Consider the following 57,671-nt stretch of genomic DNA (forward strand, 5'->3'; position numbering starts at 1 on the left):
AGTGGCCGACAAGCAGTCCCCATAAGCGGCCTGGTAGTCGTCCCAGACCGCCCTTTCCGCCAGGTCAGCGCTGCTGAACTTCCAGTTCTTGGCGGGGTCGTCGAGCCGGGCGAGGAACCTCTTGCTCTGCTCCTCCGGCGAGACGTGCAACATGAACTTGAGAATGCGAGTCCCGTTCCGGGTCAAGTGCTTCTCAAGGGCGACGATGGACTTGTACCGGTGTTCCCAGAACTTGTCGTCTTTGGTGGCCTGCTCGGGTAGTCGCTGGGAGTCCAGGATGCTGGGATGCACCTTGACGACCAAGACCTCTTCGTAATACGAGCGGTTGAAGATACCGATGCGGCCCCGTTCGGGCAGGCAACGGGTCGTGCGCCACAGGAAGTCGTGGTCCAGTTCTTCGGGACTCGGCCGCTTGAAGCTATACACCTGGCACCCTTGGGGGTTGACGCCCGACATGACGTGCTTGATCGCGCTGTCCTTCCCGGCGGCGTCCATCGCTTGGAAGACGAGGAGCAGGGCGTACCGGTCATGAGCGTAGAGGAGGTCTTGGAGTCCGGCCAGCTTTTCGACCTGCTTGGCCAGGGCGTCTTCATAGTCCTCCTTGGAGTCGTACAGGGGCTTGACGTCGGTCGCCCAGTCCTTGAGCCGGACCTTCTGACCCTCCCCGACGCGAAACTTGTCGGTGTCCACTTTCATCGGTGCCCCTTAGTTTGGTCGGTCGAGACCAGGGTTGTGCTCGGGCTCCTTAAACGATCCGGACAAAGACGTATCCGGCTTTGAGAGGGCGGTCCTGGAGGACGACCTCGGTCCCGTCAGGGGAGCCTTGGTCGTTTGAGTTGCCCTCGATGGTTGTGATCGTCCCATGGGTTTTGTCGACCCCGACGACAAAGCCGATGTGGTGGAAGCGGCCTGACTCGTCGGGAAAGAGGACGACCGTGGCCGGGGACGGCTCCGGGACGGTCAGCCGGTTCCGCTTCGCCCAACGGTACGTCTCCTGGCAAGAGGCCGACGGTACCCATCGTGACTTAGGATATGCGGTGTGGATCGTGTGGGCGACAAACGCGGCGCACCAGGGGCTTCCCGTCCGCGCCCGGCACGTGCGCAAGTAGGCGTCGACTTCCGCCCCGCGGTTGTCGCCCTCCTCGTCTTCGGCGATGCCCACCCTGCGCCGCGCCTCGCGCATCACCGCGTCGTCGCGCTTGGCGTTGGGGCGGTACTTTGCCGGAGAACGGGCGTCCAGCGCGACCACGAGCACCTTCGTGTCGCTCGGAAGGGGGCTTGGGCGGACGTGGCGTGACCCGAGGAGGCCGCGGGCCCGCGCCCAACTGAGCAACGGCCGGTGGCAAGCCACCGCGATGGTGACGAGAAGGACCGCGCCGACCGCGGCAACACGGGTCATTCGGCGAGCGGCTCGTCCCACTTCCGGTTTTTCGCCTGTTCAAGGGTCGTGCGCACCATCAGCTTGCGCTCGGTGTCGTTGATCGCGCGGGTTTCGTACCGTTGCAGCTTGACCGGGCCACCGCCCGCGTTGCCGTATTGGGTGGCGAACCGCTGGGGGATCCCCACGTTCACGAGCATACGGTCGTACGACGCCCCGACGAGCCAAGACGCCGACCGCATGCCGAGAAGCATGGCGCAGACGCTCAGCTCATGGGCGGTGGCGTAGTCCTCGAACACGACGCCATGCTGGAAGACGAGGGCGGCGTTGTCGAAGTCGGCCGCCGTGGTCAAGCCACCCGCGGCGACAATCTCCTTGATCCGGGCCAACCGGGCCGCGTCGCCACGAGCCATATCGTCCAGTTGCTTGGGTGTGACCTTGCTGAAGTCGAAGTTTCGCGCCGCCTGGTCGGCATCGACGATCTTCTTGACTTCCGGGTTAGGTTGTCCGGCCTTGGCCCGCTTTTCCGCCTCTTCGGGGTCTTTGTAGACGCTGATGATGACCCGGGCTGTAGGGCTGACCACGAAGCGTTCGGCCCCGAAGGGGGGCATGGTGTCGACGATTCCCAGCCGTCGGTTCCGACCGATGGCGAGGAGGAGGACGTCCCAGCGTGACCCGAGAGACCTTCGTGCCTCGGCGTCGCCTTCGGCGGCGGCGACAAGGGTCAGTTCGTAGGCGGCCTGCACGGGGACCACGTCGCCGTTGACCGGGGCGAAGAGTTTGGCCGCCCGACGGAAGTCCGACGCCGACTTCAGCTTGTCGCCCTCGATCAGGGCGACAAGCTTCGCGTCGACTTCGTCGTAGAGCGCGCTGCGGCGCGCGGGGTCGACGACGTCCTCCGCCTTGGTGTGCTTGGCCTCAAGCGTCGCAAGGTCGTCCGGGGCAAGGGCCGAAGCAATGGCGAATGCGGCGGCGACGATGACCATCGCCTGTTACTACGCGGCTTTGCCCTCCGGGTTACTCCTCTGCTTTGGCGGTCGCCCCCAATTTGTCCCAGTTGGTGATCGCGTCGAAGACCATCGGCCATGAACCCAAGGTAGATTGCCGCCACATCGGGTTGATCGCGAACAGCAGGACGTTGCCTTTGCCGACGGGGCACCGTACGAGAGCCGCCTTCCCGGCCAGTTCGTCACCATGGGCCAACCCGCCGCTGACCAAGAGTTTGTCTTCGGAGGCAAACCGGAGCAACACTTCGGGCCGCGGCCCTTGGGGCTGGTTGAAGAACCCGCGCTGGGATCCCCCGCCGTCTGACTCGAACGGTTTCGGCGTGTAGGGTGGTCGTCCCTGCACCACGTCCGGGTCACGGGCGTCTCCTCGGCCCGACGGTCGGTTTGCTCCCGGCCCGCCCTGCCCGCGGAACCGGCCAAACCCGCCGAACCCGACGGAGAGAAGGGGGTCTTCGGCAAAGTACACCCCGACCTGGTCGTCATATTTCGCGGTCACCGGCGAAGACTTTGCGACCTTTTCGGCCAGATACACCCCGCCGGGGGCGAAGAGCTCTCGGGGTTCCGTGACGGAGACACCGCTGACAAGGCCGTACTCGACGGGTACCCGGCAGGTGCCGCCGATGCAGACGAGCAGCCCACCGCCGTCGACGAACTTCTTGAGGTTGACCATGCCCTGGAGCTCGATGCCGCCCCGGATGTCGGGGCTGGGTTGGACTCCGCCGAGGGCAGGAAACTCCGGCGTCGCGACCCAGGGGATCGGCTCGCCGACTTTCGGGCGGCCGTTCACGATGCTCTGGGCCGACCCGCCGGCCGGGCTGAACACCAGGACGTCGAACCGCGAGGCCAGGTCGGCGGTGTCGCGCAGGTCATGGACAGAAATGTATTCGTAGGGCACCTTGGCGGTGTCGAACGCCAACCGCACCCAGCCTTCGTCCTGGGTGTTCTGCCACGTGTGGATCAGACCCACGCGCGGAACCTTGCCGTGGACGGGGTATGCGGGCGTGTCTTGCCATGCGGCTGGTGCCGGTGTGCTCGTGGACTTGAGGACGTCGGCGGACTTGACCCGGGTCGTCTGGACGTCGAAGAGCGGCCCAAGTGTCCAGCCGCAGTCGTCATAGGGGGCCGGGTCGTCGGCCCGGTAGTACTGTTTGTCCAGAAGCATGTCGGCCATCCGGCAGTAGGGCTGGTCCATGCGGACGACCAAAGAGCCTTTGGCGAGCTTCTCTGTCCCAGAGGTGGTGTCGGCTTGCAACTCCCCGACCTCGACGCCTTGCCTCAGGAGGAGCGCCTTGAGGGAGGCCAGGTTCCATTCCCGACCCTTCTTCGCCTGGAGCACGTAGGCGGCGGGGCCCTCCGTCCAGGGCTTGAGGACGCTGCGCTTGGACTTGAGGTAGTAGTTGCGCAGATACAACTCGTGGTTCTTGGCCACGTTCTCCATGCCCAGCAGCAGGGCTGACTGGCTGATGTTGCAGTTGTTGCGGGCCGACCACCGGACGTTGGGGAAGGGAGGGTTCGGTCGGAACCACTGGCGTTCGGTCTCGCCGGCCGACATCATGCGGGTGTCGGCCCCGCTGCCGCCGAACGTCTCATAGAACCGCCCGACCGCGTTATGCCCGTTGGCGAGATAGAAGGCGTAGTTCGGCGCCCAGCCGTCGTAAAAGCCGTGGGTCCAGACGCCGGGTACCCCTCGTTTGGTCATCTCGTCGACCTCGTGGTAGGCCATGATGTGCCACTCGTCGATCGTGATCGGGTCAAGCCAGGCGTTGTAGGGGCCGGTGCCTGTGCTGATATAGAGGTAGGGCACCGACTGGTGCAGGTCGTGGAGGACGGTCGGGTGGTTGGCGAGCCAGGCGCCGGCCAGATTCTTGCTGAGGGCAAGAGCCATGCCGATGTTGTCCCGGTTGTTGTCGTGGGCGACATAGTGCCCCCAATAGAGCAAGGGCACCGCCGGCTTGTTGGGATACTTCTTTTGGTAGAGGTAGCTGTCGACGTACCGGTCGCGACCGTCGGTCTCGATGACGGGCGTCAGCATGACCACCGAGTGCCGGCGGATCTCCTGGATCCTCGGTGACTCCTCGACAGCCAGCCGGTAGGCCAGTTCCATCAGCATCTCGGGCGGGCCCGCTTCCGGCGAGTGCATGCCACCGGTCGCGTAATAAATCGGCAGTCCGTCCTTGATCAGGCGTTCGGCGGCCGCGTCGGCCCCGTCGAGTTTGCCGTCGCCCTTGTAGTCGACCAGCTTACGTGGGTCGCCGAGCAGGGCGGTGGTGCGCCGGACCGAGTCAAGGTTGCGGAGGTTTGCGGCGTCGGAAATGAAGACCGCGATCATCTCCCGGCCCTCTTCGCTCTTGCCGATCGACACGACCGAGACGCGGTCGGACGCCTTGTCCAACTCCCGCATGTAGGCGTTGATCTCCGCGACGTGGTGGAGCACGTTGGGGGCCCCGATGATGTCGCCGAAGTACTTCATCGGCGAGGGCACCGTCCGGCTGGCGGGCAGATGGTCGACGATGTCGGTCAGAAAGAAGGGCTCGGTCGTGTACTGACGTATCTTTGCCGCGTAGGCTTCGTCGTTCTGAGCAAGACTGAGACAGGCGAGCGCCGTTGCCGCCAGGGTCAGGATGGACCGCATGGCGACCAGTATTCCATGAGGTTCAGGCGATTCGTCTCGCCCAGTGTTGTTCTGCGACATATCGGACGATCTCTTCAGGCCCCATGGGGCGGCCGAACAGATAGCCCTGGGCGAGGTCGCACCCGACCGGTCGCAACTTTTCGAGTTGCTCTTCGGTCTCGATGCCCTCGATGACGACGCGGATGTCGAGCACGGCGGCAAGCCGGGTGACCGCCCGGATGAGGACAAGGTAGTCGTCGCCCAACTCGAGGTTGTTGACGAACGACTTGTCGATCTTGATGTAGTCGAGCTGGAACTGATGGAGGGACGACAGCGACGAGTAGCCGGTGCCGAAGTCGTCCAAGGAGAGCCGGTGGCCCCGTGACCGCAGCTCGGACAGGATGATCTGCGCGGCGGCAGGGTCACGCATCACCGTGCTCTCGGTGATCTCAAAGTGGATCGTGCCCGCCGGAATGCCGTTTTGCTCCACTGACCGGGACACCCGCTTGACAAGGTCTAGGTCGCCGAGTTGGTGGCGTGAGAGGTTGACGCTGATGTCCGGGGCTTTTTCCGGCCCGAGCTCGGCCAACCAGGCCGCTTCTTGTCGGCATGCTTGGTCCAAGACCCAGTCGCCGACCGCACCGATGACGCCGGACTCTTCGGCGATGGGAATGAACTCGTTGGGCGAGATGGGCCCATGGACAGGGTGGTTCCATCGCAACAGGGCTTCCACCCAGTCGAGCTTGCCGTCGTGGAGGGAGACGACCGGCTGGAAGACCAGGTGCAACTCACCGTTTTGGACGGCCGTCTTCAGGTCGTTCTCGAGACCCAGACGGCGCATGACCGTGGCCCTGAGGCTACTGTCGAACAATCGGAAGCAACCGCGTCCGGCGGCTTTGGCCGCAAACAGGGCGATGTCGACGTCGCGGAGGACCGCGCTGGCGTCTTCATACCGCGGGTCGCTCATGACAATGCCGATACTGACGGTCGGCATGACGGTGGTCCCCGAAATGCGATAAGGCTTGGACAGGGTGTCCAAGAGGCGCTTGGCGACACGTTCGGCGTTGGTGACCGACATGCGCTGGAGAAGGACGACGAATTCGTCGCCACCCAGCCGGGCGGCGGTGTCCTCGGTTGACCGCCGACGTGTCGAGGTGTCGGTGCGGACATGGCGGACCAGCCGCTTGGCCATCTGGGTCAAAAGCTCGTCGCCGGCGGAATGTCCCAGACTGTCATTGACCGATTTGAAGCTGTCAATGTCCACGAACAGGACGGCGAACCGGTCGGCGCTGTGGTTTTTGGCCCGTTCCAGGGCGTCGGCAAGCCGGTCGATGACGAGGCTCCGATTGGCGAGGCCGGTCAGGGGGTCAAGCCGCGACGAAGCGGCGAGTTCCTCCTCCAGCTTCCGTTGTTCGGTGATGTCCCGGATCGAACCGTGCCAATGCACTTTGCCTTCGTCCATGCAGACAGGGACAGCATGTCCCTCCGCCCAAACCATGCCTCGTCGGGGATGGTCGACCGCAAAGACGGAGTGCCACGGTGACAACGTCTCGGCGGACAGGGCGAGGTCAGACATGACCCGTAAGTGGAAGCGTGGCTGGATCACTTCGAGCAAGTTCAAGAAATCTTGCTTGGCGGCCGCCACAGGCACTCCGAAAAGGTCGCGGACGCCGTCGTTGACGTAGGTCAGGCTGTATCCGCCGTCAGAGCCCCGCACCAGCTCGAAGACCATGTCGGCGACGTTGTGGGAGAGGTTGTTCAGCCGCCACTGAGCGTGGGCGGACTCCTCCGACGCGGTGACCTCGGCGGTGACGTCCACGGTCGCCCCGATGACGCTGAGGGCCCTGCCGTCGGCGTCCCGGCCCTCGGCGAGGCCCCGCACCCGCAGCCACAACACTTCGCCGTCCTTGACGACCCTGAAGAAGCACTTGAGGTCATCAGTCTCACCGCGGACATGCGCGCCCATCGCCTGATCAAGGTCGTGCAAGTCGTCGGGGTGGACGCAGTTGAGAAACTCTTGGACGGGAAACACGCCGTGGGTGTCGCTCAGGCCGAAGAACCGGCACGCCGCCGCGTTCCCCCAGGCGACGTCGCGATGCGTCTCCCACCGCCACAAGGCGATGCCCGCCGCGTCGCACACGTCGTCGAACGCACAGATCGCGGGCTCCGGGGATGGTTGGTCTGGCTGGGACAGGTGGAGGGGCCGCCTCTTGCCAGCACGCCGGGACGTGCTGGCAAGAGACTTTGCCGTTCCTTCCTTCCTCTGGATTCCTTGGTCGCCCAACCTGCACCCCGGGCATCTTCCTGCCCTGATGAGGTTATCGGCACAAACCTAACGATTCTGCCCGGTCAGATCGATATTGTCGAGAAAATGAAATAACGATATGCCGGTCTCACTTTGAACTAGACCTCCCAGCCCTTCCTCATCTCCGGCCGGAGGATCATGTCGTACTCGTCGCTGCCCTTGACTTTCATGGCGCGGGCGTCCCATTCGAGGCGGGGCCCGGACGCCCAGATCGCCAGATTGCCCAGCAAGACGGTCTCGGTGAGGGGGACGGAGTTCTCAAAGTTCGAACCCGCCGGCTTCCCGCCCTTGATCGCGTTGTCAAGCTCGGTGAAGTGGCCGGGGGAGTGGTCCCATTTGACTTCGGGAAGGGCCGGGCCACCGATGACCTCGAAGGCGCCTCCGTAGGCACTCGCGCTGTAGACGGTCCCTTTCTCGAAGACCATGATCGAGCCGTTCGAGTCGAGCTCCTTGCCGCCGACCAGGTCGCGGCTCGGCTTGACGCCGCCGTCCATCCAGTGCATCTTGACCGGGCCGTGCTTGCCCCGCTGGCCGAACTCGTAGACGACATGCGAGGTCAAGGGGTAGCACTCCTTGTTGTTTCCGCTGGTCGTCGCTTGGACGGCGATCGGGTCGTAGAGGTCAAGGGCCTGGACAGGCAGGTTCATGACGTGGCAGCCCATGTCACCGAGCGAGCCCGTGCCGAAGTCCCAGCGGCCGCGCCATGCGAAGGTGTGGTAGCCGTCCGCGTAGTCGCGGAACGGGGCAGGGCCAAGCCAGCATTCCCAGTCAAGGGTGCGCGGGATCGGCTTGCGTGCGGGGCGCGGGGCGCCTTGGGGCCACCAGCCGGCGGGCCGGTCAGTCCAGCAGAAGACCTCCTTGGCCTGACCCAAAACACCGGTCTTGACGAGTTGGACGCAGTGACGCAGGGCGTCCTCGGCGGTGCCCTGGTTGCCCATCTGCGAGGCGACGCCCGCCTTTCGGGCGAGGTTGCGGAGGACCCGGGCTTCGTAGATCGAATGGGTGAGCGGTTTCTCGGTGTAGACCGCCTTGCCTGCGCGCAAGGCGAGGGCCGTCGCGGGGCCGTGGTTGTGGTCGGGTGTGCTGACGATGACGGCGTCCACGTACTTGTGCACGGCGTCGATCATGCGGCGGTAGTCGCTGTACGTGCTGGCGGTGGGGAACATGTCCAACGCCTTGCCCCGGAACCCGGCGTCCACATCGCACAGGGCGACGATGTGGCCGTGCTTGGCGGCCGCCTCCATATTGCTGGACCCCTTGCCAGAAACGCCGACAATGGCGTAGCGGACAAGGTCGGACGGCGTGGCGGCGTAGGCGCGGCCGCCCAGTGCGAGACCGACGGTCGTTGCGGCGGTCGTCTTGAGGACGTCGCGGCGGCTGTGCAGGCGAGACATGACCCCAGGTTAGCCGCAAGGAAGTCCCCCGCGCAACTCTGGTTCAAGTCAAGATTTTCAGGCGTCCAACTTGGGGCTCAGAACATGATCACCGAGCGGATGACGTCTCCAGTCTCCATAAGGTGGAAGGCATCTTCGACTTCGTCGATCGTGATCTTTCGCGTGACCATCCGGTCCAAGTCGATCCGGCCCTTCATGTAGAGGTCGGCGATGAGGGGAAAGTCGAGCGACGGCAGGGCGTCGCCGCAATGGCACACGCGGAGGCCGGCTTTGTTCCAGTAGACGCCGGTGGCAAAGTCGCCGAGGTTGAGCGTGACGGCGTCGTCGCGGGCCGGGAAGCCGATCGTCGTGGCCGTACCACCGTAGCTGAGCATCTTGACGGCCTGTTCGGTGCATTGGGGGATGCCAGTGGCCTCGAAGGCCGACTCCACCCCGCCGTCCCACCCGTCCTCGGTCAGGCGGCGGACCTCGGCGACGGGGTCGACCTTGCTGGCGTCGACGGTGTGGGTCGCGCCGAAGTCACGCGCCCACTGGAGCTTGACCGGGTTGACATCTACCGCGATGATCTGACGGGCCATTTGGAGCTTCGCGCCCATGATGACGCTGAGTCCGACCCCGCCGCACCCAATGACGGCGACGCGGGTGCCCGGCGCGACCGGCGCAGTGTTCATGGCCGCGCCGATACCCGTGACCACCCCGCAGGCGATCAGGCACGCCTTGTCGAGAGGGCATCCCCTCCGGCATCTTGACCGCGGCCTTGGCATGGACCACGGTGTGGGTGCTGAACGTGCCGCACCGCAAGACCTGGCTGCAGAGGGCGCCGTCGCTGGCCCGCTTGATCCGCTGGCCCGGCCGCAGGGCCATGTAGCAACGGCGCGGGTCGCCGCGCCGGCATGCCGGACACTGTTCGCATGGCGCACGGTAGGCAAGGACGACGGGGTCTCCCGGCTGGAGGTGGGTGACTCCCTCGCCGACTTTCTCGACGGTCCCGGCCCCTTCATGGCCGAGCACGATCGGGAACGGCATGCCGTTCCCATTGAGGGTCTTGACGGTCAGGTCGGTATGGCAGACGCCGCTGGCGACAAGCTTGACGAGGACCTCGTTGGGGCCAGGGTCGTCGACGACGACGTCCCGGACGACGGCGGGAGTCCCAGGCTCCTCAAGGATGCAAGCACGACCGGCGGTTGCCATGGCGCGAGTTTACATGGCGTGAGGCGTCCCGCGGGAGGGGCCACGACCAGGCTCAGTCACACAGGGCGTGGACAAGCCGGACGGTGAGGTCGGCCAGCCTGTCCATCGAGTCCTTGTGGATGATCTCGAAGCCGTGGGTGTTTTCCGTCGGGATACCCAGGGTGATGGGCCGGGCGCACAGGCCACGGCTGGCCGAAATGCTCGCGTCGCTGCCTCCCCGGGAAAGGACTTGGGGGACCACCGTCTTGTCCAGGGACTTGACCAGCCGAAGGTCCGCCGGGTGGATCGACGCGAAGGAGTCCTTCACCCAGACCGTCGGGCCCTCCCGGTGATAGGGTGGCGCGTCGGGGACGACCGGGCCGATCTCCAGCGCGACGCAGACTTCGGGGTTCAAGGACTGGAGTGCGTACTGGGCGCCTTCGCCGCCGACTTCCTCGCTGGTCGTGGCGACAAAGTGCACGGGGCAGTCCTTGAGGGATTCCAGGGCCAGGAGCCACGAGACCAAGTCGGCGCGGTCGTCAAGAAAATAGCCGCCGACATACTGCTTGAGGTCGAGGAGCCGTCGTCGCGACGGGTGGACGACCACGCGGAGCCCGGCATAGAGGGGGTCGTCGTCTTCGTCTTCGTAGTCGGTGTCACCGACAAACACCTCACAGTCTTCCCACCGGAACGCCTTCTCCCGCGCCGCGGTCATTGGGGACTCGGTGGACTCGGTGTGGACGCTCCCCATGCAGAGGACGCCGTCGACCGGCCCGTCGCTGGTTAGGATCTGGACTGGCCCCTCACCCAGCTTCCAGGGAAAGAGCCCGCCGAGAGGGCTGACCCGGTATGTCCAGCCGCACCGCACGCCGAGCATCATCGCGATCTCGTCCATGTGGGCGGTGACGACGACCTTGGGGTCGGGGCCGAGGGGGACATGGAGGTTGCCCTTGGCGTCGACGGACCACGAGTGGCCCGCCGACTCGACCTTCCCGACCAAATAGTCGCGGACGAGGTCTTCCTGCCCGGGGGGGCCGGGGAGCGCGACAAGGTCTTGCAGCAGTTCGAGGGCGCGGGAGCTCACCGCTGACATTGAAGCAGGAGAAGCGGACCAAATGCTACGGCTTCACCACGTGACCGCACCGTCGCAGGCGGGTCCGACTTGCCTTGCGTATTTGGCCAAGACGCCTCCATAGCGCATGGACGGGGCCGTCCAGGCCGCGCGTCGGGACGCCAACTCGTCGTCGGAGACAGCGACGGACAGCACCCCGTTCTCCGCGTCGACGGTGACCATGTCGCCGTCGCGGACAAGGGCGATGGTGCCGCCGACGGCCGCCTCGGGGCCGACGTGGCCGACCATGAGGCCGCGGGTCGCCCCGCTGAACCGGCCGTCGGTGAGAAGGGCGACGTCGTAGCCCAAGCCTTGCCCGACGATCGCGCTGGTCACGCCCAACATCTCGCGCATGCCGGGACCGCCCTTGGGGCCCTCATAGCGGATGACGACGACGTCGCCCCGCTGGATCTGCCGGGACTGGACCGCCGCCATGGCCGCCTCTTCCGAGTCGAAGCACCGCGCCGGTCCAGTATGGGCGAGCTTGCGGACTCCGGCGGTCTTGATGACCCCGCCTTCGGGGGCGAGGTTGCCCCAGACGATCGTCATGCCTCCGTTGGGTGACACGGGGTTGGCCAAGGTGCGGACCACCTCTTGCCCGTCGGGCACGGTCACCCCGGCCAGGTTTTCCGCCATCGTCTTCCCGTTCACGCACAAAGTGTCGCCGTGCAGGCACCCTGCGTCGAGCATGGCCCTCAGGATCACGGGCACCCCGCCGACGTTGTGGACGTCGTTGGCGATGTACTTGCCGCCCGGGCGCAGGTCGGCCAGGGTCGGCGTGCGGCGGCTGATCTTGTCGATTTCGTCGAGGGTCAGCGTCATGCCGAGCTCGTGGGCCAAGGCGGGCAGGTGGAGGGCAAAGTTGGTGGACCCGCCCGTCGCCGCCCCGATGGCGACGGCGTTCTCAAGCGCGCGCCGGTCCATGACTTGGCGCGGCAATATGCCGGAGCGGAGAGCGTCCATGACAAGGGCGCCGGTCGCCTCCAGGTAGGGCGCCCGGTCAGGCGAGACGGCCGGAGGCCCCGACGAGCCGGGGACGGTCATCCCCAGGGCCTCGGCGATGCAAGCCATCGTGTTGGCGGTGTATTGGCCGCCGCAGGCGCCGGCTCCTGGGCAGACCGCGCATTCGACGGCATGAAGCTCGGCGTCGTCAATCGTCCCGGCCGCGTGGGCTCCGGCCGCCTCAAAGGCGTCCTGGACGGTCACGTCCTTGTCATGGTGCCGCCCGGGCATTATCGTGCCTCCGTACAGGAAGACCGACGGCACGTTGAGGCGCGCCATTGCCATGAGCATGCCTGGCAAGCTCTTGTCACAGCCGGCGATGCCGACAAGGGCGTCGTAGCAATGGCCCCGCATCATGAGCTCGACAGAGTCGGCGATGACCTCCCGGCTGATGAGCGACGCCTTCATGCCTTCGTGGCCCATGGCGATGCCGTCGCTGACGCTAATCGTGTTGAACCGTCGCGGGGTGCCGCCATGCCGGGCGACTGAGTCGGCGACCGCAGCGGCTTGTTCGTCAAGGTTGACGTTGCAGGGGGTGGACTCGCTCCACACGCTGGCGACCCCGACCCACGGCTGGCCCAGGTCCTTGTCACCCAGGCCCATGGCCCGCATCATCGCGCGGTTGGCGGTCTTGTCGACCCCTTCGCTGATCGTCCGAGATTTGTGTTTGATGTCGAATGCCATGGCGTTGCTCAGCTGCTTGGTGGACCTAATCCTTGGGTTGTCGACGCCGTCGGCGTCGGGGAGGGCGCGGGTGGCCCTGGTTCATAGGAAGAACCTCAGTGACGGGCTGTCCGTGACTTCTTTGACCTCATACCCGACCGACCGGAGCGTCTGCCCGAAGCTGTCCTTGGCTTCTGGCGGGACCTGGACGCCGGCGAGGACGCGCCCGCGGTCGGTGCCGTGGTTGCGGTAGTGGAAGAGGCTGATGTTCCACTCCGGGCCAAGGCGGGTGAGGAAGGCCAAGAGGGCGCCGGGACGTTCGGGAAAGTCGAATTGGAACAGTCGCTCGCTGCCGGCGGCCGAACTCCGGCCCCCGACCATGTGACGGAGATGGGTCTTGGCAATCTCGTCGTCGGTGAGGTCGAGGAACTCGTAGCCTGCCTTGGCGAGGCTGTCCCCGACGACACTGCGGTCCTCGGGGGCACGCAACCCGACGCCGACATAAACGGTCGCCGTGTCGGTGTTGCCCATGCGGTAATTGAACTCGGTGACCGACCGACGCCCCAACGCCTCGCAAAGGGCAAGGAACGAGCCGGGCCGCTCGGGGATATGGACGGCAAAGACGGCCTCGCGCTTCTCGCCGAGTTGGGCGCGCTCGGAGATGTGGCGGAGGCGGTCGAAGTTGAGGTTCGCCCCCGTGGCGACGGCGGCGACCCGCCGACCCTGCCAACCGTTGTCGGCGACCCATTTCTTGAGCCCGGCGTAAGCCAGGGCCCCACTGGGCTCCAGGACGGCCCGTCGGTCTTCAAAGATGTCCATGACGGCGGCGCAAATGTCGTCGTTGCTGACCGTGACCGACTGGACGCCGCACGCGACGGCGGTCTCGAAGGGGAGGGCCCCCACTTGGCGGACGGCGACACCGTCGGCGAAGAGCCCGACCTGGTTGAGTTTCACCCGCTCACCGGCGAGCAGGGAACGGTGCATGGAATCGGAGTCCTCCGGCTCGACGGCCACGACGACCGTGTCCGGCGAGAGACGCCTCATGACTTGGGCGACGCCGGCGACGAGCCCGCCTCCGCCGACGGGGACGAACACGGCGTGAAGCGGCATGGGGGCTTGGGCGACGATCTCCTCACCCACGGTCGCTTGCCCGTCGATGACGAGGGGGTCGTCGTAGGGGTGCACGAAGGCCAGACCCTGCTCCCTTTCCAACTGGGTCGCGTGGGCATAGGCGTCGTCATAGCTGTCGCCATGCAGCACCAACTCGGCCCCTAGGCGCTCGATGGCGCGGACCTTGACCTGGGGCGTGGTCTCCGGCACGACGATCACGGCCCGGCAGCCGAGCCGCTTGGCCCCGAGGGCGACGCCTTGGGCGTGGTTTCCCGCGCTGGCCGCGACGACACCGCGTTCCAGACGCTCGGTGGGCAGGTGGGCCAGGAAGTTGTAGGCGCCCCGGAGCTTGAATGAGAAGACGGGCTGCTGGTCCTCACGCTTGAGCCAGACAAAGTTTCCGGTCGCCTGGGTCATGACGGAGCAGTAGTCAAGCGGGGTTTCTTGGGCCACCTCGTAAACGCGGGGCGCGACGGACTCGCGGACGAAATCGTGGAGACACCCGTTCCGTGCGTAGACGCGCTGCCGCAAGAACGGCCCCGCCTCCTCAAGGTGGTGGGTGACCATGACGACGGTGAGACCCAGGTTGGCGAATTCGGTGAACCACTGGAGGAAGTCGGCCCGGCCTTCGGGGTCGAGTCCGGAGGTCGGCTCGTCAAGGAGAAGCACCCGAGGGTCGGTCACGAGGGCCCGGGCGACCAGGGTCCGCTTGCGCTCCCCGGTCGAAAGGGTGCCGAACGTCCGTTGGGCCAGGTGGGAGACACCGGCGGCCGCCATGCCGCTTCGGGCGCCGTCGACCTGCTCTGCGGTCGGGTACTTGTGCCACAAGTGGCCCTGAGTGCCGAAGAAGCCGCTCAGGACGACTTCTTCGACGGTGCTCTCGGCGGCGTGCTCCCACTCGACGTCGCTCTCGACGAACGCGACCTTCTGGCGCCATTCTTCTTGGCTCCAGTCCGTGCGGCCGTCGACGACGACCCGGCCCCTGCCGGCGTAGGGGTGGACCTGGCCCGCGAGCAGACGGAGGAGCGTCGTTTTGCCGCTGCCGTTGGGGCCGGCGACCAGCGTGTGCTGGCCTTCGGCCACCTCAAAGCGGTCGACGGCAAGGATCGTCTTGCCGTCGCGGACCACGCGTGCCCCTTCGACGAGGAGCAACTGGCTCATTTGGCCTTGATGAACGGCATCATCGAGCGCAGCTCCTTGCCGACCTTTTCGATGGGGTGGGCCTGCTCCTTGGCCCGGATGGCGTCCATCTTTGGCCGTCCCGCCTCGTTCTCGGCGATCCATTCCTGGGTGAACTTGCCGCTTTGGATGTCGCCGAGGACCCGCTTCATTTCGGCCTTGGTCTCGTCGGTGACGATGCGAGGGCCGGAGACGTAGTCGCCCCACTCGGCGGTGTCGCTGATCGAGTAGCGCATGTAGTTCAGACCGCCCTCGTAGAGAAGGTCGACGATGAGCTTGGTCTCGTGCAGGCACTCGAAGTAAGCGGCCTCGGGTTGGTAACCCGCTTCCACGAGTGTCTCGAAGCCAGCCTTGATCAGCGCGGAGAGCCCACCGCAGAGGACGACCTGCTCGCCAAAGAGGTCGGTCTCGGTCTCTTCCTTGAAGGTCGTCTCCAGCACACCGGCCCGTGCGCCGCCGATACCCCACGCGTAGCTGAGGGCGGTCGCCTTGGCGGTGCCGGTGGCGTCCTGGTGGACGGCGACAAGACACGGCATGCCCGCGCCGCCGACATACTCCGCCCGCAACCGGTGGCCGGGCCCCTTGGGGGCGACCATGGCGACGTCGACGTCCGCGGGCGGCTCGATGAGCTTGAAGTGGATGTTGAGCCCGTGGGCGAAGAGAAGGGTCTGCCCGGGCCGCAAGTACGGGGCGACGCCTTCCTTGTAGATGTCGCGCATCGGCACGTCGGGAGTGCAGAACATCAGGACGTCGGCCCACTGGGTGGCTTCGGCGACGGTCAGCACTTGCAGGCCGTCTTCGGCGGCCTTGTCGCGGCTCTTGCTGCTGGCGTGAAGCGCGACCCGGACGTCGACTCCGCTGTCCTTGAGGTTCAGGGCATGGGCATGGCCCTGGCTGCCGTAGCCGATGATCGCGACTTTCTTGCCCAGGATGACTTTCGGGTCGACGTCTTTTTCGTAATAGAGTGTTGCCATGTTGTGTGGTGTGGTGTGTCAGTCGACCCGCATCGCCGCCGTCCCGGTGCGGACGACTTCACGCAGGCCATAGGGCTCCATGAGGGAGAGGAAATGCTCGATCTTGCGGGGCTCGTCGGTGAACTCCACGGTCAGGTCTTCTTTCGTGAGGTGGGCGACCCGCCCGCCCATGACGTGGACCACCTCGATGATCTCGCCCCGTTGCTGGGGCGTCGCGTCGACGCGGACCAGGGCGAGCTCGCGGCGGACCGAAGTCTCGACCTTGAGGTCTTGGATGTCCACGACGTCGAGGAGCTTGAGCAACTGCCCCATGACGACATGGAGGTCGTTGTCGTCGCCACTGACGACAAGGGTCATGCGCGAGTAGCCGGACTGTTCGCAGTCGCCCACGCTCAGGCTTTCAAGGCTGACGCCCTTGCGCCGGAAGACGGAGGTGAGACGGTTGAGCGTGCCCACCTGGTTTTCCAGAAGGGCGGTCACCACGTGCTGGCGGCGCATCAGGCCTTCACCTTCTCTTTGGTGGTCAAGGCCGGGTCCATGATCAGGCTGTCGTTTGACGCGCCTGCAGCGACCATCGGGAAGACGTTCTCTTCCATCTCGACCACGCACTCGACCAGGACGGGGCCTTCGATGGCCCGGGCTTGGCGGACGGCCTCGTCCATGTCCGCTTGCTTGGTCACGCGGACGAACCCGACGCCGTAGGCCTCGGCCAACTTGCCGAAGTCGGGGTTTGGCATATGGGCGTGGCTGTAGCGGTTGTCATAGAAGAGTTCCTGCCACTGCCGGATCATGCCGAGGAAGCCGTTGTTGATCAAGGCGATCTTCACCGGCAACTTGTGCTCTGCCGCGACGATCAACTCCTGTAGGGTCATCTGGAACCCACCGTCACCGACCACGCACCAGACCTCGGCGTCCGGCCTGGCGAACTGGGCGCCCATCGCCGCCGGCAAGCCGTAGCCCATCGTGCCGAGACCGCCGCTGCTGAGCCAGTTGAACGGCTCGTGGAACTTGTAGAACTGGGCCGCCCACATCTGGTGTTGGCCCACGTCTGTGCTGACGACGGCGTCGCCTTTGGTGACGCGGTTGAGGGAGTCCACGACGTGCCGGGCGAGGAACCGGCCGTCCTCAGGGACGATGAGCGGGTAAGCCTCGCGCCAGGCGCGGATCTCGGCCCACCATTCGGGGTGCTTGGCGGGCTTGACCGCCTTCGCGAACCGCGGAAGCGAGTCGGCCAAGTCCCCGAGGACCCGGCAGTAGGCGGGGATCGCCTTCCCGAACTCGGTGGGGTCGATGTCGAAGTGGATCTTGCGGGCGTTGGGGGCGAACCCGCTCATCTTGCCCGTCAGGCGGTCGTCGAACCGCATGCCGACGCCGATGACGAGGTCGGCGTGCTGGGTCGCGATGGTGCCGGCCGCTTCGCCGTGCATGCCCATCATGCCCAGGCTGCGCGGGTCGTCACGGTCGAACGAGCCGAGACCCAGGAGCGAGTTGATGACGGGGACGTCGGCCTTTTCCGCGACTTCGGCCAGGGCCTTGTGGGTCGCCGACCAGACGACACCGGCCCCCGCGATGATGACGGGGCGTTCAGCCGAGGCGAGGAGCTCGGCGGCCTCGTCGATCGCCTCCTGTTTCGCCGGGCCGGGCAGGAGGTAACCGCGGCGTTGGGTCACCTCGGGGAAATCGACGTCCGTCTTGCCCTGGAAGACGTCCTTGGGGATGTCGATCAGGACTGGGCCCTTGCGCCCGGTGTTGGCCAGATAGAAGGCCTCGGCCATGACGCGAGGCAGGTCGTCGACGTCGGTCACCAAGTAGTTGTGCTTGGTGATCGGGATCGTGATGCCCTGGATGTCGGTCTCTTGGAAGGCGTCGGTGCCGATCGCCCAGGTGCTGACCTGGCCGGTGAGCACGACCATGGGGACCGAGTCCATCATCGCCGTCGCGATGCCCGTGACCAAGTTGGTCGCGCCAGGGCCGCTGGTGCCCAGGCAGACCCCGACCTTGCCGGTCGCCCGGGCGTATCCGTCGGCCATGTGGGCCGCGCACTGCTCGTGCCGCACCAAGACATGCTTGACTTGCGGCCAATTCAACATTTCGTCGTAGAGGGGCAGGACGACGCCGCCTGGGTAGCCGAACATCACGTCGACCCCATGGCGCGCCAGCGCCTCCATCACCACCGTGGCTCCTGTTCGTGTCATGTGTTTGCTCCCGGCCCGGCTTTGGGCGGGTTGTCCGACGGCGGTGTCGGGTGTCGCGCTCTCCTATTTTTCCTTCTGACCTTAGGGGAGGACGGCGATGTCCCTACCCCCAAAGCAGAACGGCCCTCCCGGTTTCCCGGGAAGGCCGTCCTTGAAGATTTTCGTCTGTCAGCTTCCCGGGTCACGCTCTGGTAATAAGAACGAGGACGAGAAGGCTGAGGAGGGCCAGGACGTCGAGGCGCAAAACCGCACCACCAGCCAAGTCGGCGGCGGGCAGCGTCAGCGCGCGGACGTCGTGTCGCTCCATCAGGTTGCGAGGATTATACCCACATCCGAACCACGTGGACCTCATGTCCCATGCACACCCGGGATTCTCACCGGGTCGTGGGTGAGCCGGCCGTCGACTTTCCTCCATATGTGCAAGGGGTTGCGGTCATGCAACTCCTCGGGAAGGAGTTCGGCGGGCATGTCTTGGAAACAGACGGGGCGCACAAACCGCAGGACCGCGGCGGTGCCGACCGAGGTCGTCCTCGCGTTGCTGGAGGACGGGAACGGCCCGCCATGTTGCATCGCGGGGCAGACTTCCACGCCGGTCGGGAAGCCGTTGTGGACGACACGTCCGGCCTTGCGCACAAGGAGGGGAAGGAGCTCCCGGACCTCGTCCGTCACCGTCCCTGCTGTCTGCAGGGTCGCGGTGAGTTGTCCTTCCAGGTTCCGGGCGACCCGCTTCATCTGGTCAAAGGTGTCGCAAACGACGACCAATCCAGCCGGGCCGAACACCTCTTCGCCAAGGGTGTTGTCGCTGAGGAACGTCTCGGCCCGGGTGGTGAAGAGGCTCGGCGCCGCCTGCCCCGTCCCCTGGGTGCCGCTGAAGACGGTCTTGACGTCGGGATGGCCGGCCAGACGGTGGGTACCGGCCTGGTACGCGTCGGCGATACCGGCCGTCAGCATGGTCCCGGGAGCCACTGCGGCCAGGGCCGCGGCGGTTTCGACGACGAACCGCTCCAATTCTTCGCTGACGACGCCGACCACGACCCCGGGGTTTGTGCAGAACTGGCCGACCCCCTGCGCCAGTGAGGCGGCGTAGCCCTTGGCGACGTCCGGCATCCGCACCCCGAATCCCGGCACCAGAAAGACGGGGTTGACACTCCCCATCTCGGCGTAGACGGGGACGGGGTTGTCCCGGTCGGCGGCGAGGCGCATGAGCGCCCTTCCGACCGCCTGCGACCCCGTAAAGGCCACGGCCTGCGTCATCGGGTGGGTGACAAGGCGCTGGGCTGTCGTCACGTCGGTGTGGAGGAGAGAAAAGGTGCCCTCCGGCATGTCGGACTCTCGACAAGCCTCGATGACCGCCCGGCCCACCATCTCACTGGTGCCCGGGTGGGCAGGATGCGCCTTGAAGACGACCGGACACCCCGCCGCCAGGGCTGAGGCGGTGTCTCCGCCCGCCACGGAAAAGGCGAGGGGGAAATTACTCGCGCCGAAGACGACCACTGGTCCGAGGGGGACGAGAATACGGCGGAGGTCGGGCTTGGGCGCCGGCTTCCGGTCGGGCTGGGCAAGGTCGATGACGGCCTCCGGCCACGACCCTTCGCGGAGCAAGTTGGCGAACAAGCGGAGTTGGCCGGTCGTCCGGGCGCGCTCGCCCACAAGTCGCGCGGTAGGCAGCGCCGTCTCCTCGGCGCAGCGTCCGATGAGTCCGTCGCCCAAGGCGTCGATCGCGTCCGCGACCCTGTCCAGGAACGCGGCCCGGTCGGCCTGGCTTACCCGGCCGTAGGTCTCGGCGGCCCGGTCAGCCAGGGTCAAGGCGCGCTCGACCTCACTGGTCACCGCAAGAGAGAACGCTGGGTCAAGGTGGGAGCCGCTGGCCGGGTTGAACCCGCGTAGCGTCCGCTCCCCCTCGGATGACTCCGCGAACCCGACTAATTGGTTACCCGTCAACACCATCCGCTCCTTCATGAAAACCGCGCCGGCAAGGCCGGATGCAGGTCGAGCGACGTCGAGCGACCTTGCAACATCTGGGACACCACCAAACCTGTGGCCGGCCCCAGACTCATCCCCATCATGGCATGGCCGGTGGCCAAGACGAGGTTCTTCCACCCTGGCACTGGGCCGATCACGGGCACGCCGTCGGGCGAACAGGGCCGCAGACCCTGCCAAACGCCATCGTCCCGGAACTCGACCCCGCGGTACGCCGGGTAGAAGCGTCGGGCCCCTTCTCGAATGCCGCGGACCCGCGCCCAGTTGGTCGACGACAACGACCCGCCGATCTCCATGGTCCCCGAGAACCGGGTCCCGTCGCCGAGGGGCGCCACGGCCACCCGGGCGCCGACGAGGATTGACGGCACCCTCGGCCGGACGGGAGGGTCGTCGACGACAAAGCTGTATCCCTTGCCGCTGACCAAGGGGGTGTGGTGCCCCGCCAATCGGGCGACCGCACCGGACCAGACGCCTGCCGCTATGACGAACGAGTCGGCTTCGTGGCGTCCGGTCTCGGTCACGCAGGCCAGGACGCGGTCGGAGGCAAGCTCGAAGTCCACGACCTCTTGACCGTACAGTAGCTTCGCTCCTGCGCCGGTCAAGTGGCGGTGGAGTGACCACAGGGTCGAGACGGGGTCGACGTGGGCGTCCCCACGGTAGTGGTATCCCCCGGCGACGTCGGGCAGGGCCTCGGGTTCGAGGGCATGGACTCCCTCGCGGTCGAGCGTCTCGACTTCCTGGCCCAGCCGCCGGGCCAGGTCGGCGGTGGCCCGGTCATGGCCCATCGACGCTTGGTCAAGGTGCAGTTCAAGGAGGCCCGTCCTCTCGAAGCGCAGCCCGCCGACCCGGCCCTCGAGGTCGGCATACAACTCGCGGCTGAGGGCGTTGAAGGCGTTCAAGAACGGCGCGGCCCGCTCGACATGGCTCCTCGTGCACGACCGGACGAACTGCGCCGTCCACGAGACGAGTTCCCAACTGAACTGCAAATGGATCCCAAACGGGCTCGACCGGTCGAGGAGCATCCGCAGGCCCAGTTGGACCATCCCTGGTGCGGCCAGGGGCACGATGTGACTGGGCACGACCATGCCGGCGTTGCCCCAGGAGCACGGCTTTCCGTCCTCCGGCCCGCTCTCCAATACGGTCACGTCAAGGCCGGCGTCCAGGCAGTAGAGCGCGGTGCACAGCCCGATGATCCCGCCGCCGATGACGACGACACGCGCCACGTCAGGGGATCCCCCATTTGAACGGGTCTTCTTCGTCAATGACGACGACCCCCTCGCCTACGACGTGGGCCCGGCCGGTGATCGCGGGCACGACCCGCCCGTCGACGACCCGGTATCGGGCCTCGAACACGCTCCCGACAATGCTCTCTTGCCGCCAGACTTGGCCAGGGGCCAATTTGCCCGAGGCCGCCAAGCAGGCGACCTTGGCGCTGGTGCCGGTGCCACAGGGGCTCCGGTCGTACTCCATGCCGGGGCAGAGGACGAAATTGCGGCTGTCGGCGACCTCGCTCGGGCCAAAAACTTCGACGTGGTCGATCTGGGCGCCGTCGTCTCCCGTCACGCCTTGGTCGTCCAGGGCGCGGCGGACGTCGCCACAAAAGGCTTGCAACGCGGCGATGTTGGCCCTCTCGACGGGGACAGGAGAGTCACCGACAAGGAAGAACCAGTTTCCTCCGTAGGCGATGTCGCCGGTCACGATGCCGTGGCCGGGCACATCGATTTCGACTCCCGTGCGGGCGCACCAGCAGTGGACGTTGTCGAAGCAGACTTGACCGTCGGGGAGCAGCCATGCGGCCACCGGCCCGGCCGGGGTCAGGAGGTCGATCCGCCCGACGTCGACCCGGCCAAGGTGCCGGAGCGTCTCGACGATGCCGATGGTCCCGTGGCCGCACATCCCCAAGTAGCTGGCGTTGTTGAAAAAGACGACCCGCCACGCCTCCGACCCTTGGGTCGGGGGCCACAGGTAGGCCCCGACGACGACGTCGGAGCAGCGGGGTTCACCGACGACGCTCCGCCGGACATTGTCATGTTCCGCCGCCAACCACGCCCTCGCCGCCACCATGTCCGATCCTTTCAGCGAAGGCTGGCCGCCGACCACGGCACGTGTCGGCTCGCCGCCGGTGTGACTGTCGACGATACGGATCGGAACGGGCATGGTCAGGCCTCAGAGGGTAGGACGCTTGGCGACGCCTTCGCGGACCACACGCAACGTCTCCTCGCGTTCGGCGCCGGTCAGGTTCAGTCGCGGTGGACGCACCGTCTCCTTGCCGAGACCGACTTCCTGCAGGCACAGCTTGATCTTCTGGACGAACTTCGGGCCGATGTCCAGGTGCAGGAGCGGCGTGAACCATCGGTACAGCTGGACCGCTTCGTCCCATCGGCCCGCCATGGCGAGGTCCCACAGCCGCTGGTTCTCCTTGGGGAAGGCGAGCCCGACCCCGGCGATCCAGCCCTTGGCCCCGAGCAGGGCGCACTCAAGGATCAGGTCGTCGACGCCGCCCATGATGACGTACCGGTCGCCGAGCCGGTTGACGAGGTCGGTGACGCGGCGCGGGTCGCCGCTGCTCTCTTTGGTCGCCTGGAACTTCGGGTCGTCGGCCAACTCTTCCAGCATCGCCGGGGTCACATCGATCTTGTAGGCGATGGGGTTGTTGTAGACGATGATCGGCAGGTCGGTGGCCTTGGCCACGGTACGGTAATGGGCGACCACTTCGCGGTCGTCGGCCGGATACACCATCGCGGGAAGCACCATCAAACCGGTGCAGCCGGCCCGGGCGGCCTCTTCGGCATGGCGGACCGCCTGCGACGTGCTGAACTCGCTGACCCCGCTGACCACGGGGACCTTGCCGCCGCAGACTTCGACGGCCGCCCTCAGGACGGCGACCTTCTCGTCGGGCTCGAGCATGTTGTTCTCCCCCAGGGAGCCCAGCATGACGACGCCCTGCACGCCCGCGTCGACAAGGACCTCCAGATGCCGCTTCGTCGCGTCAAGGTCAAGGGAGAGGTCGTCGTGGAACTGGGTGGTGACGGCGGGGTAGACGCCGTGGAAGAGCGGGCTCATCGCATTAGTCCTCGTCCTCGACCGGTTCGACGCGCCATTGCAGGACGCCGGCCGCGTAGCCTTTCTTCATCTGCACGACCAGGCGGAGTCCCGTGGTGCTCACCGGGAGGAAGTGCACAGTATTCCATGAATCCTTTGATGTTAAATAGTTTTGGGTCGTTTTGACGGGTACCCATCGGCCGTCTTGCTGGGCCTCGACATGCCACGACTCCGGCAACCGGCAGACGCCGGCGCCCGTGTCGTCAAACCAATAGACCTGGCAACCCTTGACGGCCTGCGGCTTGTCCCAGGTGTAGCTGACCCACTCCCGGGTGCCCTCGTGGTTCCACCAGTGCGCGGTCAGGGCGCCCTTGTCCGCGCTTGACTTGGGCTCGCGGCCGTCACGGACACCCTCGGGCTGGCAGTTCCAGTTGACAAACGACATCGCGACCGTGGCGGCGCGCTCGGGCCCACCGACGACGGGCGGCGCAGGCTGGGTGGGGACCCAGACTTCCATTTCACCGGCAGAGCGGTGGTCCCACGCGTAGTAGGGGACAGCGCGGACCTTGACCGGGGTGGGTCGGGCAAAGTCGGCGTAGAGGCCACCCGGCCACGTCTCACCCCGCCGCACCACGCCCTGGGTGGTCAGGGCGACGACGCCGCCCACCAAGCTGTCGTCCCACGTGGACTCGAACTTGGCCCCGGCCGGAACGGCGACCCCGTCCAAGCCCTCTTTGTTGTCGGCCTTCTCCAGGCAGTAGACGAGCGGGCCCCGGGCGATCGCGAGGCGTCCGGTGTTCTGCTTGACCCGGGGGTCGGCCTCGATCTGACGGGCCGCCATGTGCAGGTCGAGCGAGACCGAGTCACCGGCATTGAGCCGTCGCTGGACTTTGACGTAACCGTCTTTTCCTGGCATGACCTTCTTGCCGTCCACGGTCGGGGCCGACGACCATGCCGGGATGCGGAGCCACACCTCCTTGTCCGTGGGTTTGTCTGCGGTCACGACCACCTTGCCGTCCCAGGGGTAGTTGGTCACGACCCGGAAGGCGACGTCGTCGGAGCCGACCTTGGCCTTGACCGACCCCGCCACGTACAGGTTGACGACGAAGGCCTGGGGGGTCGTCGCGTAGGCGTAGCCCCCTATGCTGGCGACCATACGCGAGGCGTTAGGCGGGCAGCAGGCGCAGCTGAACCATTCGGTGCGGTGGTGCCCCCCTTTGCTGGCCAGGGGGTTCACGTAAAAGAACTTGGTGCCGTCCCACGAGTAGCCCGCGAGCATCCCGTTGTAGAGCGACGACTCCATGTTGTCAAGGTAGTGGGAGTCGCCGTAGAGCAGACCCATCCGGAACGACCACAGGGCCATGGCGACGCTGGCGCACGTTTCCTGGTAGGCGGTCTCGTTGGGCAGGTCGAAGTCTTCGGTGAAGCCTTCGTTGCTGGCGCTCGGTCCGATACCGCCGGTGACGTACTGCCGCCTCCGGGTGGTGTTGCGCCAGACGCGGCGGAGGGCGGCCTCGATCTCGGGCTCGCGGGAACGGGCGACGATGTCGGTCGCCCCGGCCAGGAGGTACCCGCAGCGCACCGCGTGGCCCTCCATGACCTCAAGGTCCTTGATCGGCACCCGGTCTTGCCAATACGTGCCGTCATAGTCCTTCGCCGGTGTCTTGTGCTCAGTGGCGAAGAAATGGCTCCCGCGGGTCTCGATGAAGAACTTGGCGAGGTCAAAGTACTTGCGCTGGCCGGTGGCGTCGGCCAGCTTCACCAGGCCGAGTTCGATCTCCGGGTGCCCGGGGTATCCCGCCCGCTTTCCGGGGCCGAAGGTGGCGTCGATATGGTCGGCCAGCTTGACGGCGACGTCAAGGAAGGTGCGCTTGCCCGTGGCCCGGAAGTGGGCGACCGCCGCCTCAAAGAGGTGGCCCGCGCAGTACAGTTCGTGGTTGTCCCTCAGGTTAGTGAAGGTGCGGTCGGGTTCGTTGACCTCGTAGTGGGTGTCCAGGTAACCGTCGGGCCGCTGGGCGCGGCGGATCACGTCGATCCACTTGTCGAGTTCGGCCTCAAGCGCGGGGTCGGCGGTGACGGTGAGCGAATAGGCGACCGCCTCCAGCGACTTGTAGACGTCTGAGTCCATGTAGACCGGGCCGCTGTAACCGGTACGGCTGCCTTCGGCGGCGAGTTCGAAGTTCTTGAAGTTGCCGGCCTTTCTCAGCATGTCCAGGCTGTGGCGCAAGGTGACTTGGCGGTTGGTTTTCTGGCGAGGCGCCCAAAAGGTGTCGGTGATCTTGACCTGGTTGAAGGGAACCGGGGTCATGTTCACGTGGGGGGGAGTCGAGGCAATGACGGCGCCAAGGCCCATGGCTAAGACCATCCCTGCACCTTACCGCGGGAGGCCGGGGACCGGCTATCATGCCATGCCCCGATGACCTTTGAGCCCACTCCTTTCGGCACGTTGCCCGACGGCCGTCCTGCGACTCTGTATACCCTCGACAATGGTCGGGGCCTGAGAGCGTCGCTGACCGACTACGGCGCCACCCTGGTCGATCTTCAGACCCCCGACCGCGACGGGAAGTGGGGGAGCGTCGTCCTCGGCTACCCCGATTTGGCGGGGTACATCGACGGGAAGTGGTACCTGGGGGCGGTATGCGGGCGGTTTGCGAACCGGATCGCGGGCGGCGCGTTCACCCTCGACGGGCGACGGCACCAACTCAGCGTCAACGAGGGCGCCAACCATCTTCACGGCGGTGCCCAGGGGATTGACCGGTCGTTGTGGCGGGCCCGGCATGTCCGTCGCGACCGGGTTGTCTTCGAACTGACGAGCCCCGACGGCGACCAAGGGTATCCGGGCAACCTGCGGGTCCGCGTCACCTACACCCTGACCCCGAGCAACGCGCTACGGCTGGAGTATTGGGCCGCGACCGACAAGGCGACGCCGGTGAACCTGACCCACCACGCTTATTTTAATCTCGCTGGTGCCGGTCCGGTCGGGGAGCACCGCCTGGCCGTGCGGGCCTCACGCTACCTCCGCACCGGTGAAGGCAGCATTCCCACCGGAGAGACTCTGCCCACCCGGGGCACCCCCTTTGACCTGGGGCACGGCACGACCTTGCGGGAACGCATGGCGTCCGACCATCCGGAGGTCAGGGCGGTGGGGGGAATTGACCACTGCTATGTCTTGGACTTGCGTCGCTTTGGCCTCGCCGCGGTTCTTGACGACCCGGCGAGCGGCCGGGTCATGAGGGTCTTCACCGACCTGCCCGGGCTCCAGGTCTACACGGGCAACTTTCTGGACGGGAAGCTCTTTCCCCGTCACGGAGCGGTCTGCCTGGAGACCCAGCGGTTCCCCGACTCGCCAAACCATGCGCACTTTCCCGACACGGTGTTGAGGCCGGGCCAGAAGTTCCGCAGTGTCACCGAGTATCGGTTCAGCCTGGGGGCGGGACGATGACCGGCGGCCGGGTCGGTGTCGACGAGAGTGGCAAAGGCGACTACTTCGGGCCCCTCGTCATCGCGGCCTGTTACGTGGACCCGTCCCTCGACGCGGAACTGGAGGGGGTGAAGGACAGCAAGAAGCTGACCGACGAGGCGGCCTTGAGGCTGGACCCCGTGATCCGTCGGGTGTGCCCGTTCGCCGTCGTGCGCGTCGACCCGCCGAAGTACAACGAACTGTATGCCAAGATCGCGAACCTGAACAAGTTCCTGGCGTGGGGGCACGCCCAGGCGATCGAGAACGTCCTCGCCAAGGTGGACTGTGACCTCGTCATCAGCGACCAGTTTGCGAACCCGGCCGGCCTCCAGCGGGCGTTGAAAACGAAGGAGAAGGCGCAGCATGTCCGGCTCATCAGCCGGGTGCGGGCGGAAAGCGACCTCGCCGTCGCGGCGGCCAGCGTTTTGGCCCGCGCCGAGTTCTTGCGCCGCCTCCGGTCCTTGGGCGACGAAGTGGGGATGGCCCTGCCCAAAGGAGCGGGCACCCAGGTCGACGACGCGGCGCGGCGGCTGGTGCGGGAGCAGGGCCGCGAGGTCTTGCCGACCGTGGCCAAGATGCACTTCAAGACGACCCAGAAGGTCTTGGGCGGCCAGGCTCCCCCGCTATAATCACGGCCATGGCGACCGTGCTCCTGGACAGCGAGGCGATGAAGCGCACGCTCGGGCGCATGGTGCACCAGATCCTCGACCACAACGGCGGCGCCGAAGACCTCGTCGTCGTCGGCGTCTTGCGCCGTGGTTACCCGGTGGCCAAGCGCCTTGCGTTCATGCTCACCCAAGCCGAGGGGTTCACCGTGCCCTGCGGCAAGCTCGACGCCCGTCGGAGCCGGGACGACCGCCCCACGCCCGACGAGGATCTGACCGAGATACCCTTTGAGGTCACCGGCAAGCACGTCGTCCTCGTGGACGAAGTCATCTACACCGGCCGCACCGTCAGGGCGGCGATGGACGAATTAATGAAGCACGGGCGGCCCAAGACCGTGCAGCTCGCCGTCTTGGTCGACCGGGGCCATCGCGAGTTGCCGGTCCAACCCGACTACGTGGGCCGAGAAGTGCAGACGGAGCGTGACGACCACATTGTCGTCAAGGTCAAAGAGATCGAGGGCGAGGACGCGGTCGAATTGGTCGCGGGGGTGAGGCCGTGAGCCGGAGCCTTCTCGCCGTCCGTCACCTTGAGGCACCGGTCCTGAAGTCCCTGGTCGACCGGGCCGCCGAACTCAAGGCCAGGGTCGCCAAGGACGGCCCGGCCAAGCCCGCCCGGCCCCATGTCATCGGCCTCCTCTTTTTTGAGAACTCGACCCGGACGCGGGTGAGCTTCGAGCAGGCTGCGTTCTATCTGGGGCACAAGTGCGTGAACTTCAACTCGTCGGGGAGTTCGCTCAGCAAGGGCGAGACGTTGAAAGACACGATCCTGACCCTGAAGCACGAGGGGCTGGAGGCGATGGTCATCCGCCATAACGCCAGTGGGGCATGCGCTTTGGCGGCCAAACACTTTGATGGCCCGGTCGTCAACGCGGGCGACGGCCAGCACGAGCACCCCACCCAGGCCCTCGGTGACGCCCTGACACTGCTGGAGCGGAAAGGGACGCTCACCGGACTGAAGGTCGCGATCGTCGGAGACGTGATGCACAGCCGGGTCGCCCGGTCGAACGCCTGGTTGCTGAGCAAGCTCGGCAACGAGGTGCGGTTTGTGGGGCCGAGGACGCTCATCCCCAGCCACACCTCGATGTTGCCCGGGCAAGTGTTCTACGATCTGCGCGCCGGGATCGCGGACGCGGACGTGGTCATGTGCCTGCGGCTACAGAAGGAGCGCATGGCCGACGGCATGATCTCCTCGGTCTCGGAGTTCGTCCGGCTCTACCAAGTCAACCGGTCGAGTGTCCGGGCCGCCAAGCCCGACGCCATCGTGATGCACCCTGGCCCGCTGAACCGGGGAATCGAGTTGGACGACCATGTCGCCGACGGCGCCCAGAGTGGCGTCACCCAGCAGGTCACGAACGGGGTCTACGTCCGGATGGCCGCGCTGGAATGGGTGTTCGGGGAGGAAACGAAGTGAGGACCCTGTTCAAGAACGGCCGTATCCTTGACCCAAGCCAGGACCTGGACGTCGTCGGCAGCGTCATCGTCGAAGACAGCCAGATCGCGGAGGTCGGCCCAGACATTGACGAGGGCGGTGTCGACGAGGTCTACGACTGCACCGGCTTTTGGATCACCCCCGGACTGGTGGACATGCACACCCACCTCCGTGAACCGGGCCACGAACGCCGGGAGACGATCAAAAGCGGTACCCAGGCCGCCGCGGCAGGCGGTTTCACGACGATCTGCTGCATGCCGAACACCTCGCCGGCCCTCGACAACGCGGCCCTGGTCGACTTCATCCTGGACAAGGCCGCCGCCCCCGAAGCCGGCGGGGTCTTCGTCGCGCCGGTCGGTGCACTGACGGTGGGCAACGAGGGTGCGGTGATCGCCGACCTCGCCGCCCTCAAGAAGGCGGGGATCGTCGCAGCGAGCGACGAGGACGCCCCGGTCCAGGACTCGCGGGTCATGTTGCGGGCGATGGAGTTCGCCCTGCAACTCGACCTACCTCTGATGTTGCATTGCGACGACCGCGCCCTAAGCCGGGGCGGCAGCATGAACGACGGGGCCACCAGCGCCATGCTGGGCCTGCGCGGCGTCCCCCGCAGCGCCGAGGTGACCATGATCATGCGGAACTGCGAGCTGGCCCTGAACACGGGTTGCCGGATCCATATCATGAGGGTCAGCACGTGGGGCGGTGTCGAGGCGATCCGTCAGTTCAAGTATCTGGGCGCGCCGGTGACATGCGAGATCGCCCCCCACCACTTCGTCTTTACCGACGAGGCGGTCGGCGAGTTCGACCCCAATTTCAAGACGACGCCGCCCCTGCGCACCCAGGTCGACATCGACATCCTGCTCCAAGCGCTCAACGACGGCACGATCGACTGCATCGCCAGCGACCATTCGCCGTACGCGCCGTTCGAAGTGGAGGTGCCGTTTGAAGAAGCCCCGTTCGGTTTGGTCGGCTTGGAATCGACCGTCGCCGCCAGCCTGACCTATCTCACCCAGCGTGGTGTCCTCAGTCCGCTGGAGACCGTCCGCAAGCTGAGCACGGCGCCCGCCGAGGTGTTGCGGCTGGACGCCGGCACCCTGCGACCCGGGCGCACCCCGGTCGCCCAGATCACCGTGGTCGACCCGAACAAGGAGTGGACATTTGACGTCAACCGGACGTTCAGCCGAGGGAAGAACTCGCCGTTCCATGGAACGACCTTCCAAGGAAAAGCGGTTGTGACCTATTGCGGTAATGAGATCTATCGCGACCCCGGGTTCAGCGACGAGAGGTACCGGCTTGCCTTGGCATAGGTCGGCCGCCGTTGCCGCCCTTTCTCTCCTTTTGGTCGGATGCCGGGTCGTGCAGATGCCCGACCCCAACGACCCCGTGTCGGTCGCCCAGAACCCCGAGATCGCCCTGCAAAACATCCGCGAGGCCTACCGCATCATGGCCAACCGGGTGTTCAAGGGCCAGATGACCGTCCAAGAGCGCGACGCGAAGATCAAGGAGCTGGTCGACTCGTACGTGGGCGTGATCGACGTGGACAAGGTGCCGTCGAAGCAAGCATGGCAGTACGCCGACCTGATGCGCCAGGCGGGTCGGTGGGAGGACGCTTACCGCCTCCTGCTCGTCGCGGTGAAAGTGGCTGCAGACGACGACCGGCGGGTGAACGACACCCTCCAACTGGCCCGGGTGGCGGCCCATCTCGGCAAGGTCGACGAGGCGATCAAGGACTGCCGCTCGGTGTTCGGTGTCGCCGACAACCAGAAGGCGCCGATCATGATGTCGGTGCTCTACGAGGTAGTCCCGGAAGGCCTGGGCAAAGGCAAGGACCTGGAACTGGGCAAACTCCTGGAAGACGCGATCGCGGAGCACGAACAGACCATTGTCGACCCGACGACGGAGGCGGGGAAGGAGTTCTTGGCGAGCCGCCCCCACCACGTCAAGGCGGCGTGGGCCAAAGTCGTGCAGATCTATGTCGGGGCCGACCGCAAGGACCTGGCCCGCGAGGCCCTGGCCCGCATGGAAAAGGCGGCCGGCAGCCGGGCCAAAGTCTAACCGGACGAACCCGCCAAGTGGTATCCTGGCCAGCCCGACGAGGAGCGACTACCCCGCATGAGAGTCCGTAACAAAGAACTGAGGAACCGCCGCCGACGCAAAGAGAAGCGGGTCAAGGACCTGATCAAGGAAGCGATCGCCGAGACGAAGTCTGGCGGCAAGGCCAAAGTGGCCAAGCCCGCCGCCAAGAAGGCCGAGGCCGCAGAGAAGCCCAAGCGGGCGGCCAAGCCGAAAAAAGACGCGGCCGAGTGACCTGTTCCTCGGCACGCCGGGCGCATCGCAATCGTTAGTTTCGAACAGGACGGCTAAAATGCCGTCACTTCCCCCATGGCCCAGGCGCTGGAGAGGCTGGATGTCGAACCGGACGGGAATGACCCGTATATCCGGCTGGCCCGCTACGTCCAGGAATCGCCCGGGCGTATCCACGAGCCCGCCGCCGAACTAGCCGCCCGGTTCGGCCTGCCCGAGGCCTTCGTCCGTGACGTCCAGGAGTCGCTGGAGGATCAGGGTGAAGCCCATGACACCCTCGGGGCGGTCGTCCATGTGGCCCGTAAGTTCAGCCTGGGAATACGGGGTCTGGCCACGGAACTAGGCAGCGCCGTCGCCAAGGTTTGGTGCCGGCTGACCGCGTTGCCCCTGCGCTTCGTCTTGGTCAGCGGTCTGGCCTTTCTCGCCGTCTACTTCGCCAGCGCGCCGTTCTTCGTCTTGCGGACAATGGCCCTGGACGGGGCGGTCGGTTTGCTGTTCGTCGTCGTGTTTGCCAGCCACCTGGCATGCTTTGCGCGCCACGCGACGATCCGTGTCCCGCTGGTCGCCTCCGCCGCGCTGGCCCCCGGACTCGTGGCCTTTGGGCTGACCCTTCCCTTGGCCCCCCGGGCCGAGCGCCTGCCGATCCAGCACATCGCCTTTCTCGCCCTCGGCCTGACCGCGTTCTACGCCGCCGTCGGTGTAGGTGCGGCGGTCGTGGGTGGGCTCGTCAAGATGCGCCTCGCCCATCGGCGCGAGTCGCAGTTCTCCCGCCAGGAGCAACTGGACCGGTTGTTCGACTTGGAGCGAAGGTTCCACGAGATCGTGAAGGTGCCCGGCGCCTTGGCCCGGTCGCTCGGCTGGGCCCAGACGGTCAGGCGTTGGGCGGGCTTCCCCCTCGCCGCCTTTCTCGCCGGCGCGGCGTTCGGTGTCTTGCGGGTGTTGCTCGTCGGCGGCGCCCAGACCCTCCATCTGCAGCGGTACACGCTGATGATCCTCCTCCAGATGTTGCTCGTGCCCCTGGGGGTCGCCGTGTTTGCGACGGTCGGCTACTTGGCCGGCGGCGTCCGCAAGGGGATCGCCGCCCTGCTGGTGGCCTTCGGCGGTTACGCCCTCAGCCTGGCCGTTCCGGTCGGGGAGTTTGGCCCCGAGCACCTCTTCGCCTACTTTCGCAGTGGAAGCGCCCTCAACTTCACCGCCGGGCTCATCGTGCTGGGCGTCTTGACGGGCCTTGCCTCACGGGTCGAGAACCAGACGATGCGGGCGGTACGACTCGACCAAAGCGACCCGGTGGCCCTCTACGCCGAAGTGCTCCGCCTGCAAAGGAAACTGCGGCCGGCGTCGCTGGCCACCTGTGTGCTCGTCGTCGACGTCGCCGGTTCTACGTCGATGAAGATGGAGGCGGACCCGCTCAAGATCGAGTACAGCTTTCGGGCGTACCAAGACCTCGTCAGCCAGATCGCGACCGAGAACGGTGGGACAGTCGTCTCCCGGGCGGGGGACGGAGCGGTCGTCTCGTTCCCCGAGAGCGCATTGGCCGTCCACGCGGCCCGGGTGATCCAGTCGGCGATGCCAGAGTTCAACCAGACCAAAAACCTCCTGGACCGCCGGTTCCGCCTGCGCATCGGGCTTCACTCGGGCAAGACGACGGCCGAACTGGAGGAAGTGCCTTTCAACGAGCTGATCGACATCGCCGCCCATGTGGAGCGGGTGTCACCGGTCGGTGGCGTCGCCCTGACCGAGGCGGTCGCCAAGCAGGTGCCGCAGGAACCGACCGCGGCCCTCCAAGACACGGTCGACGGCCATGGCGTGAGGATCGTCCTCAACCCGACTCTGGAGGACCGGCGCTGAGAGTCCAAGACTGGGGCCGCATGGCTTACCGCCCGGCATGGGACCGCCAGTTGGAGGTCCATGCCGAGGTGCTCGCGGGCGGCGACGATACGCTGGTCCTCGTCGAGCACGAACCCGTCGTCACCCTCGGGGCGAACTACCATCCGGCAAACCTCCGGCTCGCCGAGACGGAGTACGCCAAGAAGGGGATCGAGGTCGTGCAGAACGACCGTGGCGGCGACGTGACGTACCACGGCCCCGGCCAGCTTGTCGCCTATCCCGTGTTCGACCTGAGGCGCCATGGCCAAGACCTGCACCGGTGGATGCGCGAGCTGGAGGAGACGATGTTGCTGGTCTGCGCCTCGCACGGCCTGTCCGGGCGACGGTTCGCCCCCCACACCGGGGCATGGGTCGGCGACAAGAAGATCGCCGCGATCGGCGTGAAGGTGCGGAAGTGGGTCAGCTTCCACGGGGTCGCCCTGAATTGCGAGCCACAGCCGAACTTTGCGACGATCGTGCCGTGCGGTATCCCGGGCTACGGGGTGACGTCGCTCACCGAAGAAGTCGGGCGGCTGGTCGGGGTCGAGGAAACGAAGCCCCGGGTCGTCATGGCGTTCGAGCAAGTGTTCGCCGAGGCGAGGAAGGCCGCCGCCCCCTGACTCTGGACGAGCCCGGAGACGGCGGGGCCGAGGTCTACTTGATGACCGGCAGACGGTTGAACGACTCGCCGAGGATCACCTTGCTGTCGTTGCCCATCCAGTCTTCGAGGGCCGAGGCGTACACCGAGCGGAAGTCAACCTGCCAGCGCAGGTCGCCGTCTTGGAGGGCGGCAAAGTCGGGGCTGGCCCCGTAGAGTCCGCCTTTGACCCGGGATCCGATCAGGAACATCGGGGCGGCTTGTCCGTGGTCGGTGCCGCCGCTGCCGTTCTCGTAGGTGCGTCGGCCAAACTCACTGAAGACGAGGACCATGACCTTGTCGGCGCGGCCCGCTGCCTCGACCTCCTGTTGGAAGGCGGTCACGCCGTCGCTCAGGCTCTTAAGGAGCTTTTCGTGTTGCTCGGCCTGCTTGGCGTGGGTGTCGAACCCGCCGGCGCTGAAGTACACCACGCGGGTCTGGGGCGAGGCGCAGACGAGTTGGGCGATCTGCTTGAACCCCCGGCCGAAGACGTCGTTGTTGTAGGTCTGCTTGGGCGTGAAACCGCCGAGCTTCGCCTTGAGCGCGGACATCGCGTCGAGGGCGGAGGTGTTGGCTTGCTGGATGATGCGGGTCGCGCTGCCTTCGGCGGCGTCCATACCCTGGATTTGGCGGAGCATCTTCTCCATGTCCGCGTCCCCGACCATCTGCTGGACGTCGGTCAGACCGGCGAAGCAGGGGATCGAGGCATGGGTGCCGACGAGGGCGCGGGGTTTCTCGGTCGACAGGCCGACCGCGGCGAGCGGGTCCACCTTGCCATGGTCCATGCGGTCGTCCATGTAGCGGCCGATCCAGCCCGACTTCAGCTTGCCGTCGGGGCTGGCCGACTGCCAGATGTCCATGCTCTTGAAGTGGCTTCGGTTCGGGTTCGGGTAGCCGACGCCCTGGATGACGGCCACCTTGCCCTGCTTGAACAGGCCGTGGAGGCCGCTCATGGCAGGGTGGAACCCGAGGCCGGAGCCCAAGTCAAGCACCTTGTCCTTGGGAATGCCGATCGTCTTGCGGGCCTCGTAGTACTTTTCGAGGTTGTAGGGGACGACGGTGTTTAGGCCGTCGTTCCCGCCGCTGAGCTGGATGACGACGAGCACGGTGTCTGGGTCGGCCTTCTCGCCTTTCGCCGCGCGGACGACATCGGCCTTGGCCACGGCGGACAGCCAGGGCGGGGCCATCAGTCCGACAGCCAGCACACCGGAAGTCCGCAAGACGTCACGTCGGGAGAAATCTGTGCTCATAGTCGTTATCCTACTGTAGTGTATGGTCGGAATGACGGCGGGGTCCATGGTAAGTTCAGTGATTCGTGACCAGTCACCGTTTGACCCGGTGAAAGAAAACCGTCGTTCGATCGGGGTCGCGGCCGGACTGGCCTTGCTCACCCTGGCCACGTTCGCCTCCGCCGCCGGCCGTGGCCCGGAGAGCGCGATCAAGAAATTCCACGAAGCGGTGAAGGAGAACGACGTCGCCGCCTTGGCCCAGGTGACGCTCCAACCACCGGACGACCCGGACGTCCAACGGCTGGCCGGAGTGGTCAGGCAACTCCTGTCGATCGAGCCGCATGTCGAACTGGGCAAAGTCCAGTCCATCCGCACCGACGCCGTGGTGGACGTGACGTACAACCGCGGCCGGTTTGGGAGGCAGACCGTCCGGTTTGTCCTTAGCCAAAAGAAGCAGGTCTGGCAGGTCGACGCCCGCGAAACCCTAGACCTGTATCGGCGCCCCTTCGGCCTTTGAATCTCGGGTTTAATTGAAGCTTATGAAGAGGTCGGGCCGCGCCAGCATCGTCGTCGTCGGGGGCGTCGTCGGAATCCTCGTCATCCTATTTTTCGCGTTGACGTCCGGGGAGGCGCCGAACACGGTCGCGAACCGGTTTATGTCGGCATTGGCCAAAGGGGACGCCAAGACCCTTGCCGAGGCGAGCATGATCGGGGACATGTCCACCGCTGACATGCAGAAGGCCTGGGAGAGCACCTTGGCCGCCTCCAAGCACTACACGTTCATTTACCGGGTCATCTTGGTCGAGCAACCTAGCCCCGAACAGGCCAACGTCAAGGTGGGCGTCGAACGGAACTTCCGCCCGGGGGGCGCGAGCTACGAGGAGAACTACCAACTTCCCATGCGGAAGAAGGACGGCAAGTGGCTAGTAGAAGTCCCGAGCATCCCGCGCGACATGTACCCTTGGCTACCTCGGTGAAGCCTGAGTTGAGCGACCGCTAGGACTTGCGGACGCGCCATCCCGGAGGCCGTCCGTGGCCCGCCGGTATCCTCGGCGGCGTCCATGACCCCAGAGAACATCCGGAACATCGGGATCATCGCCCACGTCGACCACGGTAAGACGACCTTGGTCGACGCGATCTTTCGCCAGGCGGGGTTGTTCCGGGACAACGAGGCCGTCCGCGACCGGGTCATGGACAGCAACGACCTGGAGAGGGAACGCGGCATCACGATCCTCAGCAAAGTCGCGAGTTGCGTCTACCAGGGCACCAAGATCAACATCGTCGACACTCCGGGCCACGCCGACTTCGGCGGCGAGGTCGAGCGGGTGCTCAGCATGGTCGACGGCGTGTTGTTGGTCGTCGACGCGTGCGAAGGCCCGATGCCCCAGACGAGGTTTGTCCTCAAGAAGGCTTTTGACAACGGCTTGAAGGTCGTCGTCTGCATCAACAAGATCGACCGGGACGGCGCACGGCCGGTGGACGCCTACGACAAGACGATCGACCTCTTCATCGACCTGGGTGCCAACGAGGACGACCTGTTCTTCCCCCACCTTTACGTCAGCGGAGCAGGCGGCTTCGCCCGGTTGGAGCCGAACGGGCACGAGACCGACCTCCGGCACCTCTTCGAGGCGATCATCAAGCACATCCCCGCCCCGGCGGTCCAGCCAGACGGTCCGTTCCAGATGCAGGTGAACAACCTGGACTACAGCGACTACCTGGGCCGGATGTTCGGCGGCAAGGTGCGCCGGGGGAGGGTGCGGGTCGGCGACCGCATGACCCAAGTCCGTGAGGACGGGAAGCAGATCAGCTTCAACGTGACCAAGGTCTGGAACTACGAGGGTCTGAAGATGAAGGAGGTTGAGGCGGGCGAGGCGGGTGAGATCGTCATGCTGAGCGGCCTCGACGAGGTCCTCATCAGCGACTCGATCTGCGACGCGAGCTTTGTCGAGCCACTCCCCCGTATCCAGGTCGAGCCCAGCACCCTCACGATGAACTTCTTCGCCAACAGTTCGCCGCTGGCGGGCAAGGACGGCGGCAAGTTTCTGACGATCCACAAGATCCGTGAGCGGCTGGAGAAGGAAGAGAAGACGTCGGTCAGCCTGAAGATCAGCAAGGAGAGCGGGCCCGAGACGGTGACGGTCGCCGCACGCGGCGAAATGCAGCTTTCGGTGCTCATCGAGACGATGCGGCGGGAAGGGTACGAGATGGCGATCGCCCGTCCCCAGGTCATCTTCCGGGAGAGTGACCTAGGCAAGCGCCTGGAACCGGTGGAGCAACTGACCTGCGAGTTCGACGACACCGCGATGGGCGACGTCATGGAAGAGTTGAGCCGCCGCAAGGCCGAGGTGCAGACTATGGAGTCGCTGGGCAACGGCCGCAGCCGCGTCGTCTCCTCGATCCCCACCCGGGGGCTCATCGGGTTTCGGTCCAACTACCTGACGATGACGCGCGGGAGCGGCATCATGGCGTCCATCTTCGAGGGGTACGAGGCCTATCGCGGCGAGGTCATGTCGCGGGCCAACGGCTCCCTTATCGCCAAAGACCCCGGCAAGCTGACCCGTTACGCCTATGAGCACATCCAGGAGCGGGGCCAATTCTTCTTTCCCGTAGGCGTCGACGTTTACGCCGGCATGATCGTCGGGCAAGCCAGTCGTGACGAGGACATGGTGGTCAACGCGACGATCCAAAAGGCCGCCACGAACATGAGGTCGGCGACGTCCGACTCGACCACCGTTTTGGACGCCCACAAGGAGTTTTCGCTGGAACAGGCGCTGGCCTGGTTACGCGACGACGAGCTCCTTGAGGTCACGCCGAAGATGTTGCGGTTCCGCAAGAAAATCCTCGACCACAGCGAGCGCAAGGTCGCTGAGCGTCGGGCGACGGTCTGACGGAGCGGCAAAAAGAGAGCCCGCCCTGGGCGGGCGGGCTACGAACTGCTTGTTGTGATCGCGGCCCAAGCCTTCTTCGAAGCTTTGTTCGGCGACCGGAGTCGCCCGACCGACAGAGACAATTACGCCTGACGATTGTTAAGAAACTGTTGTCTGACGGGACACTCTGGGCCTCACGTACGTGAAACAGGGCCTTTAGGGCCACGGGACTGGTATGGGGTGGAGCCGAAGCTCGTCCACAATAAAGCTAGGCATGATCCTCGTCATCGACAATTACGACAGCTTCACCTACAACCTGGTCCAGTATTTGGGGCAGTGCGGGGAAGTTGTCGAGGTCGTGCGTAACGACGAGGTCTCGCTGGAGGACATCGAGGCCAGGCGGGCGGACGGGATCATGGTGTCGCCGGGGCCCTGCACCCCGAACGAGTCGGGCATCTGCGTCGACACCTTGCGGGCGGCCTTGACACCGGGCAGCCCCCTCCACAAGGTCCCCCTGTTTGGCGTGTGCCTGGGCCACCAGACGATCGCCCAAGTGGCGGGCGGGGTGGTGCGCCAGGCCAAGAACATCATGCACGGCAAGGCGTCGACGGTGAGACACGACGGGCTCGGCCTCTTTGCCGGCATGCCCAACCCGTTCTCGGCGATCCGGTACCACTCGTTGGTCGTCACGAAGGACTCCGTGCCTCCGGGGTTTGTCGTCAGCGCCACGGCCGAGGACGACGGCGAGATCATGGGCCTGCGCCATGAGTCTTTGCCCGTCGAGGGGGTGCAGTTCCACCCCGAGTCGATCCTCACGGAAAGCGGTATGACCATCATCGAGAACTTCGTCGCCCGCGTCCGCCAGGCGTCCCCCGCCCGGGCCTGACCCTGCCAGAATCTGGGGCATGGCCCGCATTGTCGTGCCGGAGGCCGAGGAGCTTCTGGACCGCGAAATCCCCGTCTTGGACAAAGGGTTTGTCCGCCTCGTCGATTATCTAGGGGGCGACCAGCGCATCGTGCAAGCGGCGCGGGTCAGCTATGGCGCGGGCACGAAGAGTTTCCGCCAAGACCGCGGCCTGATCCACTACCTGCTCCGGAACGACCACACCTCGCCGTTCGAGCAGGTGATCCTGACCTTCCATTGCAAGATGCCCGTCTTCGTGGCCCGGCAGTGGGTGCGCCACCGCACCGCCCGCCTTAACGAGATCAGCGGGCGCTACTCGGTGATGAAGGACGAGTTCTATGTCCCGGAGGCCGGGCAACTGCGTTACCAGAGCACGGACAACAAGCAGGCCCGGAGCGAGGAGACCCTGCCGGCTGACACCGCCAGCGCGATGCTGGAAGAACTGCAGGCCGACCAGGCCACGCTCTACCGCCACTACACCGGCATGATCGAGCAAGGCCTGGCGCGCGAAGTGGCCCGGGCAAACCTGCCCCTGTCGCTTTACACCGAGTGGTATTGGCAGATCGACCTGCACAACCTTCTGCGGTTCCTGCATCTGCGAATGGACGCCCATGCCCAGTACGAAATCCGCGTCTACGCCGAAGCGATGGCGACGTGCGCCAAGGCGGTGGCCCCCATGGCCTACGAAGCCTTTGAGGAGCACCTGTTGGGTTCGTTGCGGTTCTCGCGGGCCGAGTTGGCCGCATTGTCGGCGATGGTCGAACAACGGCCCCATGGCCTGGAAGGACGGTCGGCCGCGGTCTTTGAGCAGAAGGTGGCGCGGATGAAGTCTCTCGTCCCCGCCGAAGAACCGGAGGAACCCGAACTCCCCCGGCCCTAAGCGGCTTGGGGGGCGAGGAGGCGCTTCAGGTGCTTCTTTGCGCCGGCGATGCTGAACATCTCCTCGCGGAGCAGTTGCTTGAGCGAGAAGACGGTCTGGATGTCCTGCGGCCGGTAGCGCCGCTGGCCGCCTGCGGTGCGAACGGGGTTCAGGTACCCGGAGAACTCGCGTTCCCAGTAGCGGAGCGTGTGCACCTCGACGCCGGTGATCTGGCTGGCGACACTGATGCTGACGTACTGCTCGCCCTTACCGCTTCGACCTGTCTGCGTCATGCTGGATCCTGACTCCGGCGACCGGAGGTTCTGTAATCCTTATCGGCACAGCCTGGTGATTTTGCAGGGTGGCGTCCTATCGGGCCGGGCCAATCCGCTCCATGGTGCCACAATGTCGCGCTGGCCGCCGTATGGTGGAGATGGGTCCCGATGGAGTCTGCCTGTCGGAAGAGGGAAGAGGTTTTTGCCGAGCTTGCGGAGCGTGCGCCGGACGCTCCCTTCCTGGCTTTGGGCCAGACGGTGTTCTGGGACGAGCCGATGAAGGCGGGCGTCGTCCTGGCCGCTCGGGCGGCAGGCGACCACCGGCGCTTCGTCGCCGGGGTGCACGACACCGACTATTTCGCCAAGTTTGCGTTGCGCCAGCAGTCCGTCGGGTTCAAAGCCCTTCCCCACAACGACACGACGACACGAGGGTTGTGGAGTGCGGCCGGCGAGTTCAGTGTCCTCTTCGGGTCCGAGACCGTGGTGACGCGGGACACCCTCGCCCGGGCCGGCGCACGGTTGGCCAAGGTCGCCGCGGCCCGGCCCGGCTATCTGGACCAAGTGACCGAAGCATGGGGTTGGCGGGGCGTCGTCGGCCTTGACTCGGTCGCCCAGATCACCGCCGAAAAGAAGCTGGGCCCCCTGTTTCCTGAGTTGTTCCGGACCTTCGAGTGGGCGGTCGACAGTTCCCTCGCCATGGTGACGGGGCCCCACCGCGGGGAGGCCGAAGCGGCACGGGACCGTGTCGTGGAGATGGTGTGCCGTGCCAGCGAGGGCGACGGCGTCGACACCCTGGCCGACTACTACGAGCGGCTTCTGCCCCAGATGTACGACCTGACCGCAGGCCGGCACGTCGGCGTCGACACGACCCGCACCAGCCGCCTGCTCTCCCTTGACCCTGACAACGTCAAGAACCCCCGGTTCGACCTGGTGCGGGCCTTCATCGACCCAGCGACCCGAGAGTTGGCCACCCGAGCCTACGACGACGCCGTCCGGGGCTCCGAGATCTACACCCTTGACCGCTTCGGTACCGGTGCCCTCCCGTTCGACCTGATCATCCCGGGCGTCGGGCGCGGCACGTTGCGGCTAGGCAACCGTGGCGGGGTGGTGATGACCCCCGATCCTGTCGGTTTCTCGTTCAAGCGGCCACCCATGAGCCTGGACGAACTGGCCGGTCTGATTTGCCACCGGTTCGGGCCGGGTTGCGTGCTTGTGGGAAAGGCGGTCTCCCTGATCGGCATGCTCGCCCGGGAGTTCGTCTTCGTGTTCCACGAGGGGGCCAGCAGCTACATCTCCGTGTCGCGCCGGTTCCACCGGGCCCTGGCGGCAGGTGGTGTCGACCTCAAGCTGAACCCCGTCCTCCGTGTGCGCTACGAGCCTTGGGACGCGATGACCGACTGTTGCACGTGGGTGAAGTTGCCTGAGCCGCTCCACCGGCCGTTCGGGGTGAACGAACTGAGCGCGCCCAGCCTCGCCATCCGCTGGCGCAAGGTGCGGGACGAGCAGGCGGTCCGTCTGGAGAAGCTGGCGGCGGCACGCCGCACCGTCGAGCTCATGGCACTCTTGCAAGAGTCTCTCGGCGGGATGTGGTCGTGCCTGGCCACCGACTACGGCCAGATCCACGCCCAACTGTCCGATTTGCAGCCCTTTGTCGAGGCAGGCAAGGCGGAGCGTCGACGCCTGGCAGGCCGAATCCGCGAGACCAAACTCAAAGTGAACGCGCTTGAGGCAGAAAAGGGCCGGCACTGGCGAGACCGGGTCTTTGAGAAGGAGCCCGCTCAGGAAGACCTGGACAAACGGGCGGGATACAACGCCGAGATCGACCACCTGTGCGGAGTGGTGAACGACTTGGAGCATGAATGGAGGCAATTACTCGCCCAACAGGAGGAACACTTGGCGTCCGAGGCCGTCACCCGGGCCAAGCAACGGCGCGACGCCATCGCCCTGGAGGCTGAGATCATGCGCCTGACCCTGGCCCGGGAGGCCGTGGTCGCGACGGAAGGCCTCAAGAAGGCAGGGCATCGGCCCAGCGCGTGGTGGTTCCCCTTGATCTGTCCCGGCGGAGCTTGGTTCAACGCCACCATGAAGGGCGCCGAGATGTGGTTGGAGTCGGTGGATTGATCAAGTTTTGGAAGGTCGAGGCGGTCGCCAACAGCTTTGTCTTGGTGCACCGCGACGATGTCGCCGGACGTGACCTGGAGGTGTTGGCCCGACAGATGTGTCAACCTCGCTTCGGGGTCGGCTCCGACGGCCTCCTTGTCGTCTCACCAGACCTCGAGCTTCGGATGTTCAACCCGGACGGGACGGAGGACTTCTGCGGCAACGGCCTCCGGTGTGCGGCATGGCATATCTGTCAGCTGGGCTGGGGGCAAGGCTCGTTCGTGATCCACCACCACGGTGTCGACGTGCCTGCCCGCGTCCATGCGGACGGTATGGTCGAGGTGACGCTCGTCCCGGCGTCGTTTGACCCCGCAGTGGTGCCCCTCGACCCGCAGCAGCACGAAGGTGAGTTGTGGATGGAGGAGCGTTGGGGCGGGCTCGCCTCCTCGGTAAGCACGGGCTCCACCCACACGGTGGTCTTTGTCGACGAGCTTCCCGACGACCAGACGTTCTTTGGCCTCAGCCCTCAGATCGAGACCGACCCCCTGTTTCCCGAGCGGACAAGCGTCATGTGGACGCAGGTCGTGGGTCCGGGCCGCTTACGTCTCCGCATATTTGAGCGTGGCGCGGGCGAGACGCAGGGTTGCGGCACCGGTTCGGCGGCGGCGGCGGTGGTCTACGCCCGGGCCCGAGGCCACGCAGGCCGGGTGGAGGTCGAAAACCCGGGCGGGGTCGTCGTGGTCGACCTGGACCGCTGGGACGGGCCGGTCAAGATGTCCTCGGTCACCTCGGTCGTGTTCGAGGGAGTCTGGGCCTGATCCTCAGACCTTTCGGGCGGTGAACCGCCGCATGGCTTCCAGGGTCTCGTCGGAGACGTGGTGCTCGATACCTTCGGCGTCGGTTTCCGCGGTCGCGTCGCCGACGCCGAGCGCCAAGAGAAAGCCGACGACGACTTGGTGTCGCCGGCGCGACTCTTCCGCCATTCGTTGACCCTCCTCGGTCAAGAACACCGCGCGGTAGGGCTGGGTCGTCACCAATCCGTCACGCATCAGGCGTTGGATGGTCTTCGTCACCGTCACCTGGCTGACACCTAGTCGTGCGGCCATGTCGACCGCCCTCGCCTCGCCGGTCTCGGCGGTAAGGGCTTGAATGAGTTCCACGTAGTCTTCGGCGGTCTCACGGCTATGGTCCTCGCGGACCCGTCGGAAGCGCTCGGCAGTGCTGATCAACCTATTGTAGCCTGGCGGGCACCGGTATCCTAGCCGCCATGCTGTGGGCACAGGCGGGAGCGAGTTGCGTCGTGTGGGTCGTCGCCGGCCTCGCCTTGGCCCGGTGGGCGGCGGCCCGTTGGGTGCCGGGCCTAGGGAGGCGCGCCCTGGGCGCGCTCGGGCCGGGCTCTTTGCTTGCCGGCCTCGCTGCCTTGGTGGCGGGTTTGTCGGCGGCTTGGGCGGCGGGCGGCGTCTCGAACGGGGCCCTCTTGCCGTTGCCTTGGCTCCTGGCGACGCTGACCGGGGTGCTGTTCACGGCGATGCAATCCTTTGGCGCCCTGTGCCTGCTGGCCGCCTCGCGCCCCGCCCGACCCGCAGAAACCCCGGCGACCTGCCGGGCGTCCGAACTCCCGGAGAACTGATGACCCGTCGACCCCTCGCCCTTGTCCTCGCCGTCCTGACCCTCGTGCCGTGCTTGGCCTATGCCCAGCAGGCGTCGAACCCCGTGGCCGACCGCATCGCGGTGAAGGTCCGGAAGCTGGACTTGCTCAACCAGATCCTTCCCGTGCTCATGACCAAGGAGCAAATCCGGAAGTTGCTCCCGACGATCGAAAAGGCCCGCCAGGCTGAGCGCGACCAGACCGCCAAGGAACTGGACATTATGAAGAAGTACGAGGGCAAGCTGGACGCGGCGATCTCGGCGGCGCTGAACAAGAAACAGGTGACCAAGGTCGAGGTCCTCCACGACCTGCGGGCGATGGTGCGCGGCATCTCCATCAGCCGCATGGCCATGGTCGGGACTTACTCCGAGACCGTGCGGAAGAAGTTTGTCGAAGTGATGAACGCGGGGCAGGTGAAGGCGGCGACGAACGCCCTTGACCCCCGCCTCGTCGACCCCAACGCCGACGTCAGCAAGATGTCGTCGGACCAAAAGCTCAATATGTGGGTACGGGGCATCCTTCTCGACCCCTTGGCCTACGACCTCCTTGTCCAACTTTCCAAGTGAACACCCCAGCGTGATTGCCTGGCGGGAACAAGTGCCGGACCGGGAACAAGCCAGGTATGGCGTCATGTGTCCGGCAGTTGGTCGTCGTCGCGTTGTCCGTGGTCGTCATGGCTCCTGCCGCCATGGCGCAAGACCCGGTCAAGACCTATCTCAGTGCGCCAGACAAGGCGCGCCAGGTGGCGGCGGAGGAAAGTCGCCGAGCTTACAAGGGTGACGAAGATAACCCCGGCGGTAACGCCGTCGCGTTCTCGCCGGAAGTCCAGAAGCGCCTTGCCGAACGGCTGGCGGGCATCGAGAAGAAGTTTGGGGTGACCTTTTCGACGAAGCACCCCTTTGAGAATGCCGCCGCCCTGAAGGCCAATATGGCCAAACCGGCCTGGTCGATGGACGAACTGGTCGGCGCGGTGCGGCCAGACCCCAAGGGCGCAGGCTTGAAGTGCGTCGGTCGCGCGGTCAATGTCGAAGGGACCGTCCTTTCCGTCGAGAAGCAGGCCCATGGCCGCACGGTGACCGTCGGTGACCCAAGCGGCCAGTCCGACCATATCGCCGCGTTTGTCGTCGACGACTCGTGCAAGACCCCGTTTGCCGTCGGTGACCACTTCAGCGGCATGGGGGTCTTCCTGTTGCAAGGCGCCAAGAAGGGTGAGGCGCAGGACATGTACATGTTCGCCTATGTCCCGGAGAGTGCCCAGGCGGGAGGCCCGGCCCCCGCGGCGGCCGCGTCACCCACGGCCGAGCCGAAAGGCGAGTTCACTGACGTGCTCAAGGGCTGGCGCCTAGTCGGCGTCGTGTCCGACGAGCAGGGCGCGGTCGGGGTCTTTGTCAACAAGGACGGGGCGAAGAAGTACTGCCGCACCGGACAAAAGCTCGACGAGGGCATCTACCTCAAGGCGCTGGTCGACGGCCAAGCACGCCTGAAGGTGGGCAAGAAGACTTTCGACGTTTGGCCCTGGTAAGGGGAGCCACCAACCAAACGGAGACGAGCCCCGGCCGATTGGCCGGGGCTCGTCAGCATGGGCGTCAGCCTAGCTCAGCGGCGCGGGCGGAAGCGAGGGTTGACCTCGTCGTCACCGCGGGACTTCTTCGGGAACTCGGCGGCGTCGCCGCCGTTGTCGTCCGCCTGGGTCACGGCCGCCCGGTCGGGGGCCTCCGACGCCTCGTTATCGCGGGGCCCGCGGTCGCGGTCCCGGTAGCCGCCACGGTCGCGGTCTCGCCCGCCGCCCCGGCGGTCGCGGTCACGCCCGCCACCTCGGCGGTCGTCACGGTCGCGGAAGGGGGGACGGTCGTCAGTCTCGCTGATGACAGCGTTACCGTTGAGCTTGGGATTGTCCGGGTTCAGGCCGATGGCGGTAAGGTTCACGCGGCCCATCCCGTCGATCTCGGCCACGCGGACCTTGATCACGTCGCCCTCGCGCACCACGTCGTCGGGCCGTCGGATGCGTTGGGTGGTCAGCTGGTCGGTGGGGACCATGCCGTCCTTGCCACCGGGCATCTGCACCATGGCGCCCCGGCCCATGATGCGCGTCACGGGGCCGCTGAACTCCATGCCGACTTCGACCACGAGGGTCGATGCGCGGATGAGCTCGATGGCGGCGATGGCCGCCTCGCCGTTGTCGCTGGCGACCAAGACGCGGCCGTCCTGCTGGATGTCGACCTGCGCCCCGGTGGTCTCGGTGATCTTGCGGATGTTCGCACCGCCGGGGCCGATGAGGGCGCCGATCTTCTCGGGGTTGACTTGGACGACCTGGATACGCGGCGCCGACCGGCTGAGGGTGTTCCTGGGCGCAGGGATCTCGGCCTCGATGACGTCAAGGATTTGGAGACGGGCCTCCAGGGCTTGGCGCAAGGCGTCGGCGAGCACCTTTTCGGGAATGCCGTCGAGCTTCGTGTCCAACTGGAGCGCGGTGATGCCCTTGCGGGTGCCCGCGACCTTAAAGTCCATGTCGCCGGTGAAGTCTTCGACGCCTTGGATGTCGGTGAGGACCTTGAACTTCTTGCCGTCACTCATCAGGCCCATGGCGATGCCGGCCACGGGAGCCTTGATCGGGACGCCCGCGTCCATCAGGGCCAGGGTGGAGCCACAGACTGAGGCCATCGAGGTCGAACCGTTGGACTCGAGCACCTCGGAGATGAGGTGGAGCGTGTAGGGGAACTCTGGGTCGTCAAGGGGGATCACCGGCTTGAGGGCGCGCTCGGCCAGAGCGCCGTGGCCGACCTCGCGGCGACCGGCGCCACGCAGCATGCGGACTTCACCGACCGAGTAGGGCGGGAAGTTGTAGAAGTGCATGTAGCGCTTGTCTTCGTCTTCCTCGTCCAGCGTGTCTTGCATCTGGGCGTCCTTCGGCATGCCCAAGGTGAGGACGGTCATGACCTGCGTCTGCCCGCGGGTGAAGAGGCCGGAGCCGTGCACCCGGGGAAGAAGTCCGGCGACCGCTTCGAGCGGACGGATGTCCTTGAGGCCGCGTCCGTCGGGCCGCTTTTCGTCCTCGATGACGAACTTCCGGATCGTCTCTTTGACCGCCTTGTCGACGGCACCCGGAAGTGCCTTGATCTTGGCCTCGTCGCCGGCGAGCTTCTCTTTGTACTTCTCGGTGATCTCCTTGATCACGTCGTCCATCGCGGACTCACGCTTGGCCTTGTCGGGGTCGAAGAGGCCCTTTTCGATGGTCTTGGCCTCCTTCTTCTTGATCTCCTCGGCCAACTCCGTGTCGACACCGGCGATGATCGGTTCGCGCTTGGCCTTGCCGACCTTCTTGGCGAAGACCTCGAACTCCTTGCAGATCTCTTGGATCGCCTTGTGGGCGACGCCAAGGGCCTTGATCATCAGGTCTTCGCTGACTTCGCTCGCACCCGACTCCACCATGCTGATCGCGTTCTTGTGACCGGCGACGACCAGGTCCAGCTTGCTGGACTTGAGCTGCTCGTTGCTGGGGAAGAGGACGAACTGGTCGTCGATGTAGCCGACGCGGACGCCGGCGACGGGACCGGCGAAGGGGATGTCGCTGACGCTCAGGGCGGCGCCGGCGGCGCACACGGCCAAGACGTCGGGCGGACACTGCTTGTCGACGCTAAAGGCCATCGTGATGACCTGGACGTCGTTGCGCATGCCTTTCGGGAAGAGCGGGCGGATCGGCCGGTCGATCAGGCGGGAGATCAAGACGGCTTTGTCGCTGGGGCGGCCGCCGCGCTTGATAAAGCCGCCGGGGATGCGCCCGACCGCGTACTTGCGCTCTTCGAAGTCGCAGACGAGCGGCAGGAAGTCGATGCCCTCACGGGCGGTCTTGCTCATGGTGGCGGTGCCGAGGACGACGGTCTCGTCCATGCCCAAAAGGACGGCGCCACCCGCTTGTTTGGCCACGCGGCCAGTTTCGAGGGAGAGCGTCTTGCCCCCGACCTCGAAGGTGTGGGTGATGATCATGTTGTTGTCTCGCTCGCGTGACGCCGGGCCTCCGGGCCTTCCCGGACGCGTGCGGCACGCGCAGGGTGGCCAAGCGAGACTGAATGCCGCTCTGCGCAACGCCCTGATGAAAAAAGGCGCTCCGAAGAACGGCACGCATCCAGGACTTGGCCGAGGCTGATCTTACCTGCGGGAGGGGACTGCCTTTCGGGACAAAGGTGGACAATTCCTCCACTCTTCGTATATAGTGAACCCAGAGGGAAACTATGACAAGCCTCATCCTATCTGGTCTGATTCTTGTTTCACCGGTCCCTATGGACGACCGGGCTGCCTTCGAGCGACTGAAGGGTCTGACGGGCACGTGGACGGGGGTCGCTTCGCACGGCGAGACCATCCCCGACATGTCGGTGGTCTACAAGACCACGGCGGCGGGGACGGCGGTGGTGGAGACTCTCTTCCCCGGCAAGCCACATGAGATGGTGACGGTCTACACCTTGGACGGCGGCAAGCTCCGGGGCACCCACTATTGCTCGATGGGGAACCAGCCCACCCTCTACATGACGGGCGGCGATGACAAGTCGATCACGCTCGAGTTCAAGGAAGGAGGCAACATCAAGGCCGGTGACAGCCATATGCACAAGGCGGTCATCACCTTCCTCGGTGCCGACCGCCTGAAGTCGGCCTGGTACCCCATGGTCGGGGGCAAGCTGGGAGAGCCGGCGACCTTCGACCTGAAGCGGCAGAAATGAAGACGCCCGTGCCCCTCGTGAGAGGGGCACGGGCGCAAACTCCGTGCGACGGCAGCTTACTTCGGCTTCACTTCGCGGATGCCGAGCCGCTGGATGAGCTGGCGGTACTTGACGACGTCGCGGTTGCGGAGATAGGCCTCCAGGCGGCGGCGCTTACCGACCAGCTTGAGCAAGCCGGTGCGGGAGTGGAAATCTTTCTTGTTGGTGCGCAGGTGGTCGGTGATCTGCTCGATGCGCTTTTGCATGATCGCGATCTGCACCTCGGTGGAACCGGTGTCGCCGTCTTTCAGGCCGTATTCCTTGATGACTTGTTGCTTGAGTTGGGGGTCCAAAGGCATGTTTCGAGTCTCGGCCTCTTGTTGAGGCTCCCCGCTCCGCCGGTCGGGCCGGGCGTCGCAGGTGGCCCGGTGCGGGCCGGGGCACATGGTACCCAATGGCCATTGTCGGGCCGTCGGGCCCTCCGGCTCACGACGCCACCGAGAGGTATCGTCGCCTCATGACGGTGACGGTTGTGGGGGCGGGCAGTTGGGGGACCGCTTTGGCGATCCTCCTGGGTCGCAACGGCCACGATGTCGCCTTGGTCGGCCGCGACAACGACGGGACACGGTCGATGAGGTCGTGCCGGGAGAACCTCCGGTACCTGCCGGGGCACCGGCTGCCCGAGGAGGTCTCGGTGTACATCGAGGACGAGGCCCGGCCCGAGGCCGAGATGGCCGTGCTCGCCGTCCCCGCGTCGGCAGTCCAGGACTCCGCCAGGGGCCTCGGACCGACCCCGGTGGTCGTCTTGGCGTCCAAGGGCCTGGAGCCCACGGGTACGGGCGTGCTCAGCGACGCGGTGGGGCTGGTGAGGCCGGAGTCCAAGTTGGCGGTGTTGAGCGGCCCCAACCTCGCTGTCGAACTGGCCAAGGGGGTGCCGACGGCCTCGGTCGCGGCGAGTCCTGACGAAGAGACGTCCCACCTGGTCCGTAACGCCTTTAAGGGGCCTAACTTGCGCGTCTATTCAAGCCGCGACATGCGCGGCGTCGAAATCGCCGGTGCGCTCAAGAACGTCGTGGCGATCGGGGCGGGGATCAGCGACGGCCTTGGGTTTGGTGACAACACGAAAGGAGCCCTCGTCGCCCGTGGGCTGAACGAGATGGCCCGGCTTGGCGTCGCGATGGGTGGGCAGATCGAGACGTTCATGGGTATCGCCGGGGTCGGCGACCTGTTCGCCACGGCGAGCTCCCGGCTTAGCCGCAATTACCGGGTGGGGGCTGCCGTCGGCTCGGGCAAGTCTCTCCAGGTCGCCGTCGACGACCTGGGAGGACAAATTGCCGAGGGTGTCGCGACCTGCCGCATCGCCTGTCAATTGGCCCGGCGGATGCAGGTCGACCTTCCGATATTTGGCGCACTCGAACTGGTCTTGGCGGGTCGGTTGAGCCCCAAGGAAGCCGTGCTCCGTCTCATGGAAAGAAGCACTCCCGACGAAGGGGTGACCACGCAGCGTTGACGCACGCCAACGTTCGCCGGTGGGAAGCTCTGCAGGTATCCTTTACGGGTACCGAACATCTGAGGGAAGGGGAAGCAGCAAAGTCATGTCGATCAAGTCTCAGTGGGTTTCCATCGCGTCGTCCGCGGCGCTCTTTGTGGCGGCGGGATTCGTCGTGGGTTGCGGCGGCGGTGGCGGTGGAGTCGGCGGCGGCGCGACAGCGTCCGGCGGCGGGAGCGGCAGCGGCGGTTCGACCGGACTGACGACGGGCACGACCACCGGTACGACGACTGGTACGACAACAGGCGCCACGACCGGCACGACCACGGGCACCACCACCGGAACCACGACCGGCACGACCACGGGCACCACCACCGGAACCACGACCGGTTCGACCACGGGCACCACCACCGGAACCACGACCGGTTCGACGACGGGTAGCACCACCGGCAGCACGACCGGCTCGACGACGGGTAGCACCACCGGCAGCACGACCGGTTCGACGACGGGTAGCACCACGGGAAGCACGACCGGCTCGACGACGGGTAGCACCACGGGCAGCACGACCGGCTCGACGACGGGTAGCACCACCGGCAGCACGACCGGTTCGACGACGGGTAGCACCACGGGCAGCACGACCGGCTCGACGACCGGCAGCACCACGGGAAGCACGACCGGTTCGACGACCGGTAGCACCACGGGCAGCACGACCGGCTCGACGACGGGTAGCACCACCGGTAGCACCGGCGGCGGCCAGCCGCAAGTCGTGTATTCCGTGCTCTCGGCCAGCAACCTCTACACGATCCACAAGATGAACATGGACGGCACCAACAACACCGTGGTGGGGGCGACTGCATTCAGCAATTTCAACCCGACGATGGACGGCGCCAAGACGACCCTGGTCTACGAGACCGACCGCAACCCGTTCGTCCAGGTCTACAAGAGTGCCCTCAACGGCTCCAGTGAGGCCCACCTGGCTTCGAGCAGTTCCGACGACGACCAACCGGTCATCAGCCTTGACGGCTCGAAGATCGTGTTCCGCAGCGGCCGTAACGGCACGCCGGGCATTTTCCTCATGAACAGCGACGGCTCGGGCATCACCCAGGTGGCGAGCGGGTTTGTCGAGGCGCCAAGCCTGAGCGCCAACGGCAGCCTCGTCCTCTACTCCAGCACGAACAGCGGCCCCGCCCAGATCTTCCGGGTGAACGCCGACGGTTCGGGCACAGTCAGCCTGTCGAACAACCTGAACGTCGACGACTTCGACCCCGCCTACAATCACACCGGCACCAAGATCTGCTTTGTGCGCATCGAGCAGGCGACAGTGGCTCGGCTGTGGGTGATGAACGCCGACGGTACGGGCCAGGCCAAGGTCGTCGACCTAGGCGGCCCGGTTCAGTCCCCGTCCTTCTCGCCCGACGGGACCCGGATCATCTTCATGTACGACGACGGCACGGGCTGGGACATCTGCTCGGTCAAGACGGACGGGACAGGGTTCCTCCGGCTGACGAGCACGATCGGTGTCGACGAGTTCAAGACGAACGGGTTCGTCTCCCCGTGACCCTCGCGCCGGTACCGGTGGCAGTCGCCCTGGGGGCGAACCTCGGGCCGGCGGAGCAGACCCTCGGCCAGGCGCTGGTGCGCCTGGCCGCAATTCTTGACGGGATGAGCACAAGCGGACTCTACAAGACCGCGCCGATGTACGTGACCGAGCAACCCGACTACCTGAACGCGGTGGCGGTGGGTCACACCACGCTCGGCCCACTGGCCCTGGTCGCTTGGTGCAAGCAGACTGAGCGCGAATTGGGACGGCGGCCCGGCGAACCGAACGGCCCTCGACTCATCGACCTCGACGTCCTGCAGTACGGTTGCCTCCAGCTTGAGTCTCCCTGCCTGCGCGTCCCCCATCCCCGCGCCCATGAACGGCGGTTTGTCATGGAACCTTGGGCGGAGGCCGACCCCGACGCCACTTTGCCGGGCGGGAGGCGTATCCTGGATTGGCGGGCCGACCCGGAGCTGACGGGCCAGGCCGTGAAGAGAGCAAGCGATGCCCCTGTACCGGTTCCAGGCTGTTGACGCGGAGGGCCAGTCGACCGGCGGCACGCTGGACGCGCCGTCGCCGGGCCACGTCGCGCGGACCCTTGCCGACCGGGGCCTCCAGGTGAAGTCCGTCCGCCCGGCCGACCTCGTCGCCCAGCCTTCTGTGACGCCTGCACCGGTCGTCGCCGCTTCACGTCCGGTGGTTTCCACGTCCAGCCCCGCGGTCGGGCCCGTGTTCCACACCGGACGGGCGAAGAACAGTGAGCTGAGCTTCCTTTTCCTCCAGATCGGCAGCCTATGGCGTGCGGCGGTCGCCCCGACGGTCGCCCTGACCCAACTGGCGGCGCAAGAGCGTAACCCGGCCATCGCCCAGGCCCTGCGGCATATGGCCTCCCACACTGCCGAACGGGGCAGCCTGGCCGAGGCGATGGCGGCGTTTCCCGACGTCTTCCCCGAGGGGGCGGTCGGGGCCATAGCGGCGGGAGAGGCAGGGGGCTACGTCCCCGAGGCGGCCACCGAACTCGGCGAGCGGTTCCGGGCGGCCCACAAGGTGGGGTGGGCGGCAAGGTTCTTCCGCTGGTCGGCGTTCTACCTGGGCTTTGTCGGGCTGCCGTTTGTCATGGCGGTCACGTCGGGGATGATGAAGCTGGTCGACACGGCGGTGAACGGCACCCAGCAGACCACTCCCGCCCAGTTGCTCGGCACGTTCGTCACGACCTCGGTGACGAAGTTCTTCACCTCGTGGCCGGTCATCGTCCTGGCCGTCGGATGCGCCGTCTATTTCGTCTCCGGCTGGTGGCTCCGCCAGACCGCCCAGCGGCCCCTTCGCCACCGCTGGGGTTACCGACTCCCCGTGTTCGGTCAGTTTGCCCGACAGGAGAACCTCTCGGTGTTCAGCAGCCACATGGAGCGGTTGAGTGCGGCGGGGATCAGCCCTCGGCAGTCATGGGAGCTCGCCGCGCGGGCGGTCCCGAACCACGAGTTCAGCGCGATGCTGCAAGGCGCCCTCGCCACCACCGGGCATGAGACGCCGTTCTCGGACATCGCGGCGCGGTCGGGGATCGTCCCCCCGGAACAGGCCTCCCTCATCCGCACCGGAGAGATGACCGGCTCGTTGCCCGACGCCTTCCGTCACATGGCCCTGATGGCACGTGACAGCGCCCAATCGTGGCAGAGGGGGAGGATGTACACCTTGTGGCTGGCCGCGTTCCTCCTGTGCATGCTCGGAGGACTTGTCGGTGCGGCGACGTTTTGGGCCGGTTACTACAACCAAGTCATCAACAGTGCCCTTCAGGAGTAGCCAAGATGCCGATCTTCGAGTACCAAGCTGTCGACAACCAGGGGCGGGTCCATCGCGGGACTGTGCTCGGCGTCGATTTCGACGCGGCGAGCCGCCAGTTGAAGGAGCAGGGCCTCCAGGTCCGGGGGCTGAGCGAGGCGAAGGGCGGCTTCGACGACCCGGTCGCCACCGCTCAAGAGCCGATGAGGCCGGTCGGTGCGGTGGCCGGACCGCCGGTCGAACCCCGAAGCTATGTCGAGACCAACGTGGTCGGCGCCTTGGTCGGCGGGGTCGCCCTGACCAACCTTCACTTTTTCTTCCGCCAACTTGGGACCATGCTCCATGCGGGCATCAACCCCGCCCAGGCCCTGGAGACACTGGCGACCCAGACGCCAAGCCCCAAGTTGCGCAAGGTCGTCCTCGAGACAAGAGACCATGTGATGGCAGGGCGCCCCATGACGAGCGGGTTCCAGCGGTACCCCGAGGTCTTCTCCCCTTTGATGGTGAGCATGTTGCGGGTCGGCGAAGAGGGCGGCTTCATGGCCGAGCAGTGCCGCCAGCTCAGCGAGTACATCCAGCGGGACATCGAGCTGCGCAACCTGATCCGGCGCGAGACCTTCTATCCCAAGGCCGTCATCGGCGCGTCGGTAATCATCATCATGGGCGTCAACGCGATCCTCGCGTCGATCGCGCCCGGCAAGAGCGGGATCGCGGCTCCGGTGGCGATTTGGGCGACGGCGGCGGCCCTGCTCGTCGGCTGGTTCCTCTTCAAGAAGTTCGGCCTGCCCCACGGCCCGGTCCGGTACACCTGGGACAACATCGTCAACAGCCTTCCGTGGTTCGGCAAGATGGTCCACGGCTTTGCGATGGCCAAGTTTGGTCGGGCTTTTGGCGCGCTCTACAAGGGTGGTGTCCCCACGCAGAAGGCGCTCCGGCTCGCCGCCGACGCCTGCGGGAACGAGGCGGTCCGGCTCAAGATTTACCAGGCGGCTGGCAAGTTGGAAGGCGGGGCGGGGATCACGGAGACCTTTGTGTCGACGGGGGCGTTCAGCCCGATCGTGATCGACATGGTGCGCACCGGGGAAATGACCGGCAACCTGGACGAGATGCTGATCAAGACCAGCGAGTACTACGAAGACGAAGGGCAGACCAAGGCGCGACAGTCGGCGACCTTGCTCGGCGTCCTCGCCCTCGTCATGGTCGGTGCCTACGTCGGCTACATCGCGGTCAGCTTCTACACCGGCTTCGGCCAAGGCGTGCAGCAGCAGATCAACGACGCCAACGCGCCATGACGCCTGACTACTACGAGACGCTCGGCTTGGAACGATTTGCCTCTGCCCAAGCGGTGAGGGTGGCGTTCCGCCAGATGGCCAAAGAGCTTCACCCGGACCTTAACCCACGGGCCGACGCCCAAGAGCGGTTCATGCGCGTCCGCGAGGCTTACGAGGCCCTGAGCGACCCGGAACGCAAAGCCTCGTACGACAAGCACCTGCATGAGTTGGACGAGGCGGGCCGGCGACGGGCTGCCCAAGAGGCCACCGTGCGCCCGACCCCCCGCGCGACGCCCCGTACCCCGCCACCGAGTCGGAAGCCGTCACCGAAGAGGCCCGCCGCGACCAAGGGCCCCGCACCTCGGTACCAACTCCAAGACGGCAACGACGACGCGGCCAAACTCGCCCGGCTCCTCCGCCGCCACAAGTACGCGGAGGCCGACATGGTCGCCGAGCGGATCTTGCGGTCAAACCCGCAAGAGGCGGCCGCCTATGCCGCCATCGCGGACGTGGCCCGCTACCGGGGCGACCTGGACCGGTCGGCCCGGTATTACGCCTACGCGGCCCAATTCGACCCGGACAACCCGGTTTTCGAGCGCAAGTACCTGGAGGTCGTCGACCTGCAAGCCTCGCACCCGGTGGCTGACGCGGCGGACCTGAACCGCGCGCCGGTCTACGCCGCCTTGGTGACCTTGGCCGTGGTCGGCGCGGCCTTGGTGTTTGCTCCGGAATCGGCGACGACGGGGATCAGGCCGTTGGCGGTCGGACTCGGTCACGTGGTGGCCTTGGTCGTCGCCGGCACCGTCACGGGGGCCGCCCTCGCGTCCGCGGGTTTGCTCGACCGGCTGGAGACGTTGGGTTCGGCGACGGGTTCCCGTGTCTCTCCCCCGGTGGCTCTGGCGCTGCTGAGCCTGGCATGCTTTTGGGCTTCGGTCTCGGCGTACTGGGTCGTGGGTGCAGGGCAGAAAGCGTTCAACCCGTCGCTGTCCCGGCTGTTGGGCGGATCCGTCGCCGCCTTGGTGGTCGTCGTGGCGTTCACTTTGGCGCGGAGCGGGGCCGCGGCGGGCCAGGTGTTTTTGCTGGGTGGCAACCTCTTGTTCCCTTCGGCCCTGGTGGGATGGGGATTGGCCGACGTGTTCCGTGGGCTGAAGGGCTGACCGGGTCTCCCGAGTACAATCGGTGCTTCCCATGCCGAGCCGATTCACCATCATGACCGCCATCCCGTACGTCAACGGCATGTTGCACATCGGTAACTCGCTGACGACATTGGCGGGCGACGTGACGGCACGGTATCACCGGATGCTGGGCGAAGACGTCTGGTTCCAGGTCGGCACGGACGAGAACGGCACGAAGATCCGCGAGGCCGCCGAACGGGCGGGGGAGGACCCTCACAAATTCGTCGACCGGATCGCCGGTCGCTTCGTCGACGTTTTCCGGGAGCTTAAAGTCTCTCACGACGACCTGGTCCGCACCACCGAACCACGCCACGTCCACGCGAGCCAAGAGCTGTTCCGCCGGTTGCAGGAAAACGGGCACATTTACACGGGCACCTATGAGGGTTGGTACGACGTCACCACGGAGACCTACTTCAAAGAGGAAGACCTCGTCGACGGCAAGTCGCCCGACGGCAACGAGGTCCGGTGGATCAGTGAGCAGAACTACTTTTTCAAGCTAAGTGGATTCCAAGAGGCCTTGTCCCAAGCCTATGCCGACGGCAAGATCAAGGTTGTCCCCGAGGCCCGGCAGAACGAGGTGGTCTCGTTCATCAACCAAGGTCTGCGCGACGTCTGCATCTCACGGTCCAACACCGGCTGGGGCATTCCCGTCCCGGGCGACGAGAGCCAAGTCATCTACGTCTGGTTCGACGCCCTGATCAACTACATCACGAGTTGCGATTGGCCTGACGGTGACTTTGGCGCGAGGTGGCCCGCCGACGTGCAATGGCTGGGCAAGGACATCTTGACCAGGTTCCACGCCACGCTGTGGCCCGCCATGCTGATGGGCGTCGGCCTAGAGCCGCCCCACGTCGTCGCCGCCCATGCCTGGGTGCTGTTCGGGGGCGAAAAGATCTCCAAGTCAAAGGGGACGGCGGTGGAGCCGCTGCCCTTGGTCACGGAGTTTGCCGAGAAAGCAGGGATCTCGCGAGAGCTTGCCGTGGACGCGCTCCGGTTCTGGCTTGTCTCGACGATGGGCTTTGAGAACGACTCGACGTTTACCTACGAGGAGTTCGACCGTCGCTACAACGCCGACTTGGCCAATGACTTTGGCAACGCGCTCAACCGGTCGCTGTCGATGGCGCACAAGTTCGTGGGGGGCGTCGTCCCCGACGTCGCCCTGGAACCGGAGGCCCAGGCCGCCATCGACGAGGCCAAGTCTCGCTATGAGGCGGCGATGGCGGGGTACCGCTTGGAACAAGCGGCGGAAGCGGCCATCGGCCTCATCCGCTGGCTCAACAAGTACATCGACTCCCGGGCACCCTGGGCTTTGGCCAAAGCGGCAGACCCGGCCCTGCCCGCGGTGGTCCGCTCGATGCTGGCCTGCGTCCGTGCCGCCGAGGCGATGGTGCGCCCGACGATGCCCGACGCGGCGGACGCCGTGGCCGCCCAGCTCGGCGTCGCCCCGACCCTGTCGTGGCAGACGGTCGGCACCGACGCGGCGTTGCCGTCGGGCACGAAACTGGGACAGCCGGTGCCCATCTTCCCGCGCCTCGAGACCAAGCCTGCCGCCGCACCTGCGCCGAAGCCGGCGTCAGAACCTAAGCCGGAGAAAAAGAAGACCATGGAACCGCCTGCCGTCATCGAGTTCGCGGACTTTATGAAAGTCCAACTCAAAGTCGCCCGCGTCATCGAGGCCGAGCCCGTCGAGGGAAGTGAGAAGCTGATGAAGCTCCAGGTCCGCATCGGCGACGAGCCCCGCCAGATCATCGCGGGGATCAAGAAGAAGTACACGCCGCTAGACTTGATCGGCCGGCAGGTCATCGTCGTGGCGAACCTGAAGCCGGCGAAGCTGATGGGCCTCGAGTCGCAAGGCATGCTCCTGGCCGCCGACGACGCCGACGGAAACGCGATCTTGCTCCAACCCGAGCACGAGGCTCCCGACGGCACCAACGTCCACTGATCACGGGCCTTACTGAAACACGTTGATGTAGTGCCTCAGCCCTTCGGCGTCGATGGCGACGAGGTCATGGCGGGCGTAGAAGCTAGGCCCGGCCTCTTCGTCCAGGTACTGCCGGGCGGCGGCGGCCAGCCTCGCCCGCTTGGTCGCGGTGATCGCCGCCTCCGGAGCGACAAGGCCTGAGGTCCGGTGCTTGACTTCGACAAAGACGACGGTGTCGCCGTCCAGGGCGACGACGTCGATCTCACCCCGGCGCGCCTTGTACCGGCGCTTGAGAAGGGTGTATCCGAGGGTGAGAAGGTAGTCCGCGGCGCGGTCCTCGGCTTCGGCACCTAGACGTCGAGGAGGCATGGCTGGTTCACCATCGTCTTGACCGGCTCAAAGCTCCGGCGGTGGAGGGGGCACGGCCCCAATTCACGAAGGGCGGCG

General features: G+C 66.0%; 54 protein-coding genes (1 of these 54 running past the window's edge). 27 read left to right on the plus strand and 27 right to left on the minus strand.

Features of this window, described 5'->3' with window-relative positions; genetic code table 11:
- The 19 genes from KF857_12495 to KF857_12585 form a co-directional block, all read right to left on the minus strand.
- Positions 1-696, minus strand: a 696-nt coding sequence (locus KF857_12495; GenBank protein MBX3112810.1) for a hypothetical protein, incomplete at its 3' end; no start/stop codon positions are given.
- Positions 697-745: 49 nt separating this feature from the next.
- Positions 746-1,399, minus strand: a complete 654-nt coding sequence (locus tag KF857_12500) for a CHAP domain-containing protein (protein ID MBX3112811.1) — start codon at positions 1,397-1,399, stop codon at positions 746-748.
- Complete coding sequence (locus tag KF857_12505) at positions 1,396-2,364, minus strand: hypothetical protein (GenBank protein MBX3112812.1); 969 nt, start codon at positions 2,362-2,364, stop codon at positions 1,396-1,398. Before KF857_12505 ends, KF857_12500 begins: the two co-directional genes overlap by 4 nt.
- A gap of 31 nt (positions 2,365-2,395) precedes the next feature.
- Entirely contained in the window at positions 2,396-5,017 is a 2,622-nt protein-coding gene (locus tag KF857_12510; GenBank protein ID MBX3112813.1) for a hypothetical protein, read from the minus strand.
- Between the two features lie 22 nt (positions 5,018-5,039).
- Positions 5,040-7,280, minus strand: a complete 2,241-nt coding sequence (locus tag KF857_12515; protein ID MBX3112814.1) for an EAL domain-containing protein — start codon at positions 7,278-7,280, stop codon at positions 5,040-5,042.
- 119 nt (positions 7,281-7,399) lie between these two features.
- Positions 7,400-8,695 carry a Gfo/Idh/MocA family oxidoreductase gene (locus tag KF857_12520; protein MBX3112815.1) on the minus strand — a complete coding sequence of 432 codons (1,296 nt, stop codon included), beginning with the start codon at positions 8,693-8,695 and terminating at the stop codon, positions 7,400-7,402.
- Between the two features lie 77 nt (positions 8,696-8,772).
- Positions 8,773-9,273 (minus strand): zinc-binding dehydrogenase, encoded by a 501-nt coding sequence (locus tag KF857_12525; GenBank protein MBX3112816.1) that lies wholly within the window; start codon positions 9,271-9,273, stop codon positions 8,773-8,775.
- Entirely contained in the window at positions 9,215-9,886 is a 672-nt protein-coding gene (locus KF857_12530; GenBank protein MBX3112817.1) for an alcohol dehydrogenase catalytic domain-containing protein, read from the minus strand. The genes KF857_12525 and KF857_12530 overlap by 59 nt, the downstream gene beginning before the upstream one ends.
- A 52-nt stretch (positions 9,887-9,938) precedes the next feature.
- On the minus strand, positions 9,939-10,949 hold the full coding sequence (locus KF857_12535) for a hypothetical protein (protein ID MBX3112818.1): 1,011 nt from the start codon (positions 10,947-10,949) through the stop codon (positions 9,939-9,941).
- 42 nt (positions 10,950-10,991) lie between these two features.
- Positions 10,992-12,662 (minus strand): dihydroxy-acid dehydratase, encoded by a 1,671-nt coding sequence (ilvD, locus tag KF857_12540; protein MBX3112819.1) that lies wholly within the window; start codon positions 12,660-12,662, stop codon positions 10,992-10,994.
- A gap of 81 nt (positions 12,663-12,743) precedes the next feature.
- On the minus strand, positions 12,744-14,912 hold the full coding sequence (ilvA, locus tag KF857_12545) for a threonine ammonia-lyase, biosynthetic (protein MBX3112820.1): 2,169 nt from the start codon (positions 14,910-14,912) through the stop codon (positions 12,744-12,746).
- Positions 14,909-15,904, minus strand: a complete 996-nt coding sequence (ilvC, locus tag KF857_12550; protein ID MBX3112821.1) for a ketol-acid reductoisomerase — start codon at positions 15,902-15,904, stop codon at positions 14,909-14,911. Before ilvC ends, ilvA begins: the two co-directional genes overlap by 4 nt.
- 18 nt (positions 15,905-15,922) lie before the next feature.
- Positions 15,923-16,402, minus strand: a complete 480-nt coding sequence (ilvN, locus tag KF857_12555) for an acetolactate synthase small subunit (GenBank protein ID MBX3112822.1) — start codon at positions 16,400-16,402, stop codon at positions 15,923-15,925.
- Positions 16,402-18,099 (minus strand): biosynthetic-type acetolactate synthase large subunit, encoded by a 1,698-nt coding sequence (gene ilvB, locus KF857_12560; GenBank protein MBX3112823.1) that lies wholly within the window; start codon positions 18,097-18,099, stop codon positions 16,402-16,404. The genes ilvN and ilvB overlap by 1 nt, the downstream gene beginning before the upstream one ends.
- A gap of 348 nt (positions 18,100-18,447) precedes the next feature.
- Positions 18,448-20,046 (minus strand): aldehyde dehydrogenase (NADP(+)), encoded by a 1,599-nt coding sequence (locus KF857_12565; protein ID MBX3112824.1) that lies wholly within the window; start codon positions 20,044-20,046, stop codon positions 18,448-18,450.
- An 8-nt stretch (positions 20,047-20,054) separates the two neighbouring features.
- Positions 20,055-21,302, minus strand: coding sequence for an FAD-binding oxidoreductase (locus KF857_12570; protein ID MBX3112825.1), 1,248 nt, complete (start codon positions 21,300-21,302; stop codon positions 20,055-20,057).
- Position 21,303: 1 nt separating this feature from the next.
- Entirely contained in the window at positions 21,304-22,236 is a 933-nt protein-coding gene (locus KF857_12575) for a proline racemase family protein (protein ID MBX3112826.1), read from the minus strand.
- Positions 22,237-22,245: 9 nt separating this feature from the next.
- Positions 22,246-23,142 (minus strand): dihydrodipicolinate synthase family protein, encoded by an 897-nt coding sequence (locus KF857_12580; protein MBX3112827.1) that lies wholly within the window; start codon positions 23,140-23,142, stop codon positions 22,246-22,248.
- Positions 23,143-23,146: 4 nt separating this feature from the next.
- Positions 23,147-25,486, minus strand: a complete 2,340-nt coding sequence (locus tag KF857_12585; protein ID MBX3112828.1) for a glycoside hydrolase family 127 protein — start codon at positions 25,484-25,486, stop codon at positions 23,147-23,149.
- 51 nt (positions 25,487-25,537) lie between these two features.
- On the opposite strand from KF857_12585, the gene KF857_12590 reads away from it, so the two are divergent.
- The 9 genes from KF857_12590 (at position 25,538) to lipB (ending at position 33,462) form a co-directional block, all read left to right on the plus strand.
- Entirely contained in the window at positions 25,538-26,563 is a 1,026-nt protein-coding gene (locus KF857_12590) for a galactose mutarotase (GenBank protein ID MBX3112829.1), read from the plus strand.
- The gene (rnhC, locus tag KF857_12595; protein MBX3112830.1) at positions 26,560-27,210 is read left to right on the plus strand and encodes a ribonuclease HIII; all 651 of its coding nucleotides are present in this window, start codon (positions 26,560-26,562) and stop codon (positions 27,208-27,210) included. The genes KF857_12590 and rnhC overlap by 4 nt, the downstream gene beginning before the upstream one ends.
- Positions 27,211-27,218: 8 nt before the next feature.
- Positions 27,219-27,746, plus strand: a complete 528-nt coding sequence (gene pyrR, locus KF857_12600; protein MBX3112831.1) for a bifunctional pyr operon transcriptional regulator/uracil phosphoribosyltransferase PyrR — start codon at positions 27,219-27,221, stop codon at positions 27,744-27,746.
- On the plus strand, positions 27,743-28,657 hold the full coding sequence (locus KF857_12605) for an aspartate carbamoyltransferase catalytic subunit (GenBank protein ID MBX3112832.1): 915 nt from the start codon (positions 27,743-27,745) through the stop codon (positions 28,655-28,657). Before pyrR ends, KF857_12605 begins: the two co-directional genes overlap by 4 nt.
- Positions 28,654-29,979 carry a dihydroorotase gene (locus tag KF857_12610; protein ID MBX3112833.1) on the plus strand — a complete coding sequence of 442 codons (1,326 nt, stop codon included), beginning with the start codon at positions 28,654-28,656 and terminating at the stop codon, positions 29,977-29,979. Before KF857_12605 ends, KF857_12610 begins: the two co-directional genes overlap by 4 nt.
- Positions 29,966-30,727, plus strand: a complete 762-nt coding sequence (locus KF857_12615) for a hypothetical protein (protein MBX3112834.1) — start codon at positions 29,966-29,968, stop codon at positions 30,725-30,727. The genes KF857_12610 and KF857_12615 overlap by 14 nt, the downstream gene beginning before the upstream one ends.
- Positions 30,728-30,784: 57 nt before the next feature.
- On the plus strand, positions 30,785-30,979 hold the full coding sequence (locus KF857_12620) for a hypothetical protein (GenBank protein MBX3112835.1): 195 nt from the start codon (positions 30,785-30,787) through the stop codon (positions 30,977-30,979).
- Positions 30,980-31,054: 75 nt separating this feature from the next.
- A complete protein-coding gene (locus tag KF857_12625) occupies positions 31,055-32,824 on the plus strand; it encodes an adenylate/guanylate cyclase domain-containing protein (GenBank protein MBX3112836.1) in 1,770 nt (589 codons plus the stop codon).
- Between the two features lie 20 nt (positions 32,825-32,844).
- Positions 32,845-33,462 (plus strand): lipoyl(octanoyl) transferase LipB, encoded by a 618-nt coding sequence (gene lipB, locus KF857_12630; GenBank protein ID MBX3112837.1) that lies wholly within the window; start codon positions 32,845-32,847, stop codon positions 33,460-33,462.
- 34 nt (positions 33,463-33,496) lie between these two features.
- Here lipB and KF857_12635 read toward each other — a convergent pair whose 3' ends face one another.
- The gene (locus KF857_12635) at positions 33,497-34,729 is read right to left on the minus strand and encodes a DUF1501 domain-containing protein (GenBank protein ID MBX3112838.1); all 1,233 of its coding nucleotides are present in this window, start codon (positions 34,727-34,729) and stop codon (positions 33,497-33,499) included.
- 58 nt (positions 34,730-34,787) lie between these two features.
- Here KF857_12635 and KF857_12640 point away from each other — a divergent pair, with 58 nt between their 5' ends.
- The 5 genes from KF857_12640 (at position 34,788) to KF857_12660 (ending at position 39,359) form a co-directional block, all read left to right on the plus strand.
- Positions 34,788-35,225: a hypothetical protein gene (locus KF857_12640; protein MBX3112839.1), complete on the plus strand. Its 438-nt coding sequence runs from the start codon at positions 34,788-34,790 to the stop codon at positions 35,223-35,225.
- A gap of 22 nt (positions 35,226-35,247) precedes the next feature.
- A complete protein-coding gene (locus KF857_12645; protein MBX3112840.1) occupies positions 35,248-35,685 on the plus strand; it encodes a hypothetical protein in 438 nt (145 codons plus the stop codon).
- Between the two features lie 84 nt (positions 35,686-35,769).
- Positions 35,770-37,596, plus strand: a complete 1,827-nt coding sequence (gene typA / locus KF857_12650; protein MBX3112841.1) for a translational GTPase TypA — start codon at positions 35,770-35,772, stop codon at positions 37,594-37,596.
- 253 nt (positions 37,597-37,849) lie between these two features.
- Positions 37,850-38,461: an aminodeoxychorismate/anthranilate synthase component II gene (locus KF857_12655; protein MBX3112842.1), complete on the plus strand. Its 612-nt coding sequence runs from the start codon at positions 37,850-37,852 to the stop codon at positions 38,459-38,461.
- A gap of 19 nt (positions 38,462-38,480) precedes the next feature.
- Positions 38,481-39,359: an FAD-dependent thymidylate synthase gene (locus KF857_12660; protein MBX3112843.1), complete on the plus strand. Its 879-nt coding sequence runs from the start codon at positions 38,481-38,483 to the stop codon at positions 39,357-39,359.
- Here KF857_12660 and KF857_12665 read toward each other — a convergent pair.
- Positions 39,356-39,631, minus strand: coding sequence for a MerR family transcriptional regulator (locus KF857_12665; protein ID MBX3112844.1), 276 nt, complete (start codon positions 39,629-39,631; stop codon positions 39,356-39,358). The two genes, KF857_12660 and KF857_12665, sit on opposite strands and share 4 nt — an antisense overlap.
- A 150-nt stretch (positions 39,632-39,781) precedes the next feature.
- Here KF857_12665 and KF857_12670 point away from each other — a divergent pair, with 150 nt between their 5' ends.
- Positions 39,782-41,734, plus strand: coding sequence for a hypothetical protein (locus KF857_12670; GenBank protein MBX3112845.1), 1,953 nt, complete (start codon positions 39,782-39,784; stop codon positions 41,732-41,734).
- Positions 41,731-42,531: a diaminopimelate epimerase gene (gene dapF, locus KF857_12675; protein ID MBX3112846.1), complete on the plus strand. Its 801-nt coding sequence runs from the start codon at positions 41,731-41,733 to the stop codon at positions 42,529-42,531. Before KF857_12670 ends, dapF begins: the two co-directional genes overlap by 4 nt.
- Positions 42,532-42,534: 3 nt before the next feature.
- On the opposite strand, the gene mntR is transcribed toward dapF, so the two are convergent.
- On the minus strand, positions 42,535-42,942 hold the full coding sequence (gene mntR / locus KF857_12680) for a manganese-binding transcriptional regulator MntR (protein MBX3112847.1): 408 nt from the start codon (positions 42,940-42,942) through the stop codon (positions 42,535-42,537).
- Positions 42,943-42,980: 38 nt separating this feature from the next.
- On the opposite strand from mntR, the gene KF857_12685 reads away from it, so the two are divergent.
- From KF857_12685 to KF857_12695, 3 genes are read left to right on the plus strand one after another with little or no spacing between them, the layout of a single operon-like run.
- Positions 42,981-43,343: a hypothetical protein gene (locus tag KF857_12685; protein MBX3112848.1), complete on the plus strand. Its 363-nt coding sequence runs from the start codon at positions 42,981-42,983 to the stop codon at positions 43,341-43,343.
- Positions 43,343-43,927 carry a hypothetical protein gene (locus KF857_12690; GenBank protein MBX3112849.1) on the plus strand — a complete coding sequence of 195 codons (585 nt, stop codon included), beginning with the start codon at positions 43,343-43,345 and terminating at the stop codon, positions 43,925-43,927. The genes KF857_12685 and KF857_12690 overlap by 1 nt, the downstream gene beginning before the upstream one ends.
- Positions 43,928-43,983: 56 nt before the next feature.
- Positions 43,984-44,883 (plus strand): hypothetical protein, encoded by a 900-nt coding sequence (locus KF857_12695; GenBank protein ID MBX3112850.1) that lies wholly within the window; start codon positions 43,984-43,986, stop codon positions 44,881-44,883.
- 74 nt (positions 44,884-44,957) lie between these two features.
- Here the strand turns inward: KF857_12695 and KF857_12700 are convergent, their stop codons facing one another.
- A complete protein-coding gene (locus tag KF857_12700) occupies positions 44,958-47,345 on the minus strand; it encodes a polyribonucleotide nucleotidyltransferase (GenBank protein MBX3112851.1) in 2,388 nt (795 codons plus the stop codon).
- Positions 47,346-47,638: 293 nt separating this feature from the next.
- On the opposite strand from KF857_12700, the gene KF857_12705 reads away from it, so the two are divergent.
- On the plus strand, positions 47,639-48,073 hold the full coding sequence (locus tag KF857_12705; protein MBX3112852.1) for a hypothetical protein: 435 nt from the start codon (positions 47,639-47,641) through the stop codon (positions 48,071-48,073).
- Between the two features lie 56 nt (positions 48,074-48,129).
- On the opposite strand, the gene rpsO is transcribed toward KF857_12705, so the two are convergent.
- Positions 48,130-48,411 (minus strand): 30S ribosomal protein S15, encoded by a 282-nt coding sequence (gene rpsO, locus KF857_12710; protein MBX3112853.1) that lies wholly within the window; start codon positions 48,409-48,411, stop codon positions 48,130-48,132.
- A gap of 158 nt (positions 48,412-48,569) precedes the next feature.
- Here rpsO and KF857_12715 point away from each other — a divergent pair, with 158 nt between their 5' ends.
- The gene (locus tag KF857_12715; protein ID MBX3112854.1) at positions 48,570-49,562 is read left to right on the plus strand and encodes an NAD(P)-dependent glycerol-3-phosphate dehydrogenase; all 993 of its coding nucleotides are present in this window, start codon (positions 48,570-48,572) and stop codon (positions 49,560-49,562) included.
- Positions 49,563-49,661: 99 nt separating this feature from the next.
- On the opposite strand, the gene KF857_12720 is transcribed toward KF857_12715, so the two are convergent.
- Complete coding sequence (locus KF857_12720; GenBank protein ID MBX3112855.1) at positions 49,662-50,333, minus strand: hypothetical protein; 672 nt, start codon at positions 50,331-50,333, stop codon at positions 49,662-49,664.
- Between KF857_12720 and KF857_12725 the strand changes: the two genes are divergently transcribed.
- The 6 genes from KF857_12725 to metG are packed head-to-tail and all read left to right on the plus strand — an operon-like array spanning position 50,308 to position 57,245.
- On the plus strand, positions 50,308-51,099 hold the full coding sequence (locus KF857_12725) for a PD40 domain-containing protein (GenBank protein MBX3112856.1): 792 nt from the start codon (positions 50,308-50,310) through the stop codon (positions 51,097-51,099). The two genes, KF857_12720 and KF857_12725, sit on opposite strands and share 26 nt — an antisense overlap.
- A gap of 17 nt (positions 51,100-51,116) precedes the next feature.
- Positions 51,117-51,614: a 2-amino-4-hydroxy-6-hydroxymethyldihydropteridine diphosphokinase gene (folK, locus tag KF857_12730; protein MBX3112857.1), complete on the plus strand. Its 498-nt coding sequence runs from the start codon at positions 51,117-51,119 to the stop codon at positions 51,612-51,614.
- The gene (locus tag KF857_12735) at positions 51,586-52,878 is read left to right on the plus strand and encodes a type II secretion system F family protein (protein MBX3112858.1); all 1,293 of its coding nucleotides are present in this window, start codon (positions 51,586-51,588) and stop codon (positions 52,876-52,878) included. Before folK ends, KF857_12735 begins: the two co-directional genes overlap by 29 nt.
- 5 nt (positions 52,879-52,883) lie before the next feature.
- Complete coding sequence (locus KF857_12740; GenBank protein ID MBX3112859.1) at positions 52,884-54,149, plus strand: type II secretion system F family protein; 1,266 nt, start codon at positions 52,884-52,886, stop codon at positions 54,147-54,149.
- Positions 54,146-55,285 (plus strand): DnaJ domain-containing protein, encoded by a 1,140-nt coding sequence (locus KF857_12745; protein ID MBX3112860.1) that lies wholly within the window; start codon positions 54,146-54,148, stop codon positions 55,283-55,285. The genes KF857_12740 and KF857_12745 overlap by 4 nt, the downstream gene beginning before the upstream one ends.
- Before the next feature lie 31 nt (positions 55,286-55,316).
- Positions 55,317-57,245 (plus strand): methionine--tRNA ligase, encoded by a 1,929-nt coding sequence (metG, locus tag KF857_12750; protein MBX3112861.1) that lies wholly within the window; start codon positions 55,317-55,319, stop codon positions 57,243-57,245.
- 9 nt (positions 57,246-57,254) lie between these two features.
- Here the strand turns inward: metG and KF857_12755 are convergent, their stop codons facing one another.
- Positions 57,255-57,593, minus strand: coding sequence for a YraN family protein (locus KF857_12755; GenBank protein ID MBX3112862.1), 339 nt, complete (start codon positions 57,591-57,593; stop codon positions 57,255-57,257).
- Positions 57,575-57,671, minus strand: partial view of a ribonuclease HII gene (locus tag KF857_12760; GenBank protein MBX3112863.1) — the final stretch only. The gene runs 509 nt beyond the window's last position; 97 of the gene's 606 nt are visible here — the last part of the coding sequence; its start codon lies beyond the right edge, outside the window; the stop codon is at positions 57,575-57,577. The genes KF857_12755 and KF857_12760 overlap by 19 nt, the downstream gene beginning before the upstream one ends.

It is taken from the genome of Fimbriimonadaceae bacterium, from assembly GCA_019638795.1.
Lineage (GTDB): Bacteria > Armatimonadota > Fimbriimonadia > Fimbriimonadales > Fimbriimonadaceae > JAHBTB01.

Coding starts and splice junctions, on each gene's coding strand:
- KF857_12700 (MBX3112851.1), bottom strand. CDS start 47,345: ATGATCATCACCCACACCTTCGAGGTCGGGGGCAAGACGCTCTCCCTC.
- KF857_12585 (MBX3112828.1), bottom strand. CDS start 25,486: ATGGTCTTAGCCATGGGCCTTGGCGCCGTCATTGCCTCGACTCCCCCC.
- KF857_12755 (MBX3112862.1), bottom strand. CDS start 57,593: ATGCCTCCTCGACGTCTAGGTGCCGAAGCCGAGGACCGCGCCGCGGAC.
- ilvB (MBX3112823.1), bottom strand. CDS start 18,099: ATGACACGAACAGGAGCCACGGTGGTGATGGAGGCGCTGGCGCGCCAT.
- ilvA (MBX3112820.1), bottom strand. CDS start 14,912: ATGAGCCAGTTGCTCCTCGTCGAAGGGGCACGCGTGGTCCGCGACGGC.
- KF857_12575 (MBX3112826.1), bottom strand. CDS start 22,236: ATGCCCGTTCCGATCCGTATCGTCGACAGTCACACCGGCGGCGAGCCG.
- KF857_12745 (MBX3112860.1), top strand. CDS start 54,146: ATGACGCCTGACTACTACGAGACGCTCGGCTTGGAACGATTTGCCTCT.
- KF857_12510 (MBX3112813.1), bottom strand. CDS start 5,017: ATGCGGTCCATCCTGACCCTGGCGGCAACGGCGCTCGCCTGTCTCAGT.
- KF857_12740 (MBX3112859.1), top strand. CDS start 52,884: ATGCCGATCTTCGAGTACCAAGCTGTCGACAACCAGGGGCGGGTCCAT.
- metG (MBX3112861.1), top strand. CDS start 55,317: ATGCCGAGCCGATTCACCATCATGACCGCCATCCCGTACGTCAACGGC.
- KF857_12635 (MBX3112838.1), bottom strand. CDS start 34,729: ATGAGCACAGATTTCTCCCGACGTGACGTCTTGCGGACTTCCGGTGTG.
- KF857_12735 (MBX3112858.1), top strand. CDS start 51,586: ATGCCCCTGTACCGGTTCCAGGCTGTTGACGCGGAGGGCCAGTCGACC.
- KF857_12500 (MBX3112811.1), bottom strand. CDS start 1,399: ATGACCCGTGTTGCCGCGGTCGGCGCGGTCCTTCTCGTCACCATCGCG.
- ilvN (MBX3112822.1), bottom strand. CDS start 16,402: ATGCGCCGCCAGCACGTGGTGACCGCCCTTCTGGAAAACCAGGTGGGC.
- KF857_12620 (MBX3112835.1), top strand. CDS start 30,785: ATGAGAGTCCGTAACAAAGAACTGAGGAACCGCCGCCGACGCAAAGAG.
- KF857_12705 (MBX3112852.1), top strand. CDS start 47,639: ATGGACGACCGGGCTGCCTTCGAGCGACTGAAGGGTCTGACGGGCACG.
- KF857_12590 (MBX3112829.1), top strand. CDS start 25,538: ATGACCTTTGAGCCCACTCCTTTCGGCACGTTGCCCGACGGCCGTCCT.
- KF857_12625 (MBX3112836.1), top strand. CDS start 31,055: ATGGCCCAGGCGCTGGAGAGGCTGGATGTCGAACCGGACGGGAATGAC.
- ilvC (MBX3112821.1), bottom strand. CDS start 15,904: ATGGCAACACTCTATTACGAAAAAGACGTCGACCCGAAAGTCATCCTG.
- KF857_12670 (MBX3112845.1), top strand. CDS start 39,782: ATGGAGTCTGCCTGTCGGAAGAGGGAAGAGGTTTTTGCCGAGCTTGCG.
- lipB (MBX3112837.1), top strand. CDS start 32,845: ATGGCTTACCGCCCGGCATGGGACCGCCAGTTGGAGGTCCATGCCGAG.
- KF857_12530 (MBX3112817.1), bottom strand. CDS start 9,886: ATGGCAACCGCCGGTCGTGCTTGCATCCTTGAGGAGCCTGGGACTCCC.
- KF857_12685 (MBX3112848.1), top strand. CDS start 42,981: ATGCTGTGGGCACAGGCGGGAGCGAGTTGCGTCGTGTGGGTCGTCGCC.
- KF857_12665 (MBX3112844.1), bottom strand. CDS start 39,631: ATGACGCAGACAGGTCGAAGCGGTAAGGGCGAGCAGTACGTCAGCATC.
- KF857_12695 (MBX3112850.1), top strand. CDS start 43,984: ATGGCGTCATGTGTCCGGCAGTTGGTCGTCGTCGCGTTGTCCGTGGTC.
- KF857_12715 (MBX3112854.1), top strand. CDS start 48,570: ATGACGGTGACGGTTGTGGGGGCGGGCAGTTGGGGGACCGCTTTGGCG.
- rpsO (MBX3112853.1), bottom strand. CDS start 48,411: ATGCCTTTGGACCCCCAACTCAAGCAACAAGTCATCAAGGAATACGGC.
- KF857_12520 (MBX3112815.1), bottom strand. CDS start 8,695: ATGTCTCGCCTGCACAGCCGCCGCGACGTCCTCAAGACGACCGCCGCA.
- rnhC (MBX3112830.1), top strand. CDS start 26,560: ATGACCGGCGGCCGGGTCGGTGTCGACGAGAGTGGCAAAGGCGACTAC.
- KF857_12645 (MBX3112840.1), top strand. CDS start 35,248: ATGAAGAGGTCGGGCCGCGCCAGCATCGTCGTCGTCGGGGGCGTCGTC.
- ilvD (MBX3112819.1), bottom strand. CDS start 12,662: ATGGCATTCGACATCAAACACAAATCTCGGACGATCAGCGAAGGGGTC.
- typA (MBX3112841.1), top strand. CDS start 35,770: ATGACCCCAGAGAACATCCGGAACATCGGGATCATCGCCCACGTCGAC.
- KF857_12525 (MBX3112816.1), bottom strand. CDS start 9,273: ATGGCCCGTCAGATCATCGCGGTAGATGTCAACCCGGTCAAGCTCCAG.
- pyrR (MBX3112831.1), top strand. CDS start 27,219: ATGGCGACCGTGCTCCTGGACAGCGAGGCGATGAAGCGCACGCTCGGG.
- KF857_12690 (MBX3112849.1), top strand. CDS start 43,343: ATGACCCGTCGACCCCTCGCCCTTGTCCTCGCCGTCCTGACCCTCGTG.
- KF857_12655 (MBX3112842.1), top strand. CDS start 37,850: ATGATCCTCGTCATCGACAATTACGACAGCTTCACCTACAACCTGGTC.
- KF857_12660 (MBX3112843.1), top strand. CDS start 38,481: ATGGCCCGCATTGTCGTGCCGGAGGCCGAGGAGCTTCTGGACCGCGAA.
- KF857_12505 (MBX3112812.1), bottom strand. CDS start 2,364: ATGGTCATCGTCGCCGCCGCATTCGCCATTGCTTCGGCCCTTGCCCCG.
- KF857_12565 (MBX3112824.1), bottom strand. CDS start 20,046: ATGGTGTTGACGGGTAACCAATTAGTCGGGTTCGCGGAGTCATCCGAG.
- KF857_12580 (MBX3112827.1), bottom strand. CDS start 23,142: ATGAGCCCGCTCTTCCACGGCGTCTACCCCGCCGTCACCACCCAGTTC.